52 protein-coding genes (2 of these 52 only partly in view) are annotated in these 57,359 nt (G+C 62.1%); 14 read left to right on the forward strand and 38 right to left on the reverse strand.

Translation table 11 applies throughout. The features are described from left to right. The 4 genes from nagZ to CO656_RS19535 all read right to left on the reverse strand — a co-directional run. A protein-coding gene (gene nagZ, locus CO656_RS19520; RefSeq protein WP_097526884.1) for a beta-N-acetylhexosaminidase crosses the window boundary here: on the reverse strand, positions 1-435 show its 5' end (the start). 582 nt of this gene lie to the left of the window's left edge; the window shows 435 of its 1,017 coding nt (coding positions 1-435); it begins with the start codon at positions 433-435; the stop codon falls past the left edge of the window. A gap of 144 nt (positions 436-579) precedes the next feature. Continuing rightward, a complete protein-coding gene (locus CO656_RS19525) occupies positions 580-3,588 on the reverse strand; it encodes an SPOR domain-containing protein (protein ID WP_097526814.1) in 3,009 nt (1,002 codons plus the stop codon). A 63-nt stretch (positions 3,589-3,651) separates the two neighbouring features. Beyond that, positions 3,652-5,412 carry an arginine--tRNA ligase gene (argS, locus tag CO656_RS19530; protein ID WP_097526885.1) on the reverse strand — a complete coding sequence of 587 codons (1,761 nt, stop codon included), beginning with the start codon at positions 5,410-5,412 and terminating at the stop codon, positions 3,652-3,654. Positions 5,413-5,511: 99 nt separating this feature from the next. Next, the gene (locus tag CO656_RS19535; protein WP_097526815.1) at positions 5,512-6,729 is read right to left on the reverse strand and encodes a deoxyguanosinetriphosphate triphosphohydrolase; all 1,218 of its coding nucleotides are present in this window, start codon (positions 6,727-6,729) and stop codon (positions 5,512-5,514) included. Positions 6,730-6,922: 193 nt separating this feature from the next. On the opposite strand from CO656_RS19535, the gene erpA reads away from it, so the two are divergent. Beyond that, complete coding sequence (gene erpA, locus CO656_RS19540; RefSeq protein ID WP_037384536.1) at positions 6,923-7,255, forward strand: iron-sulfur cluster insertion protein ErpA; 333 nt, start codon at positions 6,923-6,925, stop codon at positions 7,253-7,255. A gap of 18 nt (positions 7,256-7,273) precedes the next feature. Here the strand turns inward: erpA and CO656_RS19545 are convergent, their stop codons facing one another. Continuing rightward, positions 7,274-8,737 (reverse strand): phosphatidylserine/phosphatidylglycerophosphate/cardiolipin synthase family protein, encoded by a 1,464-nt coding sequence (locus CO656_RS19545; protein WP_097526816.1) that lies wholly within the window; start codon positions 8,735-8,737, stop codon positions 7,274-7,276. Between the two features lie 196 nt (positions 8,738-8,933). On the opposite strand from CO656_RS19545, the gene xth reads away from it, so the two are divergent. Then, a complete protein-coding gene (xth, locus tag CO656_RS19550; RefSeq protein ID WP_097526817.1) occupies positions 8,934-9,716 on the forward strand; it encodes an exodeoxyribonuclease III in 783 nt (260 codons plus the stop codon). Positions 9,717-9,891: 175 nt separating this feature from the next. Here the strand turns inward: xth and exoR are convergent, their stop codons facing one another. The 9 genes from exoR to CO656_RS19595 all read right to left on the reverse strand — a co-directional run bounded on the left by exoR (position 9,892) and on the right by CO656_RS19595 (position 23,478). Next, a complete protein-coding gene (exoR, locus tag CO656_RS19555; RefSeq protein WP_037422955.1) occupies positions 9,892-10,695 on the reverse strand; it encodes an exopolysaccharide production regulator ExoR in 804 nt (267 codons plus the stop codon). A gap of 449 nt (positions 10,696-11,144) precedes the next feature. After that, on the reverse strand, positions 11,145-12,347 hold the full coding sequence (locus CO656_RS19560) for an OmpP1/FadL family transporter (protein ID WP_097526818.1): 1,203 nt from the start codon (positions 12,345-12,347) through the stop codon (positions 11,145-11,147). A gap of 439 nt (positions 12,348-12,786) precedes the next feature. After that, positions 12,787-15,627 (reverse strand): valine--tRNA ligase, encoded by a 2,841-nt coding sequence (locus CO656_RS19565; RefSeq protein WP_097526819.1) that lies wholly within the window; start codon positions 15,625-15,627, stop codon positions 12,787-12,789. Positions 15,628-15,831: 204 nt separating this feature from the next. Further along, positions 15,832-16,656, reverse strand: coding sequence for a PopZ family protein (locus tag CO656_RS19570; RefSeq protein WP_097526820.1), 825 nt, complete (start codon positions 16,654-16,656; stop codon positions 15,832-15,834). 266 nt (positions 16,657-16,922) lie between these two features. Next, complete coding sequence (tolC, locus tag CO656_RS19575) at positions 16,923-18,290, reverse strand: outer membrane channel protein TolC (RefSeq protein WP_097526821.1); 1,368 nt, start codon at positions 18,288-18,290, stop codon at positions 16,923-16,925. Between the two features lie 281 nt (positions 18,291-18,571). Continuing rightward, positions 18,572-19,231 (reverse strand): protein-L-isoaspartate O-methyltransferase, encoded by a 660-nt coding sequence (locus CO656_RS19580; protein WP_097526822.1) that lies wholly within the window; start codon positions 19,229-19,231, stop codon positions 18,572-18,574. Between the two features lie 215 nt (positions 19,232-19,446). Continuing rightward, the gene (exbD, locus tag CO656_RS19585) at positions 19,447-19,872 is read right to left on the reverse strand and encodes a TonB system transport protein ExbD (protein WP_097526823.1); all 426 of its coding nucleotides are present in this window, start codon (positions 19,870-19,872) and stop codon (positions 19,447-19,449) included. A gap of 6 nt (positions 19,873-19,878) precedes the next feature. Then, positions 19,879-20,847, reverse strand: coding sequence for a tonB-system energizer ExbB (gene exbB / locus CO656_RS19590; RefSeq protein WP_097526824.1), 969 nt, complete (start codon positions 20,845-20,847; stop codon positions 19,879-19,881). Between the two features lie 207 nt (positions 20,848-21,054). Continuing rightward, entirely contained in the window at positions 21,055-23,478 is a 2,424-nt protein-coding gene (locus CO656_RS19595; RefSeq protein WP_179864802.1) for a ComEC/Rec2 family competence protein, read from the reverse strand. A gap of 343 nt (positions 23,479-23,821) precedes the next feature. Here CO656_RS19595 and gltA point away from each other — a divergent pair, with 343 nt between their 5' ends. After that, positions 23,822-25,111, forward strand: a complete 1,290-nt coding sequence (gene gltA / locus CO656_RS19600) for a citrate synthase (RefSeq protein WP_037422981.1) — start codon at positions 23,822-23,824, stop codon at positions 25,109-25,111. Between the two features lie 28 nt (positions 25,112-25,139). Here the strand turns inward: gltA and lpxB are convergent, their stop codons facing one another. From lpxB to CO656_RS19670, 14 genes are all read right to left on the reverse strand, one after another. Continuing rightward, positions 25,140-26,324, reverse strand: coding sequence for a lipid-A-disaccharide synthase (gene lpxB / locus CO656_RS19605; RefSeq protein WP_097526826.1), 1,185 nt, complete (start codon positions 26,322-26,324; stop codon positions 25,140-25,142). After that, a complete protein-coding gene (locus CO656_RS19610) occupies positions 26,321-27,202 on the reverse strand; it encodes an LpxI family protein (RefSeq protein ID WP_037422989.1) in 882 nt (293 codons plus the stop codon). The genes lpxB and CO656_RS19610 overlap by 4 nt, the downstream gene beginning before the upstream one ends. Positions 27,203-27,207: 5 nt before the next feature. Then, positions 27,208-28,026: an acyl-ACP--UDP-N-acetylglucosamine O-acyltransferase gene (lpxA, locus tag CO656_RS19615; RefSeq protein ID WP_179864803.1), complete on the reverse strand. Its 819-nt coding sequence runs from the start codon at positions 28,024-28,026 to the stop codon at positions 27,208-27,210. After that, positions 28,023-28,487, reverse strand: a complete 465-nt coding sequence (fabZ, locus tag CO656_RS19620; RefSeq protein ID WP_012707899.1) for a 3-hydroxyacyl-ACP dehydratase FabZ — start codon at positions 28,485-28,487, stop codon at positions 28,023-28,025. The genes lpxA and fabZ overlap by 4 nt, the downstream gene beginning before the upstream one ends. Next, entirely contained in the window at positions 28,480-29,544 is a 1,065-nt protein-coding gene (gene lpxD, locus CO656_RS19625; RefSeq protein ID WP_097526828.1) for a UDP-3-O-(3-hydroxymyristoyl)glucosamine N-acyltransferase, read from the reverse strand. The genes fabZ and lpxD overlap by 8 nt, the downstream gene beginning before the upstream one ends. A 43-nt stretch (positions 29,545-29,587) precedes the next feature. After that, on the reverse strand, positions 29,588-31,921 hold the full coding sequence (bamA, locus tag CO656_RS19630) for an outer membrane protein assembly factor BamA (protein ID WP_097526829.1): 2,334 nt from the start codon (positions 31,919-31,921) through the stop codon (positions 29,588-29,590). 250 nt (positions 31,922-32,171) lie between these two features. Then, positions 32,172-33,296, reverse strand: coding sequence for an RIP metalloprotease RseP (gene rseP, locus CO656_RS19635; RefSeq protein WP_037423001.1), 1,125 nt, complete (start codon positions 33,294-33,296; stop codon positions 32,172-32,174). Positions 33,297-33,434: 138 nt separating this feature from the next. Then, entirely contained in the window at positions 33,435-34,268 is an 834-nt protein-coding gene (locus tag CO656_RS19640; RefSeq protein WP_037423003.1) for a phosphatidate cytidylyltransferase, read from the reverse strand. Next, positions 34,268-35,011, reverse strand: coding sequence for an isoprenyl transferase (locus tag CO656_RS19645; RefSeq protein ID WP_097526830.1), 744 nt, complete (start codon positions 35,009-35,011; stop codon positions 34,268-34,270). The genes CO656_RS19640 and CO656_RS19645 overlap by 1 nt, the downstream gene beginning before the upstream one ends. Positions 35,012-35,047: 36 nt before the next feature. Further along, a complete protein-coding gene (gene frr, locus CO656_RS19650; RefSeq protein WP_037423008.1) occupies positions 35,048-35,608 on the reverse strand; it encodes a ribosome recycling factor in 561 nt (186 codons plus the stop codon). 53 nt (positions 35,609-35,661) lie between these two features. Further along, positions 35,662-36,384: a UMP kinase gene (gene pyrH / locus CO656_RS19655; RefSeq protein WP_037423036.1), complete on the reverse strand. Its 723-nt coding sequence runs from the start codon at positions 36,382-36,384 to the stop codon at positions 35,662-35,664. Positions 36,385-36,576: 192 nt separating this feature from the next. Next, complete coding sequence (gene tsf / locus CO656_RS19660; RefSeq protein WP_037423011.1) at positions 36,577-37,500, reverse strand: translation elongation factor Ts; 924 nt, start codon at positions 37,498-37,500, stop codon at positions 36,577-36,579. 255 nt (positions 37,501-37,755) lie between these two features. Beyond that, entirely contained in the window at positions 37,756-38,523 is a 768-nt protein-coding gene (gene rpsB, locus CO656_RS19665; RefSeq protein WP_014328193.1) for a 30S ribosomal protein S2, read from the reverse strand. 205 nt (positions 38,524-38,728) lie between these two features. Beyond that, positions 38,729-39,550 carry a cell envelope integrity EipB family protein gene (locus CO656_RS19670; RefSeq protein ID WP_037423014.1) on the reverse strand — a complete coding sequence of 274 codons (822 nt, stop codon included), beginning with the start codon at positions 39,548-39,550 and terminating at the stop codon, positions 38,729-38,731. Positions 39,551-39,687: 137 nt separating this feature from the next. Between CO656_RS19670 and CO656_RS19675 the strand changes: the two genes are divergently transcribed. From CO656_RS19675 to CO656_RS19690, 4 genes are read left to right on the forward strand one after another with little or no spacing between them, the layout of a single operon-like run. Further along, complete coding sequence (locus tag CO656_RS19675; protein WP_037423017.1) at positions 39,688-40,155, forward strand: RidA family protein; 468 nt, start codon at positions 39,688-39,690, stop codon at positions 40,153-40,155. Positions 40,156-40,167: 12 nt separating this feature from the next. Further along, a complete protein-coding gene (locus CO656_RS19680) occupies positions 40,168-40,893 on the forward strand; it encodes a glycerophosphodiester phosphodiesterase (protein WP_097526831.1) in 726 nt (241 codons plus the stop codon). 4 nt (positions 40,894-40,897) lie between these two features. After that, complete coding sequence (locus CO656_RS19685; protein ID WP_097526832.1) at positions 40,898-42,085, forward strand: GNAT family N-acetyltransferase; 1,188 nt, start codon at positions 40,898-40,900, stop codon at positions 42,083-42,085. 44 nt (positions 42,086-42,129) lie between these two features. Continuing rightward, on the forward strand, positions 42,130-42,549 hold the full coding sequence (locus CO656_RS19690) for an HIT family protein (protein ID WP_037423026.1): 420 nt from the start codon (positions 42,130-42,132) through the stop codon (positions 42,547-42,549). A 9-nt stretch (positions 42,550-42,558) separates the two neighbouring features. Here CO656_RS19690 and CO656_RS19695 read toward each other — a convergent pair whose 3' ends face one another. From CO656_RS19695 to CO656_RS19730, 8 genes are all read right to left on the reverse strand, one after another. Further along, positions 42,559-42,903 carry an AzlD domain-containing protein gene (locus tag CO656_RS19695; protein ID WP_037423028.1) on the reverse strand — a complete coding sequence of 115 codons (345 nt, stop codon included), beginning with the start codon at positions 42,901-42,903 and terminating at the stop codon, positions 42,559-42,561. Then, on the reverse strand, positions 42,900-43,637 hold the full coding sequence (locus CO656_RS19700) for an AzlC family ABC transporter permease (protein WP_037423030.1): 738 nt from the start codon (positions 43,635-43,637) through the stop codon (positions 42,900-42,902). Before CO656_RS19700 ends, CO656_RS19695 begins: the two co-directional genes overlap by 4 nt. 84 nt (positions 43,638-43,721) lie before the next feature. Beyond that, positions 43,722-46,211, reverse strand: coding sequence for an ATP-dependent Clp protease ATP-binding subunit ClpA (gene clpA / locus CO656_RS19705; protein ID WP_095677937.1), 2,490 nt, complete (start codon positions 46,209-46,211; stop codon positions 43,722-43,724). 9 nt (positions 46,212-46,220) lie between these two features. Then, positions 46,221-46,574, reverse strand: a complete 354-nt coding sequence (gene clpS, locus CO656_RS19710) for an ATP-dependent Clp protease adapter ClpS (RefSeq protein WP_037423043.1) — start codon at positions 46,572-46,574, stop codon at positions 46,221-46,223. A 279-nt stretch (positions 46,575-46,853) separates the two neighbouring features. Further along, a complete protein-coding gene (locus tag CO656_RS19715) occupies positions 46,854-47,210 on the reverse strand; it encodes a phasin family protein (protein ID WP_037423046.1) in 357 nt (118 codons plus the stop codon). A gap of 230 nt (positions 47,211-47,440) precedes the next feature. Next, the gene (locus CO656_RS19720; protein WP_014764223.1) at positions 47,441-47,644 is read right to left on the reverse strand and encodes a DUF3126 family protein; all 204 of its coding nucleotides are present in this window, start codon (positions 47,642-47,644) and stop codon (positions 47,441-47,443) included. A gap of 177 nt (positions 47,645-47,821) precedes the next feature. Continuing rightward, on the reverse strand, positions 47,822-48,649 hold the full coding sequence (gene cysE, locus CO656_RS19725; protein WP_037423049.1) for a serine O-acetyltransferase: 828 nt from the start codon (positions 48,647-48,649) through the stop codon (positions 47,822-47,824). A 110-nt stretch (positions 48,650-48,759) separates the two neighbouring features. Further along, on the reverse strand, positions 48,760-49,545 hold the full coding sequence (locus tag CO656_RS19730; protein WP_037423052.1) for an alpha/beta hydrolase: 786 nt from the start codon (positions 49,543-49,545) through the stop codon (positions 48,760-48,762). A gap of 170 nt (positions 49,546-49,715) precedes the next feature. Here CO656_RS19730 and CO656_RS19735 point away from each other — a divergent pair, with 170 nt between their 5' ends. Beyond that, a complete protein-coding gene (locus CO656_RS19735; RefSeq protein ID WP_037423054.1) occupies positions 49,716-49,961 on the forward strand; it encodes a zinc-finger domain-containing protein in 246 nt (81 codons plus the stop codon). A 28-nt stretch (positions 49,962-49,989) separates the two neighbouring features. After that, entirely contained in the window at positions 49,990-51,171 is a 1,182-nt protein-coding gene (locus CO656_RS19740) for an FAD-dependent monooxygenase (protein WP_097526833.1), read from the forward strand. A 51-nt stretch (positions 51,172-51,222) separates the two neighbouring features. Here the strand turns inward: CO656_RS19740 and CO656_RS19745 are convergent, their stop codons facing one another. Further along, positions 51,223-52,410 carry a cystathionine beta-lyase gene (locus CO656_RS19745; protein ID WP_097526834.1) on the reverse strand — a complete coding sequence of 396 codons (1,188 nt, stop codon included), beginning with the start codon at positions 52,408-52,410 and terminating at the stop codon, positions 51,223-51,225. On the opposite strand from CO656_RS19745, the gene CO656_RS30275 reads away from it, so the two are divergent. The 5 genes from CO656_RS30275 to CO656_RS19765 all read left to right on the forward strand — a co-directional run bounded on the left by CO656_RS30275 (position 52,373) and on the right by CO656_RS19765 (position 57,020). Beyond that, positions 52,373-52,642: a hypothetical protein gene (locus CO656_RS30275; protein ID WP_176536471.1), complete on the forward strand. Its 270-nt coding sequence runs from the start codon at positions 52,373-52,375 to the stop codon at positions 52,640-52,642. The two genes, CO656_RS19745 and CO656_RS30275, sit on opposite strands and share 38 nt — an antisense overlap. 108 nt (positions 52,643-52,750) lie before the next feature. Beyond that, a complete protein-coding gene (locus CO656_RS19750; protein ID WP_037423063.1) occupies positions 52,751-53,776 on the forward strand; it encodes an amino acid ABC transporter substrate-binding protein in 1,026 nt (341 codons plus the stop codon). A 100-nt stretch (positions 53,777-53,876) separates the two neighbouring features. Then, positions 53,877-55,070 carry an amino acid ABC transporter permease gene (locus CO656_RS19755; RefSeq protein ID WP_097526835.1) on the forward strand — a complete coding sequence of 398 codons (1,194 nt, stop codon included), beginning with the start codon at positions 53,877-53,879 and terminating at the stop codon, positions 55,068-55,070. A gap of 4 nt (positions 55,071-55,074) precedes the next feature. Next, positions 55,075-56,229, forward strand: coding sequence for an amino acid ABC transporter permease (locus tag CO656_RS19760; RefSeq protein ID WP_097526836.1), 1,155 nt, complete (start codon positions 55,075-55,077; stop codon positions 56,227-56,229). A gap of 14 nt (positions 56,230-56,243) precedes the next feature. Further along, positions 56,244-57,020: an amino acid ABC transporter ATP-binding protein gene (locus tag CO656_RS19765; protein ID WP_014764213.1), complete on the forward strand. Its 777-nt coding sequence runs from the start codon at positions 56,244-56,246 to the stop codon at positions 57,018-57,020. 117 nt (positions 57,021-57,137) lie between these two features. Here the strand turns inward: CO656_RS19765 and CO656_RS19770 are convergent, their stop codons facing one another. Continuing rightward, positions 57,138-57,359, reverse strand: partial view of a dihydrodipicolinate synthase family protein gene (locus tag CO656_RS19770; RefSeq protein ID WP_097526837.1) — the final stretch only. Its footprint extends 672 nt past the window's final position; the window shows 222 of its 894 coding nt (coding positions 673-894); the start codon falls outside the window, past its right edge; its stop codon occupies positions 57,138-57,140.

Below are 57,359 nucleotides of genomic sequence, written 5' to 3' on the forward strand. Positions count from 1 at the left end.
GCCATAGGCGCGGTTGCCGATGACGTCATGGCTGCCGGGCACCGGCACGTCGAGAACCGGCAGGCAGTCGACCGTGATGCCGAGCCGCATGAGATCGAAGGCATGCAGACGGCCGAGCAGCCACGCGGCACGCAGCCCCATTTCAACGTCGCGCCGGTAGATCTCGCCGATGGCTGCACCGCTCGGATATTGCTGCGCGAGCGGCGGGCGAATGCGCTGGACGCGGCCGCCCTCCTGGTCGATGAGGACCGGTGCTTTCGGATTGCCGACGCTGTCGCGCAGGGCCGCGACGAGATCGCAGATCTGATCTTTCTCGCCGATGTTGCGACCGAAGAGAATGAAGCCCCAAGGGCGCTCGCCGGCGAAGAAGCTGCGCTCTTCTGCCGTGAGGGAAAGGCCTTTGCAGCCCGAGATGAATGCCTTTGATTCGCTCATATGCCGATCATAATGGCCCGCGACCGAACCGCGAAGCCGCAAAGCGTCTGCCGGCGCCTCCATGCACAGGCAAGCGCATCGCGCGTAACGAAACGGGCACGGCATTGCTGCCGCGCCCGCCTAATTTCTTTCAAGCCTTCGCGGCTACTTCGTCACGAGGCAGCTTCCGCCGGCGCTCTTGTAGCGCGAGCAAAGGGCATTGGCCTCTTCCCGCGAACCAGCCGGTATCCTGACGCGGTAATAGGTACCCTTGCCGGCAATCTCCGCCTTGCGAATATCCACTCCGCGGCCGCCGATGACGCTCGCGAACTTGGCCGAGAGATTGTTGTAGCTCTTCTGCGCCTCGGCCTCGGAGGGCAGCGAGGCAATCTGGACGACGTAGCTGCCGGCCGGAACGGACGCGGTCGCGAGCGGCGCGGCGGGCTGTGCAGCCGCCGTTTCCGTGGCCGGCTTAGCTTCCGGCGCTGCAGCCGCAGGGGCTTCTGCGGCGGGTTTCGCCGATGGGGTCGGCTCGCTGCCGACGGCCGTCGTCTTGACGCTGCGGACGGGCGCGACCTCGTTCCCGGCCGGCTCACTCGGTGCCGCAAGCGCGACCTTCCCGGCCGGCGCGGCAGGTTCTTCGGCGGTGCGCAGCTCGGCTGCGGCCACCGCGACCGCTGCCTTGCCCTCAGACCCGGAGGCGCCCGCCTCCGCCGAAGCATCGGCGGGAATGGGCTGAGCAGCAGCCGTAGCCGCGCTGGCGCTTTCGGTCGGCTCGTCACGGGGAACGAGCGTGCCGTCCGGCTTGACGATCATGGTCCGCACCTTGCGCGGCGCCACAGCCGGGGCAGCTTCCTCTTCGGCAGCGGCATTGTCCGCAGATGCATCAGGCGTCAGACGCGCGACTTCTTCCTCTTCCGGCGGAGATACGCCAGGCAAGGCGTCCCCGTTTTCACTGCCTTCAAGCGGCAGGGATTCCGGCGTCAGCGTTCTCTGCACCACGTCCATCGGTTCTTCCGTCGAGGAGACCAGAGCCTCCTGGCGCGGAGCGGTGCCCTGGTCGCCGGCCACCCGGTCGTAGACCGCTTTGTCCTGGTTCGGCACGGTCTTGCCGCCCTTCTGTTCCGGGACGATCTTGACCGGGTCCTTGTCGGCTAGGATGATCCTGGGGCCGTCGCCCGACAGGACAGCACTGCTTCCGCCCATCCAGGCGTAGACGGCGGCGCCGCCGAGGATGATGACACCGGCCACGCTTGCAGCCAGCAGCATCGTGCGCTGCGAGCGGCGGCCATAGCCCTGTTCGGCGAAATCTTCGCTCTCGGCCCGCGGCATCGCCGCCAGCCGCTCGGCGTCCTGCGCGGCGCTGCGGCGCTCCGACATGGAACGCTGGAAGTCCTCTTCCATCGCCTTCTCGAATTCCTCGAAGTCGTCGAGCGACGCGAGCGGCGCGCCGCCATTGCCCGCCGATCCGGCGCGCGCTGCGGGCGCGGCGTCGGCCTGGCTCGAGCGTCCGCTCTTTGCGGCCGGCGCCGGCGTATTGAAGAGCTGTGCCATTTCCGCGTCGATATCGAGGTCGAAATCGCCAGGATAGGAAACCGGTTTCTCTTCGGCTTCCAGCGACGGAAGCTGCGGGACATCGAGATCGGCGATCGGCGCGACGCCGCTTTCCATCTCACCGATCATGGCGGGATCGAAAGGCAGCGGACTTTCCGATGACGTTTCTACGGCCTCGGCAACCCCGGGGGCTTGATCCACTGCTGGCACCGGCGCCTGTTCGCGACGCAGTTCCGGCGCGCTCACCGGAGCAAGTGCCTGCAGGAACGGCTGAGCCGCCGGCCCCACCAGCGCAGGATGCCCTGCGACCGGAGGCGCTTCGGCAACTGCCTTCGGCGCGTTCACCGGAGCAAGCGCCTGCAGGAACGGCTGAGCCTCCGGCTCCACCAGCGCAGGATGTCCCACGGCCGGAGGCGCTTCCGCAGCTGCCTTCGGCGCGTCGTCTTTCAACAGATCCATGTCCAGCGCAATGTCGGCGAGTTCCAGCTCGAAATCATCGAGATCGAAGCTCGGCTCGGACTCGGCCTGCGGCGCTACGTTTTGCGCGAACTCCGCTTCCCGCACGGCGGGCGCCTCAGGGGCGACGGCCGGAGCCGGCGCCTGCACGGCGGCAGGCGCCGGGATCGGAGTGGCGTAGGCGCGCTGCTGAGATGCACCGGCTGCCGACGCGACGGGCGTCGCGCGGCTGAACATCGGCGTAAAGGGGTAAGTGTTCTTCTTTGCGACAGGCGCGGAAACAGCGGGCGCCGGCTGCGCGGCAACCGATGCGGCCGCAACGGCTGCAGCCGGGACGATCGGCATTATCGGAAAGCGCTCCGCATCGGCGAGCAGCCGATCCACGGGCTCGGGAGCCGCCGGTTCGGGCGGCAGGGCCGGCGACACATGCGCAGCAACCGCCTCGGTGACCGCTGCCTCCTGCGGCTGTTCGGGCTCCGCCATATCCAAGTAAACCGGTTCCGCGATATGGGCGCGTTCGGCAGCCTTGCCGGCCGCAGCGAGCCTGGAGGCAAGCGGCTCCTGCCAGTCTTCGAATACCGGGAGGTCCGGGGTCTCGGGCTGCTGGACCGGCTGCATGCCGTCGCCAACGGGCGCGGCCTCGGCCGACAGATCTTCATAGCCGAGCGACAGTTCGAGTTCGCGTTCCAGATCGACGGCGGAATCGACGTCCTGCGTCACAAAGACATCCGCCTCGCGATCGCTCGGCACCTGATCTTCTTCTGGAGAAAACGCTACCGGCTCGCCGGAGAGTTCTGCAGCGCGTTCTACGGCCGGCGCCGACGGCTCCATGAGCGGCGCTTGGCTTTCCGGCTCTCGGCTTTCCAGTACAGGCTCAGGCGAGCCCGCCGCAGTCGCGGCCGGATGCTCGACAAGCCCGCTATCGGGGTGGACCGGTGCCGCGCGCGGGGCGTCATAGCTGTCGAATGCGCGCAGCAGCTCGTCTTCGAGATCGAAGGCCGGATCGCGCCGGATCGTCTCCTGGTGTCGCTGCAACTCCTGCAGTTGCTGAACTGCTGGCCGAGCATCGTAACCGACAATGCGGGCAAGTTCGCTCAACGGATCATCATCGGCCAATTTGTCGAATTCTGCCGGCCCGCTTCGTGCGAATTGTTTGTCTGCCATAGTTTCCACTCACAACTGCCTGCGTTGAATTGCCAGCGCATTGTGGGGAAATGGTGACACTACTTACCGCATCTCTTCCGGCGCCGAGGTGCCCGTAACGGACAGACCCGACCTCAATACCGAGGCGACAGCATGCACCAGCCCGAGTCTGGCAATGCTTAATTCTCTGTTCTTATCGTTAACAAAACGTAATTCCGGATTTTCTTTACCTTTGTTCCAGAGAGCGTGGAAGGCTGCAGCAAGATCATACAGGTAAAAAGCGATTCGATGAGGCTCCTGCGAGAGTGCTGCGGCCTCGACGACGCGAGGATATTCTGCGAGCTTGGCGACGAGCTGCAATTCGGCAGGATCGACGATCGCTCCGATAACTGCACCGGCAAGATCGATCGAGGGCAAGTCGAGATCCGGGAAAGCTTCTTTCGCCTGGCGGAACACCGAGCAGCAGCGTGCATGCGCATACTGAACGTAAAAGACCGGGTTGTCCTTCGACTGTTCCGTCACCTTAGCAAAGTCGAAGTCTAGCGGCTCCGAATTCTTCCGGTAGAGCATCATGAACCGGACCGGATCCCGGCCGACTTCATCGACCACGTCCCGCAGCGTCACGAAGTCGCCCGAGCGCTTCGACATCTTCACCGGCTCGCCGTTCCGGTAAAGCTTGACCAGCTGGCACAGCAATACAGTCAGCTTTGCCGTGCCATCGGATATCGCCCGCGCCAAGGCTTCCAGGCGCTTGACGTAGCCGCCGTGGTCGGCCCCGAGGACGTAGATCATCTCGTGGAAGCCTCGGTCGAACTTGTCCTTGAAATAAGCAACGTCGGCGGCGAAGTAAGTATAGCTGCCGTCCGACTTGATGAGCGGCCTGTCGATGTCGTCGCCCACTTCGGTGGAACGGAACAGCGTCTGCTCCCGGTCCTCCCAATCCTCGGGCAATTGGCCCTTCGGCGGCGGCAGCGTGCCCTTGTAGACATGTCCCTTGAAGGTCAGGTCGTTGATCGCGGTGCGAATCCGCGCTGCGCCATTGTCGTGCAGCATCCGTTCGGAGAAGAAGACGTCGTGGTTGACGTTGAGCGCGGCCAGGTCCTCACGGATCATCGCCATCATCGCGTCGATGACGCGCTCCTTGACGAGCGGCATCCACTTGTCTTCCGGCATGATCCTGAGGCTCGTGCCGAATTCGTCGGCAAGCGCCTCGCCGACCTGTACGAGGTAATCGCCGGGGTAAAGCCCCGGCGGTATCTCGCCGATCTCTTCGCCGAGCGCCTGCCGGTAGCGCAGAAAGGCCGAGCGGGCGAGCACGTCGATCTGCGAGCCGGCGTCGTTGATGTAGTATTCCTTGGTGACGTCGTAGCCGGCGAAGGCGAGAAGGTTCGCCAGGGCATCGCCGACGACGGCGCCGCGGCAATGGCCGACATGCATCGGCCCGGTCGGGTTCGCCGAAACATATTCGACGTTCACCTTCCGCCCGGCACCGATAGTGCTGCGTCCGAAATCCGTGCCCGCCCGCACCATCGCCGAAAGAAGCTTCTGCCAATAGGAGACCGACAACCGGACATTGATGAACCCGGGCCCGGCAACGGACACGTCGGCGACCTCCGGATCCTGGCGCAACTTGTCGACGATGAGATCGGCAAGGGCGCGCGGGTTCGTGCCCAGCGACTTTGCGAGGACCATTGCCGCGTTCGTCGCCACGTCACCGTGGCTGAGGTCACGCGGCGGCTCCACATTGACCCGTCCAAAATCGATCTCTGATCGCTTTTCACGAACGATATCAAGCGATTCCAGAATGTTTTTAACTCTTGATTCGAAGTCTGTGAAAAGGTTCATCTGATCCATCCGCTCTTTCCCAGTCCACCTGGAGAATGGCGCAAAACTCAAAAAGGAGGCCGGGTCCGTAGGAACCTGCAGCCTCCGCGCGGCGCGTCACTACCGCAAATCCGGCGTGTGGTCAAACAAGCGCCGATGCACGCTGATCGCGAAGGTATCGGTCATGCCGGCGAGATAGTCTCCCACATGGCGCGCGCGGGCCGGCTCGGCCATCCCGGCGATCTGGTCGATCCAGTAGTGTTCCTTCATCAACAGCGGGTCGGCCATGAACGCCCGATAGAGATCGGTGACGATCGATGCCGCCGCCTGCCGCACGCGCATCACCTCCGGGTGGCGATAGATGCGTGTCATCAGCAGGTTCTTGATCTGCCGGTCGGTCTCGCTCATCTCCTCGGAGAACATGGCGATAACCCTGCCGGCCTTGCGCACGTCGCTCGCGCTCTCGGGTCGAACTTCGCGCAGACGCGCCTGGGCGACGCCGATGACGTCCTCGACCATTGCGGTGATCTGCCGGCGCATGATCTCGTGGGTGAAGCGGCCATCGTCCAGGCCGGGATAGCGGTCGTGCACGTCGCGCATCAGGCGGGCAAGGAACGGCACCTCCTCCAGCATGTCGAGCGTCAAGTACCCTGCTCGCAATCCATCGTCGATGTCATGGGTATTATAGGCGATATCGTCGGCGATTGCTGCGACCTGGGCTTCGAGGCTTGCGAAACTTGCCAATTCGAGATCATGGACGGCGCAATAATCCAGGATCGGCTGCGGCACCGGTCCGCGGATGCCCTCGCCTTCCGGCGTCATCAGCGGGCCATTGTGCTTGACCAGTCCTTCGAGGCTCTCCCAGGTGAGATTCAGGCCGTCGAATTCCGCGTAGCGGCGCTCGAGCTTGGTGACGATGCGTAGCGACTGCGCATTGTGGTCGAAGCCGCCATAGCGTTTCAGCACCTCGTGCAGCGCATCCTCGCCGGTATGGCCGAAGGGCGTATGGCCGAAATCATGGACCAGCGCCACCCCCTCGGCCAGGTCCTCGTCGAGCTTCAAGGCCCGAGCCAGGGCGCGGGCGATCTGCGCGACTTCGATCGTGTGCGTCAGCCGGGTGCGGTAGTGATCGCCGTCGGCGGCAATGAACACTTGGGTCTTGTGCTTCAGGCGACGGAAGGCGGTGGTGTGGACGATGCGGTCGCGGTCGCGTTGAAAATCGGAACGCGTCGGACTCGAAGCTTCGGGATAGAGCCGGCCGCGTGATGCCCAGGGATTGGAAGCAAAGATCGCGTGCTCACCATAACCGAAGCCGAGCGCCTGTCTGTCGAATGCCATTTCACACCTGTGATGCCGTCCCATTGACGGGACATTCAAGCCTTCATACCTATAGTATGCGTTGCAGGAAAGCGACGAGGGAATAGCTGATCAATCACCGCTGATCCCCGTGGCTTGCTTCTCGAGCCCAGCAATTGTAGCGCCAGGTTGCAGACGAATCTCTCCGGTTCTTGACCCCGGCAGGAGGCCAGACATGATGCAGGATACAGTGACGCTTTCGGATGCGGCAGCCCGGCGCATCGCCGCCATACTCCAGACCGAGCATGACAAGACGGCAATGCGCGTCTCCGTCGAAGGCGGCGGCTGTTCAGGCTTTTCCTACAAGTTCGACTTGGTGGACAAGGAAAACGACGACGACCTGGTTCTCGAGAAGGGCAATGCGAAAGTGCTGATCGACAGCCTCTCGCTGGTCTATATGGGCGGTTCGGAAATCGACTTCGTCGACAACCTGCTCGGCCAGTCCTTCCAGATCAAGAATCCGAATGCCGTTGCAAGTTGCGGCTGCGGAACAAGCTTCTCCGTCTAGCCTCTTTTCCGATTGCCTCTACAGATAGGGTGAGCCCAGCCAGAGCAGGCGGTTCGCAAGCCGGTTGAGCATGGGCTCGGCTTCAAGGCTCGCGAGCGTCACCTCGGCGGCCATCTCGCGCACAGCGCAGAATTTCTCGCTGATCGCCTGCGCAAAGGCGTCATCGAGAATCTCGAGGTCGAATTCGAAATTCAGCCGCAGCGAGCGCGGATCGAGATTGCTCGATCCGACATAGGCCCAATGGCCGTCGACGACGATCAATTTCGAATGGTTGAAGCTTCCCTTCGCCCGCCACACGCGACAATGGCCTTCGAGCACCTGGTCGAATTGCGCCGTCATGGCGCGGTCCACAAGCGTCAGATTGTTGACCGCCGGCACGATGATGTCGACTTCGACGCCTCGTCGCGCAGCCGTCACCAGCGCGCTGATGAGCTCCCTATCCGGCAGGAAATAGGGCGACATCACCCGGATGTGCCGACGCGCGATCGAGAAGGCGCCCATCAGCATCTTGTGGTTGGTCTCATTGGTACTGTCGGGTCCCGAGGGCACGGCGCGCATCAGCACCGACGGCACATCGCCCCGCTCCTCCAGATCCGCCAGCCGCCAGGCTTCGCCCGACAGCAGCTCTCCGCTCGAGAATTGCCAGTCTTCGGCCGCCACCTGGAAGATGTCAGCGACGATCGGCCCGGCGACGCGGAAATGCGTGTCGTAGGAAGCGGCGATCCCGGCGACCTCGGCGGTGAAGCCGGCGCGGATGTTCATGCCGCCGGTGAAGGCGATCCCGCCGTCGACGACGACAATCTTCCGGTGGGTCCTGAGATTGGCATAGGGCAGCCGCAGGCCCATGATGATGTTGCCGTTGAAGACGGCGGTCGTGACGCCTCCCTCCTGGAGATAGCCGACGATGCTCGGCACCGAATAGCGGGCACCGACCGCGTCGATCAGGACCCGCACGCTGACGCCGCGCTTGACCGCGGCGATCAGCGCATCGGCAAAGCGAAGCCCGATCTGATCGCGATCGAAGATATAGCTTTCGAAGAGGATGCTGCGGCGAGCGCCGGCGATCGCCTCGAGCATCGCCCCATAGACCTCGTCGCCGCCTTCGAGCGTGGTGATGTGGTTGCCGGTCGACATGGAGAAACGCGACACGCGGTCGCCAAGGATCTTCATGGCCGCGAATCGCTGCCCGAATCGAACCGCAACATTCTCATCCGTGACGTCGGAACCGAGAAACGGGTCCGGGCCGCTCGTGCGCAGCAGCGAGCGCTGCAGGCCGATCGAGGAACGACGAATGCGGTTGATGCCGGCGACCGCATAGATGGCTGCGCCGATGACCGGCGAGAGGAGAACGACGCCGACCCAGCCGGCGGCGGCGCGGACATCGTCTTTCGTCATGGCCGCATGGATGATCGCCGGCACCCCCAGCGCGAAGGACAGGAGCGCCAGGAAATGCGGCCAATAATTCTCGATGAACGCGATCATGCGCGGGACTATAGACGGACCGAATGAGGAATCAATTCCGCCACCGACGGCTGCATTTCCTTCAGCGAACGCGCAAAGGAAATGGGCCTCCTTAGCGGCAATCCCGCCTCTCGCTGGAGATTTGTCAAAAGAAACCGCAGCCGCTAAAACGACTCGGCGCCAATGCGAGACCACAAAAGAAAGGCAGATGCGGCCCATGAAGATCGCCACCTGGAACATCAACGGCGTCAAGGCGCGGTTCGACGGTCTCGTTTCCTGGCTCAAGGCATCAAACCCGGACATCGCCTGCCTGCAGGAGATCAAGTCGGTCGACGATGCCTTCCCGCGGGAGGAGATCGAGGCGCTCGGCTACCACATCGAAACCCACGGCCAGAAAGGCTTCAACGGCGTGGCGCTGCTTTCCAAGCTGCGGCCGGACGAAGTCAACCGCGGTCTGCCCGGCGACGATTCCGACGAGCAGTCACGTTTCATCGAGGGCGTCTTTTCCGTTGCAGGCGGATCGATTCGCGTCTGCTGCCTCTATCTGCCGAATGGCAATCCGGTCGGCACGGAGAAATATCCCTACAAGCTCGGATGGATGCAGCGGCTCACGTCCTTCGCCAAGGAGAGGCTGCTGCTCGAAGAGCCGCTGATCCTCGCCGGCGACTACAACGTCATTCCCGAGGCCCACGATTGCTGGGACGTGAATGTGTGGCGCAACGACGCGCTGTTCCTGCCCGAGACACGTTCGGCCTTCCGGCGGCTGCGCAATCTCGGCCTCACCGACGCCGTACGCGCGACGACGGATGAAGTGCCGCTCTATTCCTTCTGGGACTATCAGGCCGGCTGCTGGCAGAAGAATTTCGGCATCCGCATCGACCACCTGATGCTGTCGCCCGAGGCCGCCGACAAGCTGGTTTCGACATCGATCGAAAAGCATGTCCGCGCCTGGGAAAAGCCGTCCGACCACGTGCCTGTGGCTGCCGAATTTGCTTTTTGACACTGCAGCGCCGGGCTTCCCGTCCGAAGCCTCATTCCTGTGCTTGTCACAGGAATCCAGCCAGCCCAAGTCTTTGGGCTGAAAAGTCTCTTCCGCGACGCGGACGCGCCGCTGCTGGATCCTGCGATCTAAGAAGGCATGCGACAGCTGGAACTACAGGTCCGGCCCGGCCCGCCTATTCGTCGGCCTGCGGATGCATGTTCTGGGCCATGGCGATCGCGACGCGGCGGTCGTCCTCGGTCGCAAGCGAGAACGCCTGCTCCTGCATGGACTGGAGCCACGGCCTGTCCTTCGGCGAACACTGGTCGAGCGCCGCCGTCATATAGGCGAGGCCGCGCACCGTCTGGCCTTCCTGGAAGATGACGTTTCCGAAGACACCCATGGCACCGGCATGGCCGTTCTTGCGCGCCCGGTTCAGCCATTTCTTGGCCTGCTGAACATTGACGGTGCCGCCCTCGCCCGAAAGCAGCATCCGCGCCAACTGGAACTGCGCTTCGGCGATGCCGAAGGTCGATGCCGCCTGGAAATAGAGCTGCCGCGCCTGCGGCAGGTCCGCCTGGACCGGACTGTCCGGAATGCCGCGGCGGTAATAGCCGGCAAGTGCGATCAGCGCGTTGACGAAATAGCCGGTGTCCTCGGAACCGGGCTCGACGCCTTGCTGGGCGATCTCGCTGTAGATCTTGAACGCTTCGAGATCGTTCTCGGCGACCCCGTCGCCATAGGCATACATGTTGGCAAGCGCCCAGCGCGACCCCGTGTGGCCCTTTTCGGCGGCATAGCGGTAAGCTTCGACCGCCTCGTCCTTGCGACCGCTCTTGTAGGCGGAGAAGCCGAACTTGAAGAGTGCGAACGGACCCGATTCCTTCGTCACGCCCGCGGAGGGATCGAAGGCCCGCGCCGGTCCTGCAGCGGTGGCGCCAACCGCCAGGGACATGCCCAGCACCGCCATTTTCAGCGACTTTAGTTCACCCGCGCGCATCACAATCAGCTTCTTCCGTCCCAGCCGGCTACGCCGACCCAATCACCACGCACATCGACCAGTCCCAGGCCCCGTGCCGCTTTAGCGTTCTGCCCTATCAACGCGCCCGTCGACTCGTTCGGTTGCCGCGCGCGTCAGCGCCGTCGCGATCGATATCGGCCCGACCACGCGCCAAGCGCCAATTGCTAAGGGATGTCATGGCGGCACACAAACTCAGTTCACCTCAAACGCAAACACAGCACTCGCACGTTTGTCGCCATTATCGCTGCTCCCATTTTGTGGCGGGAAATGGACATACTCGACACGGGGCGGATACTAGCAAAGCATAGTAATAAATGTGTTGCTGAATCGTCACATTCGCGATTGCTTATAAGCAGTGGCCGAAGTGATCGCTTCTCACAAAAGAAAGGCCCGGCAGAACCGGGCCTTGAGACGCTGATCGATGGAGATCAGAACCTGACTTTTAGCGATGTGGAGATCGCGCCGACGAAGTCGTTGTCGAATGAGTATGTCGCTTCGTTGCCGTAGGTCGTTCCCTGATAGGTCGTAGGGCCTGACTCCCCGCTGGTCAGGATACCGACGATGCCGGCAAGCCGCAGTTCGACGTTCTGCGTTGGGGAATACGTAACAGCCGTGCCGAGCGTCCAAGTGTCCGTCTGCGTACCAATCCCGGTGCTCGTTCCGCGGTCCCAGGCCACGCTGACCGCGCCGCTCCATTGATCGTTGAACTTGTGGCCGATGCCCCCGGTGATCGTCCAACCGTCCTGATAGAGCAGATCGAGGCTTGTGCACGGAAGCGGAGATCCCGTTGCTGGGCAAAAGTTGAGGACTTGGAGTTGACTCCAGTCGGTCCACTTGACTGAGCCAAACGCCAGCCATCCGGGAGCAATACCAGTCTGCACCTTGAGTTCCAACGAATCCGGCATCGAGGCAGAACCGGAAACGTCATACTTGACGCCGATCGGCGCAAACTGACGCAGATCGATTGTACCGGATAGGTCATCCAGATCGACTGCGCTGTTGTAGACTAGGCTGGCGCGCATTGCGTATTCAGGAATTTCATACGCCACCCCAGTTCGCCAACCCCACCCGGAACCCTCCAAGTCCAGCCGACCGATGGCACCAGGCGCGACGAGCCGCTCTTTAAAGCCGCCAACCTCCTGATAGAACGCACCGCCGATCAAACGGACAAAGCCCGGACCCATATCCCATTTGTAAGAACAGGTGGCCGCGTAGTTATCACTTTCGACCTTGGTCTCGATATTGTCGTTGGCGCCCATCCAGTTCCTGCCAGGGTTGGTATGGGCGCCCCAAGGCTGGGAGTAGTCCGCCATACAGTCAACGCTGTCACCCAAACCAGCCTTTACGCCCACGCGGGGCGCCCAATAACTCTCTGTATCCTGAACGCTGGTGCTGCCGCCGCCTATGCCGTCTGACCCGACACCATTGCCCGGCCTGATATCCTCCACGTCCTTCAGCTCGCGTTGCGGGTTGACATAAGTCGCAGTCGCTTCCGCCGCGTACTCTGATGGGTCGAACAAGAGATCGATATTGTAACCGCTGCGCTCCAGCCCCCCAGCCTGCGCAGCCGACGCGACGAGCACTCCGGCGACCGCTGCGAGAATGCTCTTCTTCAGTTTATTTCGAGCCATTCAGCTCCTCCCCTGCATTTCAATCAATGCGGCGTTTGACCTCGCGCCGCCGCACTTGGGCTGACTATTCGTCACGATGCCGTGATTGGCAATTCGCGGTCGGAGGGCTAAAGCCGACGAATTCAGTCATCAAATTTACGTAAGAGTTTCATGATTCGGCCATATTCCGGGGAACAAAAAAATTATTACTCACCACCAGTATGATCTTCGCTCATAATAGAAATTTTTTCCAACAATCCAGCAGTGTGTGACGTCACGACAACAACATTGCTTTTTGCAAAACAACCCGCCGGCTGTCCGCGAGAAAACGCCGCTACAAAACCCGCGCGTGTAATTCGGAGCTTGATCGACCAGCGGGGAAATTGATTCGAAGTTGCCTCGATACGAAAAAGTCCGCTGCATTTCTGCCGCGGACTCTCATATCCAAGCTGGCACTGGATTAACCCGCTTCCGACACGCGGCTTAGTGCAACGCCGAGCGAGTCCTTCTGCAGGTTGAGTTCGGCCAAGCGTTCCCGCTCCGCTTCGACCAATTCCGGCTTCGCATTGGCGACGAATTTTTCGTTGGCCAACTTGCCGAGGATCCTCTCGCGCTCGGACTCGACCTTGGCAATTGCCTTCTCGAGGCGCAATTTTTCTGCCGCCAGATCGACGAGGCTGCCGAGCGGCAGGCAGGCCGTCGCCTCGCCGATCACGATCTGTGCGCTGCCACGCGGCGCCACCGCCGCGTGCTCGATGCTCTCCACCCGCGCCAACCGCTTGATCGCCGGGCCGTTCCGGTCGAGCCGCTCGCTCGTCAAACCCTTGGCGCCGACGACGACCAGCGGCGCCATTGCGGCCGGCGGGACGTTCATTTCCGCCCGGACCGAACGAATGCCGGAGACGAGATCGATCAGCCAATTGATTTCGTCCGCGGCGAGATCATCCGCGTAGAAGGCCGCCGGCCATTCAGCGTGGCAGAGCAGAGTCGCGCGATCGCGCCCCGGACCGCCGGTCTTTTCCCAAAGCTCCTCCGTCATGAAGGGCATGAACGGATGCAAGAGCTTGTAGGTCTCGTCCAGAACGTAGGCGACGCAGGCCTGCGATTCGCGCTTGGCGGTCTCGTCCTCGCCGCCGAAGACCGGCTTCAAAAGTTCGAGATACCAGTCGCAGAACTGGTTCCATATGAAGCGATAGAGGCTCCCCGCCGCGTCGTTGAAGCGATATCCCTCGATCGCCTCGGTGACATCGCGGATCGTGCGCGAAAGCTCGGTCAGGATCCAGCGGTTGACAGTCAGCGAGGCCGCTTCCGGAATGAAGCCCTCGCTGCTCGTGGCGCCGTTCATCTCGGCAAAACGCGTGGCGTTCCAGAGCTTGGTGCCGAAGTTGCGATAGCCGGCGATGCGGGCCGGATCGAGCTTCACGTCGCGCCCCTGGGCCGCCATGATCGCCAGCGTGAAGCGCAGCGCATCGGCGCCGTACTCGTCGATCAGTTCGAGCGGGTCGATGACGTTGCCCTTCGACTTCGACATCTTCTGCCCGTTCTTGTCGCGAACCAGCGCGTGGACATAGACGGTGTGGAACGGCTCGACCGGCGTGCCGTCGGCGTCCTTCATGAAATGCAGGCCCATCATCATCATCCGAGCGACCCAGAAGAAGATGATGTCGAAGCCGGTGACCAGGACGTCGGTCTGATAGTATTTTTCGAGCTCCGGCGTCTCACTCGGCCAGCCGAGCGTCGAGAAGGGCCAGAGGGCGGACGAGAACCAGGTGTCGAGCACATCCTCGTCGCGCGTCAGGATTTCGCCCGGTTTGAAGTTTTCAAGCAGGTCCTCGACATAGGCCTTCATAGGTCCTTCATGCGCGATGTAATGCTGAATTGCCGCGTGCAGCGCCTCTTCCTCGGTCTTCTCGACGAAAACCTGGCCGTCCGGACCGTACCAGGCGGGGATCTGGTGGCCCCACCAGAGCTGACGCGAGATGCACCAGGGCTGGATGTTCTCCATCCACTCGAAATAGGTCTTCTCCCAGTTCTTCGGGACGAAGCTCGTGCGGCCTTCCCTGACCGAGGCTATAGCCGGCTTGGCCAGCGTCTTTGCGTCGACATACCATTGTTCGGTAAGGCGCGGCTCGATCGGCACGCCGCCGCGGTCGCCGTGGGGAACCATGTGCTTGTGCGGCTCGATCTTGTCGAGCAGCCCAGCCTCCTCGAAGATCCGAACTATGATGCCTCGAGCCTCGAACCGGTCCTTACCCTCGAGTTGATCCCAGGCGCCATGCAGGGCCGCCGGTTCATCGAGGCCCTCGAGAAAGTCCTCGTTGTTCTTGATGGTGATCCGACCTTCTACGGTCATGATGTTGATCGCTCGAAGTCCCGCGCGCCTGCCGACATCGAAATCGTTGAAATCATGCGCAGGCGTGATCTTAACGGCACCCGTGCCGGCCGTCGGATCGGCATAGCTGTCGGCGACGATCGGGATGCGGCGTCCGACGATGGGCAGGATCACGTGCTTGCCGATCAGCGATTTGTAGCGGGCGTCGTCGGGATTGACCGCGACACCGCTATCGCCGAGCATCGTCTCCGGCCGCGTGGTCGCCACGACCAGGTAGTCCCTCGTTTCCCACTCGGTGGCCCTTCCGTCATCGTCAAACGCGACCGGGTACTCATAGGTCACGCCAGGTTCCAGCGGGTAACGCAGATACCAGAGATGGCCGTTGACCTCATGCTGCTCGACTTCGAGATCCGAAATCGCCGTCAACAACTTCGGGTCCCAATTCACCAACCGCTTATCTCGGTATATGAGGCCCTCCTTATAGAGCGTCACGAAGACTTCGAGGACAGCTTCGGAGAGTCCGTCGTCCATGGTGAAACGCTCGCGCGACCAGTCGCAGGAGGCGCCGAGCCGCTTCAGCTGATTGAAAATCAATCCGCCAGATTCGGCTTTCCATTCCCAGACCTTGTCGATGAAGGCCTCACGTCCCATCTGCCGACGATGCTGTTGGCTCTCCATCAGCTTCCGCTCGACGACCATCTGCGTGGCAATGCCGGCATGGTCCATGCCCGGCTGCCAGAGGACATCCTTGCCGCGCATGCGCTCGAAGCGGACCATGATGTCCTGGAGCGTGTTGTTGAGCGCATGGCCCATGTGCAGGGAGCCGGTGACGTTCGGCGGCGGAATCACGATGCAGAAGGTTTCGGAGTCCGGCTTTGCGCCGGCGCCGGCACGAAACGCGTTTTCATCGTCCCACGTCTTGGCGATACGCGGATCGACGGATGCAGAATCGTAGGTCTTGTCGAGCATTCTTTGACCGATTTTCGAGAGTGATGTCAGGGTTTGTAAACCGGAACGGCCCGTCCAAGTCAACACAAACGGGGAAAAAGCCGCGACGATCACGGCTTTGACCTGTCAACTCAAGGATGTCCGCCAGCAGCTTTTCTGAAACGGCTCGATGCACCGGAAGGCGCAGAAGCGGTTCCGTCGCCTCCTAGGCGCTCCGCAACGGTTTTAGCGCCGGGGACCGCGCGCGACCCGTTCGATCTCCTCGCGCACCAATCGCTCGACCAGCGTCGGCAAATTGTCGTCGAGCCATTCCTGCAGCATTGGCCGGAGCATCGCCTCGGCGATCTCGTCGAAAGACCGCCGCGGTCCGTGGTCCACCGCGTGGGCCAGATCTTCAAAAGCACGCGCCACCTGTCGGCCGACGGAGGGCGATACGATCGCCCCGGCCTCCTTGTCGCCTCTCTGGGCCACCTCCGGAGCGGAGGAGTGGGCCGGCGCCGGCGGGACGGCCGCCATCGCCTCGGGCTCTTCGGCAAGGCTGTGCGGCGACGCGCTTTCGGGCAGCTGCTCGGTAGCGGCCGAGGGCGCTTTCGAAAACGACACAGCCGCCATCCGTGATGTGATCAGCGGGCTGTCCACTGCCGATTTTTCCGGCGGACTTCTTTCTGCCAGACTGGGCTGCTCGGGGATCGGGGCCTCCTTGGCAGCGTAATGCGACGCATGCCGTTCGGAGGCCGCACGCACGCGCGCGGCGACGTCGGCAAGCGAAAGGGGCGACGAAGCGGATGCCGTTGCCGCCCCCGCGCCGCCATTGGCCGGCTCGGCGTCCGACAGGGAGATGCGCGACGGAAGGTGGTGTTCGGACGAAGCGAATGCCGCAGCATCGATTTCGGAGTCGATCGTCAGCTCGATCTCGTCGTCCGGGCCGTCCTCGAAGGTTTGCGGTACAGAGGCGCCGGCCAGACCAGGCTCGTTGTTCTCGATGATCTTGCGAATGGATGCCAGGATCTCATCCATCGAAGGTTCTCGTGCGACATTGAGCTGTGCCATTTCAATCCTCGTTTGCTGCGGACAGGCGCGTCTCAGAAGCGGTCCGCGTGCCGATTTCGAACGAACCTTATGTGAGTTCGCGAACGAAACAAATGTCGCGAATCAGCTGAGGAAATTCTTGCACAGATTTGTTTTTTGAAGGAGGTGCAAAGGTTGCGAAAGCAAATGGCGCGCCGATGGTCGCCCACGGCACGCCATACTACTTTGCGGCATCAGCCCTTTCCTTGGCCCGAAGGCGGTTTAAGGAGAACGATGCGGCGGAAACTTTAGCGTCCGTCAACGGTACGCAGGCCGAACCACTTGTCCTTGACGGCTTCGTAGTGCTGTTCCGGACGGTACTCGGCGACTTGCAGGCCTTGAACCGCGACCGTCAGCTTGCCCATGGCGGCAAGCAGGGCGTAGCTCGCCACGACGGCATCGCGCTGGGCGGCGGCAAGCGATTCCTGCGCATCCAGAACGTCCTGCTGCGCATCGAGCACGTCGAGCGTGGTGCGCTGGCCGACCTTGCGTTCTTCGATGACACCTTCCAGAGCGAGATTCGCGGCCGAGATCTGCGACCTGCTGGCGGTGATCCGGGCAAGCGCGGATTCGAGCTGCGCATGGGCGGAGACAACCGTCTGCTGCACCGAGGCGCGGGCGGAGTCGACGAGGATGCGCTGCTGGCCAAGAACTTCCTTGGCCTGGCGAATCTGGCCGTATTCGGCGCCACCCTGGTAGATTGGCACCTCGAGACGGGCGGTGACGCTCGCGGTTGTATCGTCAATGCCGTCGCCTGAATTGCCGGTGTTGCGTGTGACCGACCCCTGAAGAACGACACCCGGCAGCATCGTGCCCTCGGCCGACTTCACCTGGAAGCCCGCCGAATCGACATTGTACTGCGCTGCGAGGATCTGCGGGTTCTCCCGTAAGCCGGTGGCAACCGCCTGATCCAGAGATCTCGGCATGCCCTTCGTTGCGGGACGGGGCTGACGGATACCCGTCGGGGCGGCGCCTACGATCTGAACATAGACCGCTTCGCTCTGCTTCAATTGGGCAACCGCAGCGACGAGCAGCGACTGCGCGTTGGCGAGTTCGGCTTCCGCCTGGCTCACGTCGGTCCGAGTGCCCTCGCCCACATCGAGGCGAGCCTGGGCGGCATTCAACTGTTCGCGGAGGAAGGCGAGGTTCTGACGGCGGATGGAGACGATCTGCTGGTCGCGGGCGATATTCGCATAGGACTGGGCAGCCGACAGAAGAATCTGGATCTCGTTGGCCTTCAGCGTTTCTCGCCCAGAGAACACATCCGACTGCGCCGCCCTGACGTTGTTCAAGGTCTGAAATCCGTCAAAGATCGTCTGCGTGATTGAAATTCCGACTTGCCCGTCATGAAAGTTACGAGTTCCGTCCTCTCTTTCGAGGCGCGTCAGCGTTCCGGTTGCAGAGGCAGAAACCTGCGGGCGGTAACCGGACTTGGCGATCGGAACGCCCTCATCGGTGGCTCGCAGGCCGGCGCGCGCCGCATTGAGATCCGGATTGTTCGCATAGGCCTTGGCCATTGCCCCGAAGATCGTCTCAGCGAGCACGGCGTGCGGCGCAAGCAATACACTGGTCGAGACAGCCGCCCACAAGGCTGCTTTGCGGACAATCGACACCATCTTCCCTCCGTTCAGCCGGGCGGCACGCACCCGGCAATTTCCAGCAGACCAAATCCCCATGGGCGGCCTGTTCAATCCCCATGCGGCAATCCGCCCTGCCGCCCCTCGGCGGGCAAATCACCACATCGTTCCACTTTGAACCCCGGATTCGACCTTACGACAACCGTACACTGCATGCGAGGGGGGCATTTCAAAAAGAAACACATGACACGTTGCCGATTGGCAACATTGCAGATTTCAGCAAAAGATGTGCGTGCTGAGACGCCTCAATAAGTGGCACCTCAGAAAATAAAGGACCGCTCGCGATTGAACCCAGGCAGCGGCTTTACGGACGTATTGAAATCGGATCGCTCGGAAGTCCTGCCCGATTCTCGCACATAGAGTTTCGCACGCGATGCGTTACCAAACCCTTCCACGGCGACCAGTCGGCCGCCGTCGCGAAGCTGCTCAAAAAGGGAAGCGGGAATCGTTTCGACCGCACCATTGATGAAGATCACGTCATAGGGCGCTTCGGCAGCATACCCCTTGCTAAGATCGCCGCCCACGACCTTGACACTGCCATAGCCGAGCCGCGCCAGCGTCTCAGTCGCTGCGGCCGCCAACGCCTCGTCGCTCTCCAGCGCCACGACCGAGCCGGCGATCAGCGACAGCAGCGAGGAAGCATAGCCCGTCCCGGAACCGATCTCGAGCACCTTGTCGGCTTTGGTGATCTGGGCGAGCTGCAGCAGCTTTGCCAGCGGAGACGGCTCCATGAGGTAGCGCGGGGTGGCGCCGCCGACGAGCTCGATATCCATGTCGATATAGGCGAGTTCCTTCATCTTCGCCGGCACGAATTCCTCGCGCGGCACGGAGAGGAAGGCAGTCAGAACCGAATGGGAGGTCACATCCGTCGTCCGGATCTGATTGTCCACCATCTTAATGCGCGCTGCTTCGAAGTTCATGATACTGCCTCGTGTGCGAATGGGCGCGGCGCCGCCATCCCGGAACCCCGCGCGATCTATCCAGGCTGCGTGAGAGCCTCTTGCCTAAGCTCATAATTCGCCGCACCGCCGGTTTCAAGCGACCGCGGCATTCGGCCCGCAAAAAGGAAAGCCGCCGGCGCGACGGCCGGCGGCTCGAATGCGATTGGTTGGCGCGTTCAGTGCGACGGGGATCGTCAACGTCCGGGAGCGGCCTCGAGCCCGACAAGGGCGATCTTCCCGTAGCCTGCTCCCTGTATAAGGTTCATGACGCTCATGAGCTCGCCATAGTCGACGAGCCGGTCGGCGCGAAGCAGAACGCGGGTTTCCCTGTTTCCCTTGGCGATTCGATCGAGCTCCGCCACGAAGGCGTCACGTGCCGTCTCCTCATTGCCGATCGCCAGCGAGAGATCCGCCTTCAAGGTCACGAACACCGGCTTGTCGTCACGCGGCGTCGGCGTGGCGACCGATTGCGGCAAGTCTACCTTCATGTCGACCGTCGCCAGCGGCGCAGCCACCATGAAAATGATCAGGAGAACCAGCATCACGTCGATGAACGGTGTAACGTTGATCTCGCTGTTCTCGTCGAGGTCGCCGCTGCCTTCGGATATCCGTCCCGCCATGTCCGCTCACCCGATCCTGGCAATCGACGCATCGGCACCATGGCCGTAGCCGTCCTGCCGGCGCGGCTGCGGCTGCGGCTTGCGGATGTGGCGGTGATCGAGATCGCGGCTCACCAGCCGTTCCACCGCGGCGGCGGCATCCGCCAGGATGAGCTTGTATCCGCCGACCGAGCGGGCGAAGTAGTTGTAGATCACCACTGCCGGAATGGCAGCGACAAGCCCGATGGCGGTCGCCAGCAGAGCTTCGGCGATGCCTGGCGCGACAATTGCCAGATTGGTCGTCTGCGCCTTGCTGATGCCGATGAAGGAATTCATGATCCCCCAGACCGTGCCGAACAGACCCACGAAGGGACCGACAGAGCCGATCGAAGCCAGAACGCCGGTGCCTGCGCTCATCCTCTTGCCGGCGCGGATTTCGATGCGGGAGAGCAGCGAGGCGACGCGCTCCTTGACGCCTGCCGCCGGCGCTTGATCCAGGACCGCTTCGGAACGGGACATCTCATCGACGGCGGCGGCGATCATTTCGCCCGCCGCACCTGCCTTGCGGTCAAGCTTCAGCTCTGCCAGACCGTTTGCGGCCATCAACGCCCGAACCGCGCGGTTCATCCGCGCCTTCGCAAAGGCCAGTTCCAGGGTCTTCACGAAGAAAATCGCCCAAGTCGCCACCGAGGCCAGGGCAAGCGCGATCATCACGCTTTTGACGACCACGTCAGCGGCGAGGAACATACCGACCGGCGACAGGTCGTGCGGAAGATTTGGCGCGCCTCCGGCGGCGACCGCGTCACCTTCGGCCGGCGCTGGCGTAGTTACGGGGACCGGGCTGCTTCCAGCCTCTTCCGGCAGCGGGGCAACGGTCTGCTCCCCGACCGGCGCCGATGGTGCTGTCTGGGCTACGCCCATGCATGGGCCGGACAGGAAAATGGCAAGTGTCGCCGCCAGCAACATGGTCTGGGTCGGCCGGCTCCGATTCGACATCTCGTTCCTCACTATTTCGTGCGCTTCCGATCGACGTCGGCGCTTCGGGCAATCGAGGTCGCTGGCCGAAGGCGCCAGGATTCCTCGCCGGCACGGTCTTTACGCAATGCCGGTCCGGATGACAAGAATACTGGAGTAGAATAATCAGGAATAATCGAGAGGCAACGCCAAACGGCGCTGCAGACCCTCGTCTCTTGGGCTCAGGATCTAGAATGCAGGCGCTTCGGAGGAAAAACTGTCGCTGCGCCAATCATAGCGGCGGTGCTGCTCCCACGGTCTCTGCGTCGATGGAAACGACCTCACGACGCGCATGCGCTGAGGCTGCGCCGCGTCGGCATAAACCTCGATCGCGCCGGTCTGCCGCAAGGTTCTGCCTGTCACGAGCAGCGTCTTGCCCGACGAACAGGCCGGCAACGCCCGCCTCGTTGCGGCCACCACTAGGTCGACGCGGCCGCACAGGTCTGCAAAGGCGTCCGGCGCTTCAACCACGGCAATTGTCCAGCCTTCCCTGCTTACACCGACGCACCACTCGCCCTTGCGACAAGTAAATGCGCCCCGCTTGGCCGCAACCAGATAAGACACCGCGTCCCCACTCGCCATTCTGCCGGCAGGCTGAGGGCCTGGCACGGTCCGCGCTCGGCGGTCGACGCCCTCCTTGGAGAGGCGGCCTGCAGCGGACGCGTTGACCGGGGCAATATGGCTTTCGAGGGCAAGTGCCCGTTGCCATTGCGAGAAGATGAACTCGGGTGGCCGCGCCTTGTTGGTGGCGATCGCCTCGCCGGTGATCAGGCCGACGAGTTGTCCGTCTTCGGAGATCGCAATCGAGGGCAGTTCTGCCTGGCGTTCCAGTGCCACGGACAACCCGCCCATGACGATCAGCGCCGCGCCGGCGAAAGCGAGCCGGGTTCTGAGCACGCAGAGCAATACGCCGCCGAATGCGAGCAGGAAGAACCCTGTGAGGCCGATGCGGCCAGTGACCCACTCACCGTCGAGTGTCGCCACATAGCGCGCGACCGCAAGCATCCAATCCAGCCCCTGCCCCATGACCACCAAGGGGTAATATTCGAGCCCGAAGGGCATGAGAAGCATAGCGAAGAGTCCGAAGGGCATGATGAGAATGCCGATCAGCGGTGTCGTCAGGACATTGGCGAGCAGTCCGTAGGCGGGCAACCGCTGGAAATGCGCTGCTGCATAGACGGCAGTGGCCAACCCGCCGATGAGCGACGTCGCGACCGTGGCCACGACGGGACCGGAAACCTGGCCGAGGCTCCGCCAAGAGCTCCTTTCCTCTGCATTCCGCAGCCGATGGTCGCGCCAGCGAGCGTAGCCGGCCACGAGCGCCAGCGTCGCGGCAAAAGACATCTGAAAACCGGGACCGGCAACGGCCGAGGGCGACCACGCAATGATGATCAGAGCGGCAAGCGCGACATTGCGCAGGCTGATCGAGACTCGGTCGAAAAGAACGGCGACAAGCATGATCGAGATCATGATCCAGGATCTGAGCGCCGACACTGCACCGCCGGAAATCAGAATATAAAGGAAGACCATGGTGAGCGCGCCTGTGGCCGCGTATTTCTTGATCGGGCGCTTCGCCGCCAGGCCGGGAACCAGGCTCAGCAGGGTTCGTGCACCGATGAGAAAGGTGCCCGCCGCCAGCACCATATTGAGCCCGGAAATCGCCAGGACGTGGGAAAGGCCGGCGGCCCGCAGCGTCTCGACCGTTTCCCGGCTGATGGCACGCTCCTCGCCGGTCACCAATGCGGCAGCGATGGCGCCGGTGTCGCCGCCGATTGCCGCCCGAATCCGATTGCCCACCCCTTCGCGCAAAGCCGCAAGGCGGGCGTCCATCTGCAACGAGAGCGACAGATCGCCGTTGCCGTCCGCCGGCCTGCGCGGCGCACCGTAGAAAAAGCCGACGGCGCCCACGCCCTTGAAATAGGCACCGAAGGCGAAATCGTTGGGGCCCGGCAGCGCCGGTCCGGACGGCGGCGAGAGACGAACCTTGCCTTCGATGGCCGCGCCGATGGCGAAGGGCTCGTGGCGACTGCGGGCCACCAGCGTCGCCTGCCCGGGCGGCTTGCGGAGCTTCGGCTCGGAGGTGCCGACGATCTCGACCAGGTAGCGCCACCGCCCCTTGTCGTCCGGCTCGCGCGAGAGCACGGTGCCGCGCAGGTTCGTCGTCACCGGGCCATCAAGGACGATCGTGTCGACACGGCGCGTTTCGATCACCGCAAGCAGCATGCCAGCGACAAGGATTGCTGGCGCGAGCAGGAGCGGCCGCCACGCACGCAGTTTCCCCCGGCATAGCAATGTAGATATGCCGAAAACGCAAAGCAGCGGTGCGAGTTTGGCAAGTCCGACGTTCTCCGGCAGCGAAAACCAGATAAGCGCCCCGAGCGCCAGAAGCACCGGAACCAACGCAAAGCCATGGCCGAAATCGTCTTCCTCGCGCAGCATCGCGCGCAGAGAACCAGCAACGGCGGCTGCTGGAAAACGAAAGGGGCTGACAGAAGAGCGGCGATCGAGCCTTGCGAGGGGAGCTGTGTGCGCCTTGATCTGCGGGTTTTCGCGAGTATCGACGACCAAGTCGGCGGCTGACAGGCTCCATGCGCCGCGCTCCGCGTCGCGCATCACTGCCGGTCCCTCCCCCTCCCGCATTTCGCCCTGCTCTGCCCCCTCTGGCCGCCCGCACCGATCCTGCAACCAAAGGAACCTTATTGCAATCGCAAGACTATCTGCCGAAAAAATAGGCAGATCTGAACTGACCTGCCTGAACCGTGAGATTAGCGATCATTGATCTTTGCGGATATATTGCCATACCATGCGATTGTTGCGCCGCCATATGCACATTTTCGCATCGCACAATTTGCCTTTCGTACAGCTTGGCAGTCGAAAGTAAATCATATAGCAAATTCGCAACGCTTAATTTGGTGGCCAGGACGACGTGCCACAGCGCCAAAAGACGGAGGGTCCCATGTCAGGAACAAGCGCGACAATCTCAATCGATGGAAAAGCAGCGGACCTGCCAGTGAGATCGGGATCGATCGGCCCGGACGTGGTGGATATCGGCTCGCTTTACAAGCAGACCAAGATGTTTACCTACGACCCTGGCTTCACGTCAACGGCATCGTGTGAATCCAAGATCACCTATATCGACGGCGACGAGGGCGTGCTGCTGCATCGCGGCTACCCGATCGAACAGTTGGCCGATCACGGCGACTTCCTGGAAGTCTGCTATCTTCTTCTGTACGGCGAACTGCCGACGAAGGCGCAGAAGGACGACTTCGACTATCGCGTGACGCATCACACGATGATTCACGAACAGATGTCGCGGTTCTTCACCGGCTTCCGCCGCGACGCTCACCCGATGGCCGTCATGTGCGGCTGCGTCGGCGCTTTGTCGGCCTTCTATCACGACTCCACCGACATCACCGACCCGCATCAGCGCATGGTCGCGTCGCTGCGCATGATCGCCAAGATGCCGACGATTGCGGCAATGGCCTACAAGTACCACATCGGCCAGCCCTTCGTTTACCCGAAGAACGACCTCGACTACGCCTCGAACTTCCTGCGCATGTGCTTTGCCGTGCCCTGCGAGGAATATGTGGTGAACCCTGTCCTGTCGCGGGCGATGGATCGCATCTTCATCCTGCACGCTGACCACGAGCAGAACGCCTCGACCTCGACCGTGCGTCTCGCCGGCTCGTCGGGCGCAAACCCGTTCGCCTGCATCGCCGCCGGCATTGCCTGCCTCTGGGGTCCCGCGCACGGCGGCGCCAACGAAGCGGCCCTCAACATGCTCGCCGAGATCGGCTCGGTCGACCGTATCCCGGAATATATCGCCAAGGCGAAGGACAAGAACGATCCGTTCCGCCTGATGGGCTTCGGCCACCGCGTCTACAAGAACTATGATCCGCGCGCCAAGATCATGCAGAAGACGACCCATGAGGTGCTCGCTGAGCTCGGCCACAAGGACGATCCGCTCCTGGAAGTCGCGATGGAACTCGAGCGCATCGCGCTGACGGACGAGTACTTCATTGAAAAGAAGCTCTATCCGAACATCGACTTCTATTCCGGCATCACGCTGAAGGCGCTGGGTTTCCCCACCACGATGTTCACGGTGCTCTTCGCGCTTGCCCGCACCGTTGGGTGGATCGCCCAGTGGAACGAGATGATCGAGGATCCGGAACAGCGCATCGGGCGTCCGCGTCAGCTCTATATCGGCGCGCCGCTGCGCGACTACGTGCCGATCTCCAAGCGTTGAAGCGCCCACCTCGAAGCGAAAAGCCCGGTCAGGACTGGCCGGGCTTTTTCTTTTGGAGAAAGTTCATGACGATTTCCGCCGCTTTCTCGCCCGGAGGGCTGTCGGTCGCCATGCGCTGCTGCACGAGAGCGAAGCCATCGAGCATCGCAGCGCGCTGCGGCGTGTCGCTCGATAGCCTCTCGAACCAGCGCGTCAGTGTCCCTGGCCGAATGGCCTTGTTGAAATATTCGGGAACAATCGGAAAGTCTGCGATGAGGTTCGGCAGTGCCGCCGTCCATATCCGGATCTTTTCATGGAGGAGCGTGACGAGCCAGTCCGCACGATAGGTCGAAACGACCGGGACACCCGCGAGCGCCAATTCGAGGATGACCGTGCCTGACGCCGCGATTGCCGCGTCCGCCTCGCCGAATGCCCGCCACTTCATTTCCGGATCAACGGTTATTTCCGGCTGGATTTTCCAGGATGCGGTCAATTCCCGCACGCGATGTTCCTGGCGCGGGACGGTCGGCAGCAGGAAACGCGTGCCCGGGTTGCGTGCAGCAATCTCCGCAACGGCCTCCGCGAAAACCGGCAGCAGGCGGCTGATTTCGCTCGCGCGCGATCCCGGAAGCAGCAGGCAGGTCTTGCCCCCTTGCCCCCGCCCCGTTTGCAGCCTCTGACGCCGGTGTTCCCGAACCGCGAGCAGGTTGGCGTCCGACGCCAGCCGGTGGCCGACATAGCTGGTCGGCGGGCCGCCGAGCGTCGCCATCACCGCCGGCTCGAAGGGAAGCACGGCAAGCACATGGTCGACATAGCCGAGCATCCGGGGCGCCCGCTCGGGCTTCCAGGCCCAGACGCTCGGACAGACATAGTCGATGATCGGCATGTCCGGCATTGCGTCGCGCACCTGCCGCGCGACGCGATGGGTAAAATCGGGGCTGTCGATGATGACGAGCGCATCCGGGCGCGCCGCCACGATGGCGCGGGCCGTTTGTCTGATGCGCAAAAGAAGCTTCGGCAGACGCGCCAGGACCTGCGAGAAGCCCATGATCGACAGTTCGCTGTAGTCGAACAGCGAGACAAGTCCCTCGGCCTCCAGCGCATCGCCGCCGACGCCGACGAGTTCGATCGGCGCGCCCATCCGCCCCTTGAGCGTCCGCACCAGATCGGCGCCGAGCAGATCTCCGGAAACCTCCCCGGCTATCACCGCCAGCCGATATTTCCGGCCGTTCATCGCGCCCGCTCCCGGGCGTCGCGCTCGATTCCAAGAACGAAGAGGCCGCGGCGGTTCGCCGTCTCGATAACGGTCGACCGTTCGAGGACCAGTGCACGCCCGGCCTCGACCGCTATGCCGGCGAGCCCCGCGGCGGCGGCGCCTGCCACGGTCGAGGGCCCGATCGACGGGAGATCGGCCCGTTCGTCCTGCTGCGGTTTGCAGAGCTTAACGAGAACGCCGCGACGGCGGCTCGATAGGCGGCCATCGGCCTTGAGTTCGGCGACCCGCGCCAGCATTGCGTCCGTTCCTTCGGCGCCCTCCAGGGCCACCACCCTGCCCCCGACGGCGACGGCGCCCTGCCCGACGTCAAGCGCTCCGAGCGCGTTGGCGGCGGCAATCCCCGCCTCGATGTCGCGCCGATCCTCGTCCGCCGGCGCGTGTTCTCCGATGGGGCCGGCATTGGCAAGCAGATCGGGAACCACCTCGTGCGCGCCGATCACTCGGGCGCCGCTTGCCTCGATAAGATCCATCGCCATGCGCAGCACGGCATCATCGCCGCCGGATACCAGCGTCCTCAGGACACTCGGTACTTTTGCGAGCGTTTTCAGCGTCGGCCGGATGTCGCGCCAATCTGGCCGCCTTTGGACCGATCCGGACAGCACGACCCGATCGATCCCCTCCGCCGCAAAGGCTTTGCTGATCGCGGCGAAGTCGCCGATGGCCAGCGTCGCGTGGTCGAAGCCGCTCCAGTCGCCATCCGCCTCTCGCGAAAGCGCTATGACGAACGGATCTTCGCCCTGCCTGCGGGCCGCCTCTGCAACATGGTGGGGAAGCGCACCGGCGCCGGCAATGATGGCAAGCCTGCCGCTGCTGCGCGGCAGGTGCGACGCGGCCATGGCCCTCAACCCTTACCGCCGCGATTGGGCGATGAAAGTGCGCGGTCGCTTTCCGCAACGATGAAATCGAGAATCTCCAAAGCCGGCGGGCAGTCGAGATATTCGCCGCGAATCGCAGCCGCGTTGGCGCGGATCGATTCCGGTCCCTCGAAGATCTGCTTGTAGCAGCGGCGCACCGCATGGATGACCGGGCGATCGATGCCGGCGCGCGTCATGCCGACGACGTTGAGGCCGCTCAGCACGCCCGGGTTGCCGTTGAGCATGCCATAGGGAATGACGTCGTAGCTGACGGCCGACAGCCCGCCGATAAAGGCCTGCTTGCCGACCCGGGTGAACTGATGAACGGCCGAGCCGCCGCCGAGAATGGCGCGATCCTCGACGGTCACATGACCGGCAAGCATCACGTTGTTCGACAGGATGATGTTGTTCCCGAGCCGGCAGTCATGCGCCACATGCGAATAGGCGAGGAACAGGTTGTTGTTGCCGACGACGGTCGTCCCGCCATGTTCGACGGTGCCGGTATTCATCGTCACGCCTTCGCGGATCGTGCAGTTCTCGCCGATTACGAGAGTCGTATCCACGGCGCTGTGATGCACGCTCTGGGAATCACCGCCGATGACCGCCCCGGGGAAGATCTTCGTGCCCTTGCCGATCGTCGTGCGCCCGCTCACGACCACATGGCTCAGGAGCTCGATATCGTCGCCTAGAACGGCGTTCGGCCCGATATGGCAAAACGGGCCGACCTTGACGTTCTCGCCGATCACCGCGCCGTCTTCGACAACGGACGCCGGGTGGATCTTGGCACTTGATGCAATCATGTTCAGGCGTCTTCCTTGCTGACAATCATCGCGCCGATATCAGCTTCCGCGACAAGTTGCCCGTCAACTTTTGCGTCACAGTGAAACTTCCAGATATTGCCCCGCTGCTTCTGCTTGGTGACATGGAACTCGACACGGTCGCCCGGCACCACGGGCTTGCGGAAGCGCGCGTTGTCGATCGTCATGAAGTAGACGAGATTGCTGCCGATGCCCGTTTTGCGGGCGCAGATGGCACCCGCCGTCTGGGCCATGCCCTCGATCAGCAGCACGCCCGGCATGATCGGCTTTTCCGGGAAATGGCCGGTGAAATGCGGCTCGTTCGCCGTCACGTTCTTGATGCCTATCGCCGAATTGTCGTCATCGATCTCGATGATGCGGTCGACGAGCAGGAACGGATAGCGGTGGGGAAGAAGTCTGAGGATCTCCTGAAGGTCTGCCGTGCCGAGAACTGTCGCAGCGTCATTCATCCTTGCCACCCTTTTTCTTATGCCTTTCGCTTGAGCGCATGGCGATTTCCGCGATCTCCCGCAGGAAGTCGCGCATCGGCCGCGCCGGAATTCCGCCGTATCGCTCACCCGCCGGAACGTCGCTCGCCACACCGCTCATCGCGGCGATCTGTGCTCCATCTCCAATCGTGATGTGTCCGTTGACGCCGGCATTGCCGCCGATCATTACGCCGTCGCCGATGCGTGTGCTGCCGGCGATGCCGACCTGGCTGACGATGCCGCAGTAGCGGCCGATGCGGACGTTGTGACCGATCTGCACGAGATTATCGATCTTCGTGCCCTCGCCGATCACCGTGTCGTCCATCGTGCCCCGATCGACCGTCGTATTGGCTCCGATCTCCACATGGTCCTGGATGATCACGCGGCCGACCTGAACGATCTTGATCATCCCGCCCTTCGGACCAGGTGCATAGCCGAAGCCGTCCTGACCGATGCGCGCGCCGGGATGAATGATGACATTGTTGCCGATCAGCGCACAGAGGATGCTGGCGCCGGCCGAGATCGTGCAATCCCTGCCGATCCGAACACGGGGGCCGATGACCGCACCGGCGGCGATCCGCGTGCCGCTGCCGATCTCCGCACCGGCACCGATGACCGCCATCGGCTCTATCTCGACTCCAGGCTCGAGTCGCGCCGTCGGGTCGACGAAGGCTCCGGGCGCAATGCCCCGCCCGCTGGTGTTGAACGACGGACGCAGTGCCTCACCGTGCAGCAACGCGCCGGCGAGCGCGAAGGCCGTATGCGGCTTCTGGGTCAGGAGGACGGGAATATGGCCCGGAACGATCGAGGCGACGGCCTTGTCGCAGATGATCGCGGAAGCCTGGCAGCTCTCGAATTCATCCCGGCTCTTGCGCGACAGCATGTAGCAAATGTCGCCGGACTTGGCGCGATAGACCGGTGCCACCGTATGGATCGTACGATCGGCCGCGTCGGCATCAGAGAGCTCCGCCCCAAGCCGATCCGCGAGGTCACCCAGACGAATCCCTTCATGGGGCGGAAAAAACCAGTTCTGTTCCATGGACACTCCAGAACGATTTGGTGGCAGTTCTGGACTGCACTTATCAGAACGACGAGTTGATACCAAACTTGAAGTTCTGGACCTCGTCGAAGTCTTCCTTTGCAACCGGCACTGCGTAGTCCACGCGCAGCGGTCCGAACGGCGAAGCCCAGATCAGGCTGACGCCGACGGAAGCGCGCAGCGAGGCGTCCGTACCGCGGGCGAACTCGCCTGCTCCCGTCAGCTCCACGTCGTTGCCATAGAGCGTTCCGGCATCAACGAAGAAGGCACCACGGAAGCCGCTGTCACGCGGAATGCCCGGCAGCGGGAACGAGGCCTCGGCCGAGGCAGTGAAATAGGTCGTGCCGCCGAGTGCATCGCCATTGTTGACGCGCGGACCGATGCCATTGCGCTCGAAGCCGCGGATGTCATTGCTGCCCAGCTGGAACTGGTCGAACACTTCCATCGAGCCGGAGGTCTTGAAGAGGTGCCCGGCGCTACCGGCGAGCGAGGCGATGATGTCCGCTTCGTCGTTCACCGTGTAGTACCACTTGGCCTTACCCGTCAGCTTGTAGAAATCGGACGTGCCGCCGAGGCCGGCGAACTCCTGCGTAACCGAGGCGAGGATACCCTCATGCGGCAACTGAGCGTCGTCCAGCGTGTTGTAGGTGACCGACTGCGATACCGACGAACGTGTCCACGGGCTATCCTCGACCACGCGGTCATAGGGCGACGACAGCTCGTCCTGATCGCCGAAATATTCGAGCTCCGTGTAGTTGTAACGCAGCGTCGTCGACAGGTTCTCGGTGATCGGCGCGGTGACGCGCAGGCTGAAGCCCTGATCGTTGTAGCTGTAGTTGTCGTCGTCGTAGTCGTGCTCGTTCTTGAAGAGGTCAAAACCTGCGGCCAGGCGATAGCCGAGGAAGTAAGGCTCGGTGAACGAGACATTGTAGGTCTGGCTGTCTTCGCCCTTGCCGGCGGCCAGACGGATATATTGACCGCGTCCGAGGAAGTTCTTCTCTTCGATCGAGGCTTCGACGAGGAAGCCGCCGCCGCTGCCGGCGGCATAGCCGGCGCCGATGCCGAACGAACCGGTCGACTGGTCCTGCACGTCGACGACGACGATGACGCGGTCAGCCGCACTGCCCGGCTGGGTGGTGATGTTGACCGACGAGAAGTAGCCGAGGGCCTCGAGCCGGCGCTTGGCGCGGGCGATCATTTCCTGGTTGAAGGCGTCGCCTTCGCCGACATCGAATTCGCGGCGGATGACGTAGTCGCGCGTACGCGTATTGCCGCGGATCTCGATGCGCTCGACATAGGCGCGCTCGCCCTGGTCGACGAGATAGTCGACGGCAATCGTGTGATTGGCGAGATCGCGATTGCCGCGCGGCGTCACGCGGGCGAACGGATAGCCCGCCGAGGCGACACGCTTGGAGATCGCGCTCATCGTGTCCTGGATGTCCTTGGCCTTGTATACGGAGCCTTCATGGCTCTGCACGAGGCCTTTCAGCTCCTCCGCATTGATGCCCTCAACCGTCGACTCGACGTTGATGGCACCGAAGTCGTAGCGCGGACCTTCTTCGACAGTGATCGTCACCGTATATTCGTTGGTCGCCTCGTTGAGCGTTGCTTCGGACGAGATGATGTTGAAGTCGGCATAACCGCGATTGTAGTAGAATTGCCGCAGCAGCTCTTCGTCGGCACGCAGCTTGTCGGGGTTGTAGACGTCCTTGCGCGTCAGGAACGAGAAGATCCCGGATTCCTTGGTGGCAATCACCGACTGCAGGCGGCCGTCGCTGTAGGCCTCGTTGCCGACGAAATTGATCTGCGTGATCTTGGTGCGCTCGCCCTCGTTGATGACGAAGGCAAGGTTGACGCGGCCTTCGGCGATCGGCACGACCTGCGTCGTCACCGTCACGTCGCTGCGGCCGATGGCGGCATAGGCATCCTTGATGGCCTGGATATCAGTCTCGACGGTCGCCTCGCTGTAGGGACCGAGCGGCTGCGTGCGAACCACGCCCTGCAGCTTGTCGTCCTTGATCTTGCGGTTGCCGTTGAAGACGACCTGGTTGACGAGCTGATTCTCGCTGACATTCACGACGAGCGTGCCGCCGGAGATGCTGATGCTGACGTCGGAGAAATAGCCGGTTGCGTAGAGCCGCTTCACCGAAGCGTCGATATCCGCATTGCTGAAGCTCTTGCCGGGGACGATCGTGATGTTCGCGCGAACGGTTTCCGGGCTGACGCGCGTGGCGCCACGGACTTCAACACGATTGATGACCGCGGCCTGGGCGACCGACGCGCTCGCAACCAGTGCCGCACCGGTTCCTGTCGCAACCATGCTTGCCGACAGCGCAAACGCCGACACCGCGTTCAAAAACCTTGAACCAGCTTTCATTGCAATTCTTACCTTTTTCCAACGTCCCGCGGCAATTTCGTACCGACTCCGGTCACGGTTGCCGTTTTACCCGCTTTTCCCATACAAGCAAGCCAGCTCGTTAATTTCTGTTTACTTCAATTCGAACCGTGGCTTAACAGCCACTACGGCGTTGCGTTATCGTAAACAAATCGTTGCAAAGCAAGCTTGTGAAACTCGCTCGTCACAGCTTTCCCAAAAGTTCAGATCCCCTCGTCGGCGCCCGTCAGTGCTAACCGAACAGCCAGTTGATGTCGTTCCAGGCGGCAAAGACCGTGAGCATCAGCACCATGGCGAAACCGATCCGGAATGCGAGTTCCTGGGCCGCCGGGCCGACCGGCTTGCCGCGCAACGCCTCGACCGCATAGAACATGAGATGGCCGCCATCAAGCACCGGAACCGGCATGAGGTTAAGCAATCCTATCGAGACCGAGAGGACGGCGGCAAAATTGAGCACTTCGGCGATGCCGAGCTTTGCCATCTGGCCGGACATCTGCGCGATGCGGATCGGCCCACCCACCTGATCGGCATTCATGCGGCCGACAAAGAGATTCGACAGATAGTCGAACGTACCGGTGACGATCCGCCAGCTCTGCAAGGCGCCCTGCCCGACCGCTTCGAGCGGGCCGTAGGTCTCGACACGGAAGTTGCCGGCCTCCTGATTCGTGCCGATGCCGATCTTTCCCTCCTCGACCTTGTTGCCGAGCGGATCGACGGATTCGGTGCGTTGCGGCACCATGTCGAGGTCGACGGTGGCGCCTGCGCGCTCTATGCGGACCTTGATCGGGAGTTCCGGACGAACACTGACGTAACGGCGCACGTCGTCGAAGGTGGCGATAGGCTTGCCGTCGATCGAAATCAACTTGTCGCCCGGCAGGACCCCGGCCTTTTCGGCCGCACTGCCGGGTGCGACGAAGGCCACCACCGGATCGGCCACGGCGCGGCCATAGATCGAGAAGAGAACGGCAAAGATGGCGATCGCCAAGAGGAAGTTGGCGATCGGGCCGGCCGCGACGGTTGCAGCCCGTTTCCACAGCTTGGCGCCGAGAAAGGTGCGGGCGCGCTCTTCCGGCCTGATCGTTTCCAGCCGCCGGTAGTCGGGCGTGCTTGCCGCATCCTCGTCGCCGAAGAATTTCACATAGCCGCCAAGCGGGATCGCGCAGAATTTCCACCTCGTTCCGTGCCGATCCGTCCAGCCGAAGAGCTCCGGGCCGAAGCCGACGGAGAAGGCAACGATGCGAATTCCGGACCAGCGGCCCACGAGGTAGTGCCCCATCTCATGGACGAAGACCAGCAAGGTCAGGAGGAACAGGAAGGTGGGAATGGTGTATTGAAGATTGTCTAGCAGAAGGCTCATATCGATTCCTATCGCATCCGCGTTGTCGCCGCCGTCAGACTTTGGATGCCGCGCGATCTTACCCTTATTTCTACCGGGATTTAAGGAAGTATGCAGCAGCGCCGGATGCGATGACGGAAGTGTGAGGTGATTTCCGGGCTAGAGGCCCAACAGGACGGAGGCGAAGTTCTCGTTCCTTCCGCCGCCGAGCAGGAGTTGAACAAGGACCAGAAGCAGCGCCGCGACACTGGCGAAGATCAACCCGTCGACGCGGTCCATAACGCCGCCGTGACCAGGGATCAGATGGCTCGAATCTTTCACGCCGAAGCGCCGCTTCACGAAGGATTCGAACAGGTCCCCGATCTGGCTTGCAATGGAGAGCAACAGCGCCGCGACCGGCATGCGCGCGTCGTCGAGCGAGAAATGGGCCATGAAGACGGCGACCCCGGCAAGAACGCCGCAGATCGCGCCGCCGACCGCGCCCGACCAGGTCTTGCCGGGCGAGATCGCTGGAGCCAGCTTCGGACCTCCGACCGCCCGCCCGACGAAATAGGCGAAGATGTCCGTTCCCCAGACCACGGCAAACACGAAGAGCATCGCAATGAGGCCCAGATAGTCCGCGCCACGGATCGCCGCCAGCGATATGCTTGTCAATCCGGCATAGGCGACGCCGGCCGGCAGCCACCAGCTCGTCCTCTTGATCAGCACCCAGAGAGTGGAAAGGACGATGCTGCCGGCAAGCACCGGCAGGCTGTAGGGCATATAGTCCATCAGCACCAAGGCGGCGATGACGGCCTGCGACAGCCAGCCGAGGGCATTGCCCTGGAAATCCCGCTCGGCAAGCTTGGTGATCGTCGACCATTCGTAATAGACGAGCAGGCCGATTGCGATAGACAGAAGCTGGAAGGCAAAGCCTCCGGCCCAGGTGGCACCGAGGGTTATCGCAGCAAGCACAATGCCCGATGCGATGCGGAGTTTGAGCTCTCTCTGCATCAGGACCCGACCGCCAAAGTCGGTTGCGGCAGCCCGCCGAACCGGCGTTCGCGGGAGGCATATTTCTCGATGGCGGCGACGAATGTCTCGCGCGTGAAGTCCGGCCAGAGTTCGGGAACGAACAGCAATTCGGAATAGGCCCCCTGCCAGAGCAGAAAGTTTGAAAGACGCTCCTCGCCGCTCGTCCGCAGGATGAGATCAGGGTCCGGAATGCCGGCGGTGTCGAGCGCCGCCGCTATGCGGTCGACGGTAATATCGTCCGGGTGAAGGCGGCCGGCCGCCACCTCTTCTCCAAGACGCCGCATCGCTCTCGCCAATTCGTCGCGGGCGCCGTAGTTGAACGCGATCACAAGCGTGATCCCGGTGTTGGCGATCGTCGTCTCCTCGGCCTCGAGCAGGAGCGGCAGGATGTCGCCGCCCAAGTTGCCCCGGTCGCCGATGACGCGGATACGGACGTTTTCGCGGTGAAGGTCCGCGAGATCCCGGCGGATGAAGGCCTTGAGCAGGCCCATGAGATCGCTGACCTCGTCTTCCGGCCTGCTCCAGTTCTCGGAAGAGAATGCGAACAGCGTCAGATAGCGGATGCCGAGCTCGGCGGCAGTCTTGACGGCACCGCGCACCGCCTCGACGCCCTTGCGGTGTCCCATGGTGCGGGGCAGTCCACGCGCGTTCGCCCAACGACCGTTGCCGTCCATTATGATGGCGACGTGAGCCGGCACGTTTGTGGGAACGAAATCTTGCATGGGCCGTCCGAAACTAGAGACTCGATTTTTCCGCGGTCAGACCTGCATGATTTCCTTTTCCTTCTCCGCGAGCAAGCGGTCGATTTCGGAAATCACTTCGTCGGTCATCTTTTGCACCCGCTCGGACTGAGCACGGCTCTCGTCCTGGCCGATGTCACCATCCTTTTCGGCTTTTTTCAGGCCGTCCATGCCGTCTCGGCGGACGTGGCGCACGGCCACTTTGCTCTTCTCGGCATAGTCGTGGGCGACCTTGACGAGGGACTTGCGGCGTTCCTCGTTCAGCTCCGGCAACGGAATGCGCAGATTCTGCCCATCGATGATCGGGTTGAGACCAAGATTGGACTCCCGGATCGCCCGATCCACGGCGCCGACCATCGACTTGTCCCAAACGGAAACCGAGAGCATCCGCGCCTCCGGGACGGTGATGTTGGCGACTTGGTTCAGGGGCATGCGCGAACCGTAGGCTTCGACGGTCACCGGATCGAGAACGTTCGCGGATGCACGACCGGTCCGCAGCGATGCGATGTCGTGCTTGAAAGCGGCGATCGCTCCGTCCATGCGGCGCTTCAATTCCTTCAGATCCACACCTTCACTCATGGTTCAGACTCCCATTTCTTCATCTCGGCGGCCGTCCCGGCCTCTGCAGATTATCAATTATCAGACACGATGGTGGCACGACCGCCACCGGTCAATATGTCCGCGAAGCCGCCCTTCTCATGGATCGAGAACACGACGATTGGAATGGCATTTTCCCGCGCCAGTGCCACGGCAGCAACGTCCATGACGGCGAGCCCCTTCTCGAGAACTTCGCTGTGGGTCAGGCGGTCGAAGCGCGTCGCGGACGGGTCCTTCTTCGGATCGGCGGAATAGATGCCGTCGACCTGAGTGCCCTTGAAGATCGCCTCGGCGCCCATCTCGGCGGCGCGGAGCGCCGCTGCGGAATCCGTCGTGAAGAAGGGATTGCCCGTGCCACCGGCGAAGATCACGACGCGGCCGAGCGAAAGGTGATAGAGCGTGGCGCGCTGCGAGAAGCTCTCGCAGATCTCCGGCATGGCGATCGCCGACAGCACCACCGTATCGATATCGAGCTTGCGCAGCGACGTCGCCAGCGCAAGCGCATTGATGACGGTCGCCAACATGCCCATGTGGTCGCCTGTCACCCGGTCGCCGCCCTTCGAGGCGACGGCGACGCCGCGGAAGATGTTGCCGCCACCGACGACGACACCGACTTCGACACCCATGGCCCGCGCCTCGGCAATGTCCGAGGCGATACGGTCGGCGACGGCGACGTCGATGCCGAAACCCTGGCTTCCCATCAAGGCTTCACCGGAGGCTTTGAGAAGAACGCGCTTGTAGATTGGCTTGGCCGACATCATCACTCCTGAGCAGATCGGCACGCATGGGCGACAGGCGCACACAGCGGCATGAGGACAATTCGTCTTGCGTGGTATCGACCGCCCCTGGCACAGCCCCGGCGGGTCCGCCGCAATAACGCATGCCGGATACACGAAGGGCACCGCGTTGTCACGCGATGCCCCCAGCTTTTCCCAATTGGAAAGAAGAAATCAACCCTTTGCGGCTGCTGCGACTTCCGCCGCGAAATCGGACTCTTCCTTCTGAACGCCTTCGCCGAGCAGCAGACGTGCGATACCGGCAACTTCGATCGGCGCACCGACGGTCTTCTCGGCTTCCTTGATCGCCGCCTCGACCGTCTGGTCGGGGTTCATGACAAAAGCCTGCGACAGGAGCGCAACTTCCTCGAAGAACTTGCGCATGCGGCCGTCGACCATCTTCTCGATGATGTTGTCCGGCTTGCCGGAAGCGCGCGACTGTTCGATGAAGACGTTGCGCTCACGCTCGGCGACGGCCGGGTCGATCTCGCTCGGGCGAACGGCAAGCGGGTTGGTCGCGGCGACGTGCATCGCAACCTGACGGCCGATCGCATTCAGCGCTTCCTTGTCGCCGGTCGACTTCAGAGCAACCAGCACGCCGAGCTTGCCGATGCCGTCGCCGGCGGCGTTGTGGATGTAGGTCGCAACTACGCCGTCCTCAACCTTGAGGAGGGCGGCACGGCGCAGCGTCATGTTTTCGCCGATCGTCGCGATGGCGTCCTTGATCGTATCCTCGACGGACTTGCCGGTTGCCGGATAGGCCGCCCTGGCGACAGCCTCAACAGTGCCTTCGGTACCCAGCGCGACATTGGCGACGCCGCGGACGAGGTCCTGGAAAGCGTCGTTGCGGGCCACGAAGTCGGTCTCGGAGTTGATTTCGACGACAACGGCCGTGTTGCCGGCACTGGCGATGCCGATGAGGCCTTCGGCAGCCGTGCGGCCGGACTTCTTGTCGGCCTTGGCAATGCCCTTGGCGCGCAGCCAGTCGATGGCGGCTTCCATGTCGCCGTTGGTCTCGGCCAGCGCCTTCTTGCAATCCATCATGCCTGCGCCGGTCTTTTCGCGCAGATCCTTCACCATTGCGGCAGTAACAGTCATCTTCTTGCCTCTTTGTCTGTTTCGCTGGCGCGCCAATCGCGGGTGGCGCCGTGCCAGTGGGTTTGGCAGGGAATGGCCCTTCAGTGTGACATCGTTATGACGCTGCCGTCGCGATGCTTGCGCGGGCAAAAACGTCTGCCCGACCGCACCATTCCTCGCTGAAAAAGAACAAGGCCGTTCAGATTTTCATCACAAACGGCCTCGTCCCGATATTTCATGGGTACGGCAGCCACGTATCGGCTGCCGTGGGCCAGATCAGGCTTCGGACGATTCGTCGAGAGCCGGCTCGACCGGTGCCTCTTCGGCTGCGCCGAGGTCACGGCCGGCAGCGCCCTGCTGACGGGCAATGCCGTCGATGGCAGCACGGGCGATGAGATCGCAATAGAGAGCGACCGCGCGCGATGCGTCATCGTTGCCCGGGATCGGGTAGTCGATCTGGTCCGGATCGCAGTTGGAGTCGATGACGGCGACGACCGGAATACCAAGGCGCTTGGCTTCTTCGATCGCAATCGATTCCTTGTTGGTGTCGATGATGAACATCAGGTCCGGCGTGCCGCCCATGTCGCGGATACCGCCAAGCGCCCGGTTCAGCTTCTCGCGCTCACGCTCGAGGTTCAGACGCTCCTTCTTGGTGAAGCCGGAAGCTTCGGATGCGAGGATTTCGTCGAGCTTGCGCAGGCGCTGGATCGAGTTCGAGATCGTCTTCCAGTTGGTCATCATGCCGCCGAGCCAGCGAGCATTGACGTAATACTGGGCGGAGCGCTTGGCAGCGTCGGCGATGATCTCGGAGGCCTGGCGCTTGGTGCCGACGAAGAGCACGCGTCCGCCATTGGCAACGGTGTCGCTGACGACCTGCAGGGCGCGCGACAGCATCGGAACGGTCTGGGCGAGGTCGATGATGTGAACGTTGTTACGATCGCCGAAGATGTACGGCTTCATCTTCGGGTTCCAGCGGTGCGTCTGGTGGCCGAAGTGCACGCCTGCTTCGAGAAGCTGGCGCATGGTAAAGTCAGGCAATGCCATGCCTTTTTCTCCTTTTCCGGTTGAACCTCCGCAAGGCGTCGAACGCATCTAGATGCGCCCACCGGCGGAACAATCCGGATTTCTCCCGGAAAATCCCATGCCTCACGTGTGGAATGGGCAGCCCCATAGCTGCAACTGCCCGATAAATCAAGTCAGCAAGTCAGTTTTTTGCCGCGACTGCTCTGCACAGCTCCGGCGATGGCCGCTACTTGCACTCTTCCGCGTTGAAGACTTCGAGATCGGCAAGCTTGCCGCTGAGCACGAAGTCACCATAGTCCATCGTCAGGTCGCGGGTGACACCATTCTCGTAGAGCTTGAAGGACATGCGGTAGATTGGCAAAGCGTCGCCGCTCGCCTCGTCGTTGAAATAGGAGATCGTCACCGGCCAATAGCTTTCACCGGCGAGCTTGCCCGCCTTGCCGGCGTCCGCATCGTCGGGGGCGGGCTTGCGCGGCTTGCCGACGAAGGTCGAGGTGATCAGCGTCTTGTCACCCGAATCGGACCCGTCGAAGATGCGGGATTCGAAAAGGCCCTCGCCGCGCTTGGCCCGCTCGATCACCTCCAGCATATGCTCGGTCGGGAAGCGGCTTTGGGCGAGCGCTACCTCGCGTTTGTCAGGCGCCGTCAGTTCCACCTTGACGCCGGACTTGTCGTCGTGAGCGTTGCCGCGCACTTCCTTGTCCAGCTTCTCGTCGGTGAAGGAGCGGGTGAGAAAGCGAAAGCTCCTGTTCTTCAAGTCCTCGTAGGTGGTGGTCTGCTGATCGGTCAGGCGAACTTCCTCGCCGGTATCGACCTGGGTGACGAAGCGGAAGCTCACTGTATATCCCTCGCAAGCCGACCCATTGAACTCATAGACCATGCGTCCATACATGCCGGTGATGCCGGAGCGATCGGAGGCATTCTTCAGTTCGAGATCGTAGACGGCGCGGTGCGGCGTCAATGCGGCCGCATAGGCACCGCCAGCCACGGTCACGGCGGCGAGGCAGACGCTCCCCAGAGCGAGAAGACCAAAGCCTTTACGAAACATCCGTTTCCTCCTGTTGGACTCGCCGGCAATGGGATAAACAAACATTCGGCAGAAGCGAGGCAGATCCGGTCCGTGCCTGTCGCGATCCCTGCTTCGCATGCAGGATTTTAACACAAAAGACAACAAGGGAGCCCTCCATGTCCGCAGAGATTGAAACGCGTCTCAACGAACTTGGTATCGTCATTCCGGAGGCGGTTGCGCCGGTCGCCAACTACGTGCCTTACGTCATCACCGGCTCGACGCTCTACATCTCCGGCCAACTGCCGATGGAAAGCGGAAAGGTCGCGATCACCGGCCATGTCGGCAAGGATGTCGACGTCGCCGCGGCGCAGCGTGCCGCCGAACTCTGCGCGATCAACATTCTGGCCCAGGCCAAAGCGGCGCTCGGCGGCGACCTCGGACGCATCCGCCGCCTCGTGAAGATCAATGGCTTCGTCGCCTCGGTTCCCGAATTCACCGAACAACATCTCGTCATTAATGGCGCGTCGAACCTCCTTGCCAACGTGCTCGGCGAAGCCGGCAAGCATGCGCGCGCCGCCGTCGGCATGGCGTCCCTGCCCTTCAACGCGGCCGTCGAAATCGACGCCATCCTCGAAATCGCCTGACCGGGTCGCTTCATGAAGGATATTTCCTGGCTTAAAGCCCAGCCGATCGCCCACCGCGGCTATCACGACATGAATCGAGAGGTCTGGGAAAACACGCTTTCGGCCTTTTCCCGCGCTGCGGAGGCGGGCTTTGCGATCGAATGCGATCTGCAGTTTACCGCCGATAGCGTTCCGGTCGTCTTCCACGACCACGATCTGCAGCGCCTCTGCGGCATCAGGGGAGACGTTCGGGCGAAGACCGCCGGCGAACTCGGCCTATTGTCGATCGGCGGCACGAAGGACAGGATTCCGACGCTCAAGCAGATGCTTCGTCTCGTCGACGGGCGGGTTCCTCTCGTGCTTGAACTCAAGGGCCGCAAGGACGACGACGAGGGGTTCGCGGCGGCCGTGCTCGACACGCTCGAGGACTACGCAGGGCCAGTCGCTCTGATGAGCTTCGACCATTGGCTGCTCAAGGACCTGAAGGCGCTAGACGCCCCCTATCCGCTCGGTCTCACCGCCGATGGCGCCAATCCCGAGAAATTCTTCGTGCACGAGGAAGCCATGCAGCTCGGGCTGGACTTCATTTCCTATTTCTACGGGGACCTGCCGAATCCCTTCATAACCAAGGAGCGCGCCATGGGCCGCACCGTCATCACCTGGACGGTGCGCGATGGCCGGGCGCAGGAGCACAGCTTCGCCCATGCCGATCAGATGACGTTCGAGGGTTTCGATCCAAGGGAGACCATGATTTCCTAGGCGCATGTCAGACGCGATCAACATCCGCATAGAGCATTCGTTCACTTCGATACCACCGGCGAGCTGGGACAGGCTTACCGGCGCTTCGAAGACCTCTCCCGGCATGCCCTATAACCCCTTCCTATCGCATGCCTATCTCTCGGCGCTCGAGGAGTCCGGTTCGGCGACGACGGAGACGGGCTGGCTCGGTCAGCACCTGCTGCTCGAGGATGCGGACGGCTCGTTGCGCGGCGCGCTCGTCTGCTACCTGAAGAACCACAGCCAGGGAGAATATGTCTTCGATCATGGATGGGCGAACGCCTTCGAGCGCGCCGGCGGCCGCTATTATCCGAAGCTGCAATGTTCCATACCGTTCACGCCGGTGACCGGGCCGCGCCTGCTCAGTGCCGCGGGCGGCGATCTAAAACCGGTGCGGGAAGCGCTTGCCGCCGGCCTCAAGGAGCTTTCGCGCCGACACGGCGTCTCCTCCGCCCACGTCACCTTCGTGCTGCCCGAGGAGATGCCGATCTTCGAGCGCTCCGGATTTCTGCACCGAACCGACCAGCAGTTCCACTTCATCAATGAAGGCTACGGCTCGCACAACGATTTCCTTGCAACGCTCGCGTCGCGAAAACGCAAGGCGCTGAAACGGGAGCGTCGCGCCGCAGTCGAGAACGGGATCACCATCGAGTGGCTGACCGGCAGCGACCTCACCGAAGCGATATGGGACCAGTTCTTCGCCTTTTATATGGATACCGGCGGGCGCAAGTGGGGCCGGCCATACCTCACTCGCGCCTTCTATTCGCTGATCGGCGAGCGGATGGCCGACGACATTCTGCTGGTCATGGCCAAGCGCGGCGGCCGGTATATCGCCGGGGCGATCAATTTCATCGGCGGAGATGCGCTCTACGGCCGGCATTGGGGCTGCATCGAGGACCATCCCTTCCTGCATTTCGAGGTCTGCTACCACCAGGCGATCGACTTCGCGATTGAAAAGGGATTGCGGCGTGTCGAAGCGGGCGCGCAAGGCGAGCACAAGCTGGCGCGCGGCTACATGCCGGTGACGACCCATTCAGCCCATTTCATCACCCATCCGGGCCTGGCAAGAGCCGTCGCCGACTACCTGGAGCAGGAGCGCCGCGATGTGGAGGAGACTGGCGAATTCCTTGCGGAGCACGGGCCCTTCCGCAAGGGTGGGCGCCAACAGGATTGATAGGCAGCGGGACTTGCCGCTGCGAACCAGCAAGAGGAAACGACATGAGCGGCTATGACACCAACAACATCTTCGCCAAGATATTGCGCGGCGAAATTCCCTCACACCGGGTCTATGAGGACGAGGCGACGGTGGCGTTCATGGATGTCATGCCGCAGGCGGAGGGGCACGTGCTCGTTCTGCCTAAGGCGCCGTCGCGCAACATCCTCGACGCCGACGTTGCCACCCTGCCGGCGCTGATCGCCACGGTCCAGAAGGTCGCGATCGCCGTCAAGGAAGCTTTCGGCGCCGACGGCGTGACGATCATGCAGTTCAACGAGGCGCCGGCCGGCCAGTCCGTCTTCCACCTGCATTTCCACGTTATCCCGCGCCGCGAGGGCACTCCGCTGAAGCCGCATTCCGGTAAGATGGAGGATGGCGACGTGCTGGCGGCGAATGCGGAGAAGATTCGCCGGGCGCTGTAGGCCCCCCTGTCAGAAACCCAGCCACCATAAGCCGCCGGCGAGCGTCAGAATCGCGGTCGCGATGCCAACTGCCGGCTTTTGCCTGGCAACAAAGAAGGCGACGGTGCCGACCAAGACGGCGCCGACCCGCAGCCAAAGCGGCGACTGCGCCAGCACTCCAGTCGGGTAAAGGATAAGCTTGGCGATCACTGCGGCAACCAGGGCGGTCGCGACCGCCCTCACCCAGTTCAAAGCCTCCGAATCATCGCGAAGTCGCTTGCCTGCAAGCACGCCCAGCCAGCGCCACAGGTCGGTCGCCAGCCACCCGGCTATCGCTATGAAGGCATAAGCCCACCATCCGTCCGTCCAGGTCACGGGCGCGCCTCCCTCCTGGAACGCCAGAGACGCTCCGCGCCCCAGGCGAGCGTGCCGCCGCCGACGCCCGCCAACAGAACGTCGAACTCCGGTGCGATCCAGTAGAACAGCGGACCTGCAACGAGACCCACCGCAAGCGCCACGTAGATAACCGGGTGGCGGGCCGAATGCCAGATCGAGGCAAGGAAATAGACCGGCGTCAGAAAGAAAAGGCAGCCTGCCACCACCGGCGGAAACTCGGCGACAAGGTGATAGACGACGCCAACCAGCACCATGTTTGCCGCGACGAGCGTCATCCCGAAGCCGGCGAAGAAGGCGACGCGATGCTCGCGCGGAACCTTTGGCACACGCTCCATCGCAAAGACCCACGCGGTAATGGCGATAAAGTGCGACAGAATGAGAAGCAGCCAAGTCGGCGTTCTGGAGCCACGTAGTTCGGGGACTAGCGCCGCAACCATCGGCATCAGGCGGACCGACGAGAGTGTGACCGCCAGGAACGCCGTCGCGAGGCTCGCGCCGCTCATGATCGAGCTGACGAGAATGACCTTCGCCGGCAGAGCCCAGACGATGCCGGTCATGAAGACGACCTGCTCCGGCGGGATGCCTGCCTGAGCGGTCAGGGAGCAGAAGCCGACGAAGGAGAGCATAAGTATGATCGCCGGTAGACTGAAAATCCCCCGAGCCCCGGTCAGAAACCAGGCCAGCGCCGACCGTTCGTCTTCGATATCATCCATTGAATCACGCGGAATGAGATCGCCCCTCAACAAGACGGTGCCGGGTGAACCACCCGGCACCGTCAGGCGAAAATGGCGATGGCGCTATTTCTTACGCGGAACCTTGGGAACCGTTCTCCCCTTCAGCGGAGCCGCATCCGAAGCGGCTTTGGCGGCCTTCTTCGGCTTCGACTTCGGAGCTGCCTCGGCGGCGACGGTTTCCTTCTCTTCCGACTTCTTCGGCTTGGCGTTCTTACCGGGCCGCGACACTTCCGCCTTCGGCTTGATCGGTGCCGTCTCCGGCACGGCATCGAGGATCAGCCCCTTGGTGCCGTCTTCCTTCATGCCGATCGTCACCTTGACGACGCCGCCCTTCTTGAGCTTGCCGAAGAGGATTTCGTCGGCGAGCGGCTTCTTGATGTTTTCCTGAATGACGCGTGCCAGCGGCCGCGCGCCCATCTTTTCGTCGTAGCCCTTGTCCGCGAGCCAGGCTATCGCCTCCGGCGCGAGGTCGAAGGTGACGTTGCGCTCGGCCAACTGCGTCTCGAGCTGCATGACGAATTTCTGCACGACCTGGTGAATGACAGGCGTCGGCAGAGAGTTGAACGGAATGACCGCATCCAGGCGGTTGCGGAACTCCGGCGTGAACAGGCGGTTCAGCGCCTCGATGTCCTCGCCCTCTCGCTTCGACGAGCCGAAGCCGATCGCCGGACGCGCCATGTCGGAGGCGCCCGCGTTGGTCGTCATGATCAGGATGACGTTGCGGAAGTCGATCTTCTTGCCGTTATGGTCCGTCAGCGAGCCGTGATCCATCACCTGCAGCAGGATGTTGAAGAGGTCCGGATGGGCCTTTTCGATCTCGTCGAGCAGCAGCACGCAGTGCGGATGCTGGTCGACGCCGTCGGTCAGCAGGCCGCCCTGGTCGAAACCGACATAGCCGGGAGGTGCGCCGAGCAGACGCGAAACCGTGTGCCGCTCCATGTATTCCGACATATCGAAGCGCAGCAGCTCGACGCCGAGCGACGTCGCCAACTGTTTCGCCACTTCCGTCTTGCCGACGCCGGTCGGACCGGAGAACACATAGCAGCCGATCGGCTTGTTCGGTTCGCGCAGGCCGGCACGGGCGAGCTTGATCGACGAGGCGAGCGCCTCGATCGCCAAATCCTGGCCGTAGACGACGGAACGAAGTTCCTTTTCAAGATTGGCGAGAACGGCTTCGTCGTCCTTCGAAACCGACTTCGGCGGGATGCGCGCCATAGTGGCCACTGTCGCCTCGATTTCCCTTTCGGTGATCAGCTTGCGGCGTTTGCTGACTGGCAGCAGCATTTGGGCCGCACCCGATTCGTCGATCACGTCGATCGCCTTGTCGGGCAGCTTGCGGTCATTGATGTAGCGGGCCGAAAGCTCGACCGCCGCCCTGATCGCCTCGTTCGAATATTTGAGATGGTGGTACTCCTCGAAATAGGGCTTCAGCCCGCGCATGATCTCGATCGCGTCGGCAACCGTCGGCTCGTTGACATCGATCTTCTGGAAACGGCGGACGAGCGCCCGATCCTTTTCGAAGAACTGGCGGTACTCCTTGTAGGTGGTCGAGCCGATGCAGCGGATCGAGCCGGAAGAGAGCGCCGGCTTCAAAAGGTTCGATGCGTCCATCGCACCGCCCGATGTCGCGCCCGCGCCGATCACCGTATGGATCTCGTCGATGAACAGGACCGCGCCGTGATATTCCTCGAGCTCCTTGACGACCTGCTTCAGGCGCTCTTCGAAATCGCCGCGATAGCGCGTGCCGGCGAGCAGCGTTCCCATGTCGAGCGCAAAGATCGTCGCGTCCTGAAGCGCCTCCGGCACCTGCTTCTCGACGATGCGCTTGGCAAGCCCCTCGGCGATCGCCGTCTTGCCGACGCCGGGATCGCCGACATAGAGCGGGTTGTTCTTGGACCTGCGGCAGAGCACTTGGATGGTTCGGTTCACCTCGGCGTGCCGGCCGATCAGCGGATCGATCTTTCCGGACTTGGCCTTTTCGTTCAGGTTGACGCAGTAGGCCGTCAGTGCATCCTGCTGCTTCTTCGGACCGGTCTCCTCGCTTTCGCGCGATGATTTCTGTTCCGAATCCTGATCCTCGGCGCCGCGCACCGGCCGCGATTCCGAGCTCCCGGGGCGCTTGCCGATGCCATGAGAGATGAAGTTCACCGCATCGTAGCGGGTCATCTCCTGCTCCTGCAGGAAATAGGCCGCATGGCTCTCGCGCTCGGCAAAGATCGCGACGAGCACATTGGCTCCCGTCACCTCTTCGCGGCCGGAGGATTGAACATGAATGACGGCCCGCTGGATGACGCGCTGGAAGCCGGCGGTGGGCTTGGAATCTTCATCGTAGCCGGTGATCAGATTGGACAATTCGTTGTCGACATAGTCCGTCACGGTCTTGCGAAGTGTTTCTAGATTTACATTGCACGCGCCCATCACGGCCGCCGCATCGGCATCATCGATCAATGCCAGCAGCAGGTGCTCGAGCGTCGCATATTCATGATGGCGCTCGTTGGCAAAAGTCAGTGCCTGATGCAGCGCCTTTTCGAGGCTGGGCGAAAAAGTTGGCACGTTAGGTCCTCATTTCTTTTCCATGACGCATTGCAAGGGATGCTGATGCTGCCTGGCGAAATCCATCACCTGCGTCACTTTGGTTTCGGCGACTTCGTAGGTAAAGACGCCGCATTCTCCAACGCCGTGGTTGTGGACATGAAGCATGATGATCGTCGCTTGTTCCCTGTCCTTCTGAAAAAAACGCTCCAGAATGTGGACGACGAACTCCATCGGCGTGTAATCGTCATTCAAAAGCAGAACGCGGTACAAACTCGGCTTCTTGGTCTTCGGCTTGGTGCGTGTGATAACGGACGTGCCACGACTGGGGCCGCCTCCGTCTCCATCGCTTCCCTGCTGCATCCGGACCGGCATGGCGATCATTCTGTTTCATTCCCTTGACGGCCGCAATCCACCAACGTGGCTGCGGCCTGCTTGCCTTTATCTAATGGTTCGTTCTTGGATTTTAAGACCGAACCAACGCACTGCAATCATATTCGCACGGCCAAGCACAAGATTGATCAATTTTCTTCGGCCGCTACAGTCGACGTTGAATCTCTGGCCATGCTACCGAAGCAAGCCCGGAAACCCGATACCCCAAGAACGACAAGGCCGGCCGCGGCAACCGCGACCGGCCTTTTGGCAATGGCGATATTCTAATCGTCAGGCGGCGGCAGCTGCGGACTTCACGGATGCCGTTGCCTTGGCGACCGGTGCCTCATAGGGCTTGTAGGCGTCCTTGGCGAGATCGGCATACATCTCGCCGATCTTCGATGCTTCGGCGACGAAAGATTCATAGCTCGACTTCAGATAGTTCGTCTGCAGTTCGAAGGCAGCCTCGAGGCTCTTGGCGCCCGACAGCTTTTCAAGATGGGCAATGCCATCTTCGAAGGACTTCTTCGAGTAGTCTGCTGCTTCGGTTGCAATGGCCTGGAAGCCCTTAGTCATCGCAGAGTAGCTCTTTACAGCCACGTCGAGTGCTTCCTTGCTCTTCTTGTTTGCATCGTCGAAGTTGAACATCAAGTTTCTCCTTGTGGGCGGTGGGCAAGCGTCAGTCTAGGTGCGCTGCACAAAAAGTCAAGTTCAGTGTGCGCTGCAGTAAAACACAATTCTTGCAACGACTTGATGAAGATCCGGCGACATGCGGATAAATTATCTAAAAGTAAGACTTATAAGAAAAAACCGGCCCGATTGCTCAGGCCGGCACACTTTGAGACACGCGGCCGTCGACCGGCCATGCGACATCCAGCTCAGAGATCGACGTCGAGGATCGCCATCGAGAAATTATAGGAGAGTTCGCCGTCTTCGTCGTCGCGGAATATGACTCCGAGAAATTCGTCGCCAAGATAAACCTCGGCGGATTCGTCCTTCCTGGGACGGGCCTTGACGACCATAGCCGGATTCAAGGTGCGCTTGAAATAGGCCTCAAGCTTGCGGATTTCTTCGGGCTTCAAATCTATTCTCCGTAGCCGATTGATTTGCCGCGCTTCTCGCATGCGGCGTTGCCAGGTGTAAACCCATCACGGCGCCGAGCCCCATGAAGATGATCAACGACAGCCGTAACGCGTTGAATTGCCGCTCAGATTTTTCATTTCCGCGAACAAGGCGACGAACGCGGCCCTTCCTCCGCGTCAGATATCGAAGCTCGCCAGGATCTGGTCCATCTGCCGCGAGGGTTCGGAGCATCCGGCCTCGCCGACGACCCTGGCCGGAACGCCCGCTACCGTCGTCTTCGGCGGAACCGCCTTCAGCACGACCGATCCGGCCGCCACCCGCGAGCAATGGCCGATATGGATATTGCCGAGGATCTTCGCGCCGGCGCCGATCAGCACGCCGTCGCCGATCTTCGGGTGACGGTCGCTGCCCTCCTTGCCGGTGCCGCCAAGGGTGACGCCATGCAGGATCGACACATTGTCGCCGATCACCGCCGTTTCGCCGACGACAAGCCCCGTCGCGTGGTCGAGGAAGATGCCGCGCCCGACGCGTGCGGCCGGATTGATATCGGTCTGGAACACACTCGAGGAGCGGCTCTGGAGATAGAGCGCAAAATCCTTCCGCCCGCGGTCCCACAGCCAGTGGGCCAGCCGGTGCGTCTGGATGGCATGGAAGCCCTTGAAATAGAGCACGGGCTCGAGGAACCGCGTGCAGGCCGGATCGCGGTCGTAGACCGCCTGGATGTCGACCCGCAGGATCGCGCTCCATTCAGGCCAGTCCTCGAGCATCTCCAGAAAGGTCTGGTGAAGAAGGTTTGCCTGCAGGTCGGGGTGATCAAGCCGTTCGCAGATCCGGTAGATCACGCTCTCTTCCAGCGAATGCTGGTTGACCACAGTCGAATAGAGAAAGGCCGCAAGCATCGGATCCCGCTCGGCGGCGAGGCGCGCTTCTTCGCGCAGACTATCCCAGATGGGGTCGACTGCCTTCAGCGGTTCCGTATGGCGAAGTTCGCTCTTGGCGACCATGGTCGCGCTCCTTCCTGGGTCAATCTGCCGGCTTGCGCTGCGACATATATAGGGCAATTCCCGACCAACATAAATGGCCCCGCACCGTTTCGATCGGCGGTCATCTTTGACTAGGCGCGGCCGACCTCGGCTAGAAACTCCAGGACCGCCTTCTTGAAGGCGCGGTCGCCAACGGCCAGCATATGGTCGCGGCCCGGAATGTCCAAGGCCATGGCATGCGGCATCAGGGCGGCAAGCTCCTGGGCGGAGCCCGCCACGTCGTCCTTCGTGCCGACCCCGATCAGAACGGGCACGTCGATGCGCCCGACATCCTCGGCGGAAAGCAGATCGCGCGAGGTCGATATGCAGGCGGCAAGCGCCTGGCGGTCGCTCTTCGTCTGGTCGGCAAAGGCGCGGAACATTCGGCCTCGTGTATGCGTCACATCTTCGAGCGATGGCGCAAGCAGCGCGTCGGCGATCGGGTCCCAGTCTCCCACTCCGGTCACCATGCCTATTCCCAAGCCGCCGAACACCAGCGAGCGGACGCGATGCGGGTGATGCAACGCCAGGAATGCGGAGATGCGCGCGCCCATCGAATAGCCCATGATATGCGCCTCTGGGATGCCGAGATGGGCCAGTAGCGCGGCCGCGTCGCCGGCCATCTGGTGCGGGTGGTACACGGAAGCGTCATAAGGCTTGCTGCTCGCCCCGTGACCGCGGTTGTCGAGTGCGACAACCCGGTAGCCAGCGTCGCCGAGCGTCTTCAGCCAGCCTGGGTATACCCAGTTGACATTGGCGCTCGAGGCGAACCCGTGAATGAGCAGCACAGGATCCCCCGACGGGTCGCCCTCGTCGAAATAGGCAATTTCCAAGCCGTCGTGGGTGAAGCGCGAGAAAGGCGGTGGGTTCAAATCCATGGTTTTCCCAGACATCATCTGTTTTCGCCGAAACTAGGCGGTAACCGAAGAGGCGAAAACCCCCGCCCGTCAAAAACCACAGGCGCGTCGTGATTGCTGCTACACATTTGCGCCAAAGCTCACTATGGTGCCGGCAAAAATATACAGACTTGCATTCAGCGGAGTACGACATGGCCGGCCACAGCATCCCCCATTTCCAGAATGACGGCGGGCACCGGGTTATCGAGATCGGCGTCAAGGAATTCATGTGCACCGGCGCATCCGTTCCCTTCGATCACCCCCATATCTTCATCGACATGGGCGACGACAACGAGAAGGTCTGCTCCTATTGCTCGACGCTCTATCGCTACAACGCGAGCCTGAAGGCGACCGAGACGATTCCGCCGGGCTGTCTCTTCGAGACCAAGGCGGCCTGACCTGCCCGCAGCCACCGGCGCGACATCGATGCAAAAGGCTGGTCCCGTCGCAATCGTCGGCGCTGGCATCGCCGGCCTGACAATGGCGCTGTGCCTTGCGCGGCAGGGCTTTACTTCAGATATCTTCGAGCAGGCAGACGCACTGAACGAGGTGGGCGCCGGGCTGCAATTGTCACCGAACGCCTCGCGCATCTTAGTGAAACTCGGCTTGCTCCCTGCGCTCGAGGCGGTGTGGGGCGAACCGAAATCGATAGGGCTCGTCGACGGACACTCGCTGCGTCCGCTAGCAGACGTGCCAGCCGGTGCGGCAGCGCGCATTCGCTGGGCAGCACCCTACGGGGTCCTGCACCGCGCCAGCCTGCAGAAAATCCTCCTGGACGCAGTACAGTCGGAGCCGGCCTGCCGCCTGCATCTTGGCAAGCGCATCAAGGGCGATCCGGTGGCGGCGGCTGCCGCGGCAACGGGACGCCGCCCATCAATCGTCATCGGCGCCGACGGCATCTGGTCGGAGGCGAGAGCCGCTATTCCGGCCGCCGGCGCCGCCCGGTTCTCCGGCAATGTCGCTTGGCGGCTGTTGCTGCCGAACACAGAAGAGACGGGCTGCCTTTCGGCGGATCGCGTCACGGCCTTCCTTGGGCCGGAGGCTCATCTGGTCGCCTACCCGCTTCGCGAAATCGACGGCTTCAATCTGGTTGCGGTCGTCGGCGGCACGCCGGCCGAGGGGGCCTGGACGGGTCAGGAATCACCGGAGCGACGACGCGAATTCACGGCCGCTTTCGAAGCATGGCACCCCGATCTGCGATCGTTGATCGAAGGTTCCGGCTCGGCCACCTATTGGCCCTTGTGCACCGTCGAGGAAGGCGCCTGGCACAACAGGCGGGACATCGTGCTGATCGGCGACGCCGCCCATGCGATGACGCCCTTTGCGGCCCAGGGTGCTGCGATGGCGATAGAGGACGCCAGTGAACTGGCGCTTTGTCTTGCCGAGTGCCCCGACGCTCCGGCCGCCTTCGCGCGTTACGAGCAGGCGCGCCGGGCACGGATCGACCGGGTCCGCAAGCGTGCCGCCTTCAACCGCTTTGCCTATCACGCCCGCGGGCCGGTCAGGGTCGCGCGAAACCTGGTCCTCGCGCTGAAGGGCCCGGAAGCGCTCGCAGCCGATCTCGACTGGCTCTATGGATATGGCGCCTCGGAACGCGAGAAGGCCTGACCGGCAGGCAGCAAATCCCTGCCGCTTGCCCCGGTCACTCGGATGGCCCGATCAGGCGGCATTGGCCGCCGCGAGACCTGCCTCGATGTCGCGGCGCAGGTCGGCAACATCTTCCAGACCGATCTGCAGCCGGATGACGGGCCCTCCTGATGGGCCCTTCGCGATCTTGCGATCGGAAAGGTTCGCATGCAATGCGAGGCTCTCGAAGCCGCCCCAGGAATAGCCGAGGCCGAAGAACGACAGCGCATCGAGGAAGGCATGCGCCTTCGCCTTGCTTGTTTCGGGTTCGGCCTTCAGGACAAATGAGAAGATGCCGCTCGCCCCGCCAAAGTCGCGCTTCCAGAGCTCGTGCCCGGGAAAGCTCGGCAGCGCCGGATGCAGCACCCTCTCCACCTCGTCCCGACCCTCGAGCCAGGTGGCAATCGTCAGAGCGCTTTCCTGGTGGCGCTCCAGGCGAATGCCCATGGTGCGAAGGCCGCGCAGAATCTGATAGCTGTCGTCCGGTGAGACGCAGACGCCGAGCGTCACCATCGCCTCGGTCAGGGCCGGCCAATGGGCAGCATTGGCCGAAACGGTTCCGAGCAGCACGTCGGAGTGCCCGGAGGGATATTTCGTCGCCGCGTGGATGGAAACGTCGACGCCATGGTCGAGGGGGCGGAAGTAGATCGGCGTTGCCCAGGTGTTGTCCATGGTGACGACGCAGCCGTGGCGGTGGGCGGCATCGGCAATCGCCCGGATATCCTGCATCTCGAACGTGTTCGAGCCCGGCGCCTCCGTGTGCACCAGCCGCGTGTTCGGCCGGATCAGGCCCTCGATGTCAGTACCGATCATCGGATCGTAATATTCGACCGTGATCCCGAGCCGGGTCAGCATCGTGTCGCAGAAGTGCCGGGTCGGGAAATAGACCGAATCGACGATCAGAGCGTGGTCGCCCGACGAAAGATAGGCGAGGAAGGGCACCGTGACAGCGGCCAGCCCCGAGGGTACGAGAATCGTTCCGGCGGCGCCTTCGAGTTCATTGATCGCCTCGCAGAGCGCGTCGGTCGTCGGCGTGCCGCGCGTGCCGTAGGTGTATTTCTGCGCCCGCGTTTCCATGGTCTTCGCATTGGGGAAAAGTACGGTGGACGCGTGGACCACCGGCGGATTCACAAATCCGTGGAAGTCGGAGGGGTTGTTGCCTGCATGCGCGAGGCGGGTGTTGATGCCGACCTCTCCACGCGCGCTCATCTTGTCTGCCATTTTAACGAATCCGCCGTTGAAAACTGGATGGAGACTCATCGAACGCGGCACGGGTGAGGGTCAAGGGAAAATTCGATACGGCGGCGTCGACCCGGTCCCCGCGTATCTGACGGTTTTTTATCCAGAAGCGGACGATTTCCCGCAAAATCTGCTTAAAATTCTGACGAATTTTCAGTTTTTCACATCGAAAATCAGAAAATCGGCAACATCTCTTGACCCCCATGGATTTTGAGCATGAGATAGATTGCACTCATGCCAGGAGGGTGGCTGAGGCTGCACGCGCCGACAGAGCGCACCAGTGCAGACGGGAACTTACGAACAACCGAAAAGGTTCAAAAAAATGGCAAGAAGAATTCTGACAGCTCTTGTTGGCGCTGCTGTCTTGGGGATTGGCGCAAATGCGGCATCGGCCGCGACCCTTGACGACGTGAAGGCCAAGGGCTTCGTCCAGTGCGGCGTGAACACCGGGCTCGCCGGTTTCGCGGCCCCTGACGCGTCCGGCAACTGGAGCGGTTTCGACGTCGACTACTGCAAGGCGATCGCTGCTGCAGTGTTCGGCGATGCCACCAAGGTCAAGTACACGCCGACCTCCGCCAAGGAGCGTTTCCCGGCGCTGCAGTCCGGCGAAGTCGACGTTTTGGCCCGCAACACGACCTGGACCATCAACCGCGACACGGCGCTCGGCTTCAACTTCCGCCCGGTCAACTACTATGACGGCCAGGGCTTCATGGTTCGCAAGAGCCTCAACGTGAAGTCCGCACTCGAACTTTCCGGCGCTGCCGTCTGCGTCCAGACCGGCACGACCACCGAGCTGAACCTCGCCGACTACTTCAAGACCAACAACCTGCAGTACAACCCGGTGGTCTTCGAAAAGCTCGAGGAAGTGAACGCCGCCTATGATGCCGGCCGTTGCGACGTCTACACCACCGACCAGTCCGGCCTCTATTCGCTGCGCCTCACCCTTTCGAAGCCGGATGATCACATGATCCTGCCGGAGATCATCTCGAAGGAGCCGCTCGGTCCGGCCGTCCGCCAGGGCGACGACCAGTGGTACGACATCGTCAGCTGGGTTCATTATGCCCTGGTCCAGGCCGAGGAATTCGGCGTCACCCAGGCAAATGTCGAAGAGATGAAGAAATCGGCCAACCCGGACGTTCAGCGCTTCCTCGGCGTCGAAGCCGACAGCAAGATCGGTACAGACTTGGGCCTCACCAATGAATGGGCCGTCAACATCATCAAAGCCGTCGGCAACTACGGCGAAGTCTTCGATCGCAACATCGGCGCTGGCAGCCCGCTGAAGATCGAGCGCGGCCTGAACGCGCTTTGGAACAAGGGCGGCATCCAGTACGCACCGCCGGTCCGCTAAAAGCTGGTCGGCTTGAGAGTCTCGGAGGAGCGGCACGCCGCTCCTCCGTTCTACAATAAGAACGCCCGAAAACAGGGCGGATCGGGGAAAGAGGCATTGTATGGCCATTGGCGTTACAAACGCGCCTGAGAAGAGCAAGTCCTCGGGATCTATCATCAACGATCCTCAGGTACGCGGCATATTCTACCAGGCAATCACCATCATCATCCTCGCAGTTCTCGTCTACTGGACCATCCAAAACACGGTCGAGAACTTGCAGCGCGCGAACATCGCATCCGGCTATGGCTTTTTGAACGGCCGGGCGGGGTTCGATCTCGGACAATCACTGATCGCCTTCACGAGCGATTCCACCTACGGCCGCGCTCTGGTCGTCGGTTTCGTCAACACCCTGCTGGTGGCGATCACCGGTATCATCACGGCAACGATCATCGGCTTCATCGTCGGCGTTGGACGTCTGTCGCACAACTGGATCATCGCCAAGCTCTCGCTCGCCTATGTCGAGGTGTTCCGCAACATTCCACCGCTGCTGGTCATCTTCTTCTGGTATAGCGGCGTTCTGGCGATCTTACCCCAGGCGCGTGAGGCGCTCGCCCTACCTTTCGATATCTATGTGAGCAATCGCGGCGTTGCGTTCCCGAGAGCCATCTTCGGAGAGGGTTCGCAATATACACTGTTCGCCTTGATCATCGCCGTCGTTGCGAGCTTCGTTTTCGCCCGCTATGCCCGGCAACGGCAGGAGGCAACCGGTCAGCGACTGCCCGTTTTGTCGATCGTGCTCGGCTTGCTCATCGGTCTGCCGCTGATAACGTTCCTGGCGACCGGCGCTCCGCTGACTTTCGACGTTCCGATCGCCGGCAAATTCAATCTTACGGGCGGTTCGGTCGTCGGACCGGAATTCATGTCGCTCTTCCTCGCGCTGTCCTTCTACACTGCCGCCTTCATCGCGGAAATCGTCCGGGCGGGCATCCGGGGAGTTTCAAAGGGGCAGACGGAAGCCGCTCACGCACTTGGCATACGCCCAAGGCTGACGACTCGTCTGGTCGTCGTTCCGCAGGCAATGCGCATCATCATTCCGCCACTGACCAGCCAATATCTCAACCTCACCAAGAACTCGTCGCTTGCGGTCGCCGTCGGCTATGCGGATCTCGTCGCCGTCGGCGGCACGATCCTCAACCAGACCGGACAGGCGATCGAAGTGGTCAGCATCTGGCTCATCGTCTATCTGAGCCTGAGCCTCGCAACCTCGCTGTTCATGAACTGGTACAACGCCCGCATGGCGCTGGTGGAGAGGTGAGAACATGAGCACGCAACAAGCATCCTTCGTTCGTGCTTCGATGATCGAAGCCTCACCCGCCCCCGCCCTGGAAGCTGGCGTCGTCCGGTGGCTGCGCAAGAACCTCTTCGCCACGCCGAAGGACAGCGTCCTGACGATCATCAGCCTGCTCATCCTGGCATGGCTGGTGCCGCCGGCGATCCAGTGGCTTTTCGTAGACGCGGCATGGACGGGCGGCGGTCGCGGCGTCTGCGCCACGGTCGCCCAAGGCGGCTCGCAACCGGAAGGCTGGAGCGGCGCCTGCTGGGCTTTCGTCAATGCAAAGCTCGGGCAGTTCGTCTTCGGCCGCTATCCGCTCGAGGAGCAGTGGCGCCCCGCTCTCGTCGGCATCCTCTTCGTGCTGTTCCTCGTTCCGATGCTCATCCCAAAGATTCCTTACAAGGGGTTGAACGCGGTTCTGTTGCTGGCGGTCCTGCCGATCCTCGCCACGATCCTGCTTCCCGGCGGCTGGCTCGGCCTCACCTATGTCGAGACGGCGCTTTGGGGCGGTCTCATGGTCACTCTGGTCCTCTCGTTCGTCGGGATCGCGGTTTCGCTGCCGCTCGGCATTCTGCTGGCGCTCGGACGGCGATCGAACATGCCGGTGATCAAGATGCTCTGCACGGTCTTCATCGAGATGGTGCGCGGCGTTCCGCTGATTACAGTGCTGTTCATGGCTAGCGTCATGCTGCCGCTGTTCCTGCCGCAGGGCGTCACCTTCGACAAGTTCCTTCGTGCCTTGATCGGCGTGTCGCTCTTCGCCTCCGCCTACATGGCGGAGGTTGTCCGCGGCGGCCTGCAGGCCATTCCGAAGGGCCAATATGAAGGCGCCGATTCGCTCGGTCTCAGCTACTGGCAGAAGATGAACCTCATCATCCTGCCGCAGGCGCTGAAGCTGGTGATCCCCGGTATCGTCAACACCTTCATCGGCCTGTTCAAGGACACGTCGCTCGTTTCGATCATCGGCATGTTCGACCTGCTCGGCATTGTCCGGCTGAACTTTAGCGACGCGAACTGGGCGTCCGCGGTAACGCCGCTGACGGGCCTGATCTTCGCAGGCTTTGTATTCTGGCTTTTCTGCTTCGGCATGTCGCGCTATTCAGGCTTCATGGAACGCCTGCTCGACAAGAGCCACCGATAAAAAGGGGAAATATAATGGCAAATACGGCCACCGCTTCAAAAATGACCGTCTCGAAGACGGATGTCGCAATCGAAATCACCAACATGAACAAGTGGTATGGTGACTTCCACGTACTGCGCGACATCAATCTTAAAGTGATGCGCGGCGAGCGCATCGTCATCGCCGGCCCGTCGGGCTCCGGCAAATCGACGATGATCCGCTGCATCAACCGCCTCGAGGAACACCAAAAGGGCAAGATCGTCGTCGACGGCATCGAACTCACCAACGACCTGAAGAAGATCGACGAAGTGCGCCGCGAAGTCGGCATGGTGTTCCAGCACTTCAATCTCTTCCCGCACCTGACCATTCTGGAAAACTGCACGCTGGCGCCGATCTGGGTGCGCAAAATGCCGAAGAAGCAGGCCGAGGAAATCGCAATGCATTTCCTCAAGCGCGTCAAGATTCCCGAGCAGGCACTCAAATATCCGGGCCAGCTCTCCGGCGGCCAACAGCAGCGCGTCGCGATTGCCCGTTCGCTTTGCATGAACCCGAAGATCATGCTTTTCGACGAGCCAACGTCGGCGCTCGATCCGGAAATGATTAAGGAAGTGCTCGATACGATGGTGGGCCTTGCAGAAGAAGGCATGACGATGCTGTGCGTCACTCACGAAATGGGCTTCGCCCGCCAGGTCGCCAACCGCGTCATCTTCATGGACCAGGGCCAGATCGTCGAACAGAATTCGCCGGCCGAATTCTTCGACAACCCGCAGCATGAGCGCACCAAGCTGTTCCTGAGCCAGATCCTGCACTGAAATCGCGGTACGAGTTCGCACGAAAAGCGGCCCGTCATTACTGACGGGCCGTTTTCATTTATGCCCCGGGCCAGGAAGCTCAGTGAAGAGAATGGGCGGTCGTCGACCGGCCGGTCCTCAAAGAACCGGCAGCGTCGGACGCTTTGCCAGCGCGGCCTCGATAATTCCTTCAACCCGCCGACGCTCTGCACCGGCGAGCGGCAGCCGCGGGGCGCGGACGCGATCGTTGGAATCGATCGCAAAAACTTCCGCGAGCTTGATGTTCTGGACGAGATTGGTGGAGACGTCGAGGTCGAGCAGCGGGTGGAACCAGCGATAGATCGCCCTCGCCTCTTCGAG

It is taken from the genome of Sinorhizobium sp. FG01, from assembly GCF_002531875.1.
GTDB lineage: Bacteria > Pseudomonadota > Alphaproteobacteria > Rhizobiales > Rhizobiaceae > Sinorhizobium > Sinorhizobium fredii_C.

What these genes read in the sequence shown, in the direction of transcription:
- CO656_RS19525 (WP_097526814.1), bottom strand. Translation starts at nt 3,588, where the DNA reads ATGGCAGACAAACAATTCGCACGAAGCGGGCCGGCAGAATTCGACAAA.
- CO656_RS19675 (WP_037423017.1), top strand. Translation starts at nt 39,688, where the DNA reads ATGTCCGCAGAGATTGAAACGCGTCTCAACGAACTTGGTATCGTCATT.
- lpxB (WP_097526826.1), bottom strand. Translation starts at nt 26,324, where the DNA reads ATGAACGGCCGGAAATATCGGCTGGCGGTGATAGCCGGGGAGGTTTCC.
- exoR (WP_037422955.1), bottom strand. Translation starts at nt 10,695, where the DNA reads ATGCGCGCGGGTGAACTAAAGTCGCTGAAAATGGCGGTGCTGGGCATG.
- pyrH (WP_037423036.1), bottom strand. Translation starts at nt 36,384, where the DNA reads ATGTCGGCCAAGCCAATCTACAAGCGCGTTCTTCTCAAAGCCTCCGGT.
- tsf (WP_037423011.1), bottom strand. Translation starts at nt 37,500, where the DNA reads ATGACTGTTACTGCCGCAATGGTGAAGGATCTGCGCGAAAAGACCGGC.
- CO656_RS30275 (WP_176536471.1), top strand. Translation starts at nt 52,373, where the DNA reads ATGCCGACCTCTCCACGCGCGCTCATCTTGTCTGCCATTTTAACGAAT.
- CO656_RS19755 (WP_097526835.1), top strand. Translation starts at nt 53,877, where the DNA reads ATGGCCATTGGCGTTACAAACGCGCCTGAGAAGAGCAAGTCCTCGGGA.
- CO656_RS19750 (WP_037423063.1), top strand. Translation starts at nt 52,751, where the DNA reads ATGGCAAGAAGAATTCTGACAGCTCTTGTTGGCGCTGCTGTCTTGGGG.
- frr (WP_037423008.1), bottom strand. Translation starts at nt 35,608, where the DNA reads ATGAGTGAAGGTGTGGATCTGAAGGAATTGAAGCGCCGCATGGACGGA.
- tolC (WP_097526821.1), bottom strand. Translation starts at nt 18,290, where the DNA reads ATGGTGTCGATTGTCCGCAAAGCAGCCTTGTGGGCGGCTGTCTCGACC.
- CO656_RS19765 (WP_014764213.1), top strand. Translation starts at nt 56,244, where the DNA reads ATGGCAAATACGGCCACCGCTTCAAAAATGACCGTCTCGAAGACGGAT.
- cysE (WP_037423049.1), bottom strand. Translation starts at nt 48,649, where the DNA reads ATGGTCGCCAAGAGCGAACTTCGCCATACGGAACCGCTGAAGGCAGTC.
- CO656_RS19680 (WP_097526831.1), top strand. Translation starts at nt 40,168, where the DNA reads ATGAAGGATATTTCCTGGCTTAAAGCCCAGCCGATCGCCCACCGCGGC.
- CO656_RS19565 (WP_097526819.1), bottom strand. Translation starts at nt 15,627, where the DNA reads ATGCTCGACAAGACCTACGATTCTGCATCCGTCGATCCGCGTATCGCC.
- CO656_RS19640 (WP_037423003.1), bottom strand. Translation starts at nt 34,268, where the DNA reads ATGCAGAGAGAGCTCAAACTCCGCATCGCATCGGGCATTGTGCTTGCT.
- CO656_RS19645 (WP_097526830.1), bottom strand. Translation starts at nt 35,011, where the DNA reads ATGCAAGATTTCGTTCCCACAAACGTGCCGGCTCACGTCGCCATCATA.
- CO656_RS19580 (WP_097526822.1), bottom strand. Translation starts at nt 19,231, where the DNA reads ATGAACTTCGAAGCAGCGCGCATTAAGATGGTGGACAATCAGATCCGG.
- exbD (WP_097526823.1), bottom strand. Translation starts at nt 19,872, where the DNA reads ATGGCGGGACGGATATCCGAAGGCAGCGGCGACCTCGACGAGAACAGC.
- rpsB (WP_014328193.1), bottom strand. Translation starts at nt 38,523, where the DNA reads ATGGCATTGCCTGACTTTACCATGCGCCAGCTTCTCGAAGCAGGCGTG.
- CO656_RS19535 (WP_097526815.1), bottom strand. Translation starts at nt 6,729, where the DNA reads ATGGCATTCGACAGACAGGCGCTCGGCTTCGGTTATGGTGAGCACGCG.
- CO656_RS19745 (WP_097526834.1), bottom strand. Translation starts at nt 52,410, where the DNA reads ATGGCAGACAAGATGAGCGCGCGTGGAGAGGTCGGCATCAACACCCGC.
- CO656_RS19595 (WP_179864802.1), bottom strand. Translation starts at nt 23,478, where the DNA reads ATGCGCGACGCGGAGCGCGGCGCATGGAGCCTGTCAGCCGCCGACTTG.
- bamA (WP_097526829.1), bottom strand. Translation starts at nt 31,921, where the DNA reads ATGAAAGCTGGTTCAAGGTTTTTGAACGCGGTGTCGGCGTTTGCGCTG.
- CO656_RS19610 (WP_037422989.1), bottom strand. Translation starts at nt 27,202, where the DNA reads ATGGCCGCGTCGCACCTGCCGCGCAGCAGCGGCAGGCTTGCCATCATT.
- rseP (WP_037423001.1), bottom strand. Translation starts at nt 33,296, where the DNA reads ATGAGCCTTCTGCTAGACAATCTTCAATACACCATTCCCACCTTCCTG.
- CO656_RS19730 (WP_037423052.1), bottom strand. Translation starts at nt 49,545, where the DNA reads ATGGATTTGAACCCACCGCCTTTCTCGCGCTTCACCCACGACGGCTTG.
- CO656_RS19570 (WP_097526820.1), bottom strand. Translation starts at nt 16,656, where the DNA reads ATGGCACAGCTCAATGTCGCACGAGAACCTTCGATGGATGAGATCCTG.
- CO656_RS19715 (WP_037423046.1), bottom strand. Translation starts at nt 47,210, where the DNA reads ATGTTCAACTTCGACGATGCAAACAAGAAGAGCAAGGAAGCACTCGAC.
- CO656_RS19690 (WP_037423026.1), top strand. Translation starts at nt 42,130, where the DNA reads ATGAGCGGCTATGACACCAACAACATCTTCGCCAAGATATTGCGCGGC.
- clpS (WP_037423043.1), bottom strand. Translation starts at nt 46,574, where the DNA reads ATGATCGCCATGCCGGTCCGGATGCAGCAGGGAAGCGATGGAGACGGA.
- xth (WP_097526817.1), top strand. Translation starts at nt 8,934, where the DNA reads ATGAAGATCGCCACCTGGAACATCAACGGCGTCAAGGCGCGGTTCGAC.
- fabZ (WP_012707899.1), bottom strand. Translation starts at nt 28,487, where the DNA reads ATGAATGACGCTGCGACAGTTCTCGGCACGGCAGACCTTCAGGAGATC.
- CO656_RS19700 (WP_037423030.1), bottom strand. Translation starts at nt 43,637, where the DNA reads ATGGATGATATCGAAGACGAACGGTCGGCGCTGGCCTGGTTTCTGACC.
- CO656_RS19560 (WP_097526818.1), bottom strand. Translation starts at nt 12,347, where the DNA reads ATGGCTCGAAATAAACTGAAGAAGAGCATTCTCGCAGCGGTCGCCGGA.
- exbB (WP_097526824.1), bottom strand. Translation starts at nt 20,847, where the DNA reads ATGTCGAATCGGAGCCGGCCGACCCAGACCATGTTGCTGGCGGCGACA.
- erpA (WP_037384536.1), top strand. Translation starts at nt 6,923, where the DNA reads ATGATGCAGGATACAGTGACGCTTTCGGATGCGGCAGCCCGGCGCATC.
- CO656_RS19685 (WP_097526832.1), top strand. Translation starts at nt 40,898, where the DNA reads ATGTCAGACGCGATCAACATCCGCATAGAGCATTCGTTCACTTCGATA.
- CO656_RS19670 (WP_037423014.1), bottom strand. Translation starts at nt 39,550, where the DNA reads ATGTTTCGTAAAGGCTTTGGTCTTCTCGCTCTGGGGAGCGTCTGCCTC.
- CO656_RS19760 (WP_097526836.1), top strand. Translation starts at nt 55,075, where the DNA reads ATGAGCACGCAACAAGCATCCTTCGTTCGTGCTTCGATGATCGAAGCC.
- lpxD (WP_097526828.1), bottom strand. Translation starts at nt 29,544, where the DNA reads ATGGAACAGAACTGGTTTTTTCCGCCCCATGAAGGGATTCGTCTGGGT.
- CO656_RS19740 (WP_097526833.1), top strand. Translation starts at nt 49,990, where the DNA reads ATGCAAAAGGCTGGTCCCGTCGCAATCGTCGGCGCTGGCATCGCCGGC.
- gltA (WP_037422981.1), top strand. Translation starts at nt 23,822, where the DNA reads ATGTCAGGAACAAGCGCGACAATCTCAATCGATGGAAAAGCAGCGGAC.
- argS (WP_097526885.1), bottom strand. Translation starts at nt 5,412, where the DNA reads ATGAACCTTTTCACAGACTTCGAATCAAGAGTTAAAAACATTCTGGAA.
- CO656_RS19545 (WP_097526816.1), bottom strand. Translation starts at nt 8,737, where the DNA reads ATGATCGCGTTCATCGAGAATTATTGGCCGCATTTCCTGGCGCTCCTG.
- CO656_RS19735 (WP_037423054.1), top strand. Translation starts at nt 49,716, where the DNA reads ATGGCCGGCCACAGCATCCCCCATTTCCAGAATGACGGCGGGCACCGG.